The organism is Acinetobacter sp. YH12136 (assembly GCF_013418545.1).
GTDB classification, from domain to species: Bacteria; Pseudomonadota; Gammaproteobacteria; order Pseudomonadales; family Moraxellaceae; genus Acinetobacter; species Acinetobacter towneri.
Window position 1 is genome coordinate 1 of the sequence record NZ_VPBV01000005.1, and the last position, 57671, is coordinate 57671.

The window sequence follows — 57671 nt, forward strand, 5'->3', positions numbered from 1 at the left end:
AAGAAGCATGGACGACTCTCAATGAGTTTATTTCGCTATGGTTTAGACTATGTTCAAATGGCGATTCAGCGTTTAATTGGTTTTGGGAAAAAAGAAGAGTTTAAGGAAATTTTGGCAATTTTAAGAAGGCAGAACCCTGATAGGATAAGGGTTCTGTGAAATTTGTCGTGTACAGAGTTAAATTATTTAACATTTCCTCAGCAATTAAATTGAGATCTTTATAGAGGAATGCTTTGGAAAAAGTGGTCTGGTTATCATCGTTGAAGTTTGGTAGAAACCAAGATGCATTACATAAAATTATTAGCAGATAAATTAACAGCAAGAAGTGTTCTAGTCAGTTGAATGAGATTTATGCATGTGTAGCCATCTTGAGCAAATTCACAGAATTAGGTCACCCTCATACTCAAGTTTTGTCTTAAATTTGGCTCAATTAAGGTTGCCCTATCTTTAAAGCCATTATGCAACAAAGCCCGCTCCAAATTCTAAAAGCCTCAGTCGAATGACTGGGGCTTTTATATTGATTTTGAATAGTTAAAAAAACCTACCTCTCCCCATACACCGTTGCAATCAAATACTCCACCACTTGCGGCTCAGCCAAAGTCGAAGTATCTCCTAAACTATCCAATTCATTCGCTGCAATTTTCCGCAAAATACGGCGCATGATTTTACCTGAGCGGGTTTTAGGTAAAGCAGGTGCCCAATGCAGCGCATCAGGCGTTGCCACAGGCCCCAAAATTTTGCGAACCCAATTGACTAATTCTTCACGCAATTCCTCTGACTCGGGTGTACCAACTTGCAAAGTTACAAAGGTGCAAATCCCCTGTCCTTTAATCTCATGGGGCATACCCACCACTGCCGCTTCAGCCACAGCTTCATGCGCTACTAGGGCACTTTCAATTTCCGCAGTACCTAAACGGTGCCCCGAAATATTCAAGACATCATCCACACGCCCTGTAATCCAGTAATAGCCATCTTCATCACGGCGTGCACCATCTCCTGTAAAATACGCACCCGGATAGGTCGAAAAATACGCTTCAATAAAACGTGCAGGGTCGCCCCAAATACCGCGCATTTGCCCTGGCCATGAATCTTTCATAATTAAATTGCCTTCGGTCGCGCCTTCCAGTTCATTACCTTCGGCATCGACAATAGCAGGTTGCACGCCAAATAATGGGCGGGTTGCCGAACCGGGTTTCAGTGGCGTTGCACCCGGCAATGCTGAAATTAATATGCCCCCAGTTTCGGTTTGCCACCATGTATCTACAATTGGGCAACGTCCTTCACCTACTACGTTGTAATACCAGTTCCATGCTTCAGGATTAATTGGCTCGCCTACCGAACCCAATAAACGCAAACTACTACGGTCACTTTCACGTACGAAATGATCTCCCTCTCGCATCATGGCGCGAATGGCAGTTGGCGCAGTGTATAAAATGGTGATGTTGTGTTTATCAACAATATGCCCTGTGCGCCCCCAACTCGGATAGTTCGGTACTCCTTCAAACATCACAGTGGATGTACCATTCGATAAGGGACCATACAAAACATAGGAATGCCCTGTAATCCAGCCTACATCAGCGGTACACCAAAACACATCATCCTGTTTCAGGTCAAAAACCTCCCTAAACGTACTGTTCACATAGGTCAAATAACCCCCTGTGGTATGCAAAACGCCTTTGGGTTTTCCAGTAGAACCTGAGGTATATAAAATAAATAGTGGATCTTCTGCATTCATTGGCTCGGGTGGGCAGATGTCATTGACCGACATAATTTCCATGTGATACCACAAGTCGCGTTCAGGCAACATCTCAATCGGATTGCCTGTACGATGCACCACAATCACATTTTGCACACAGTCAGTACCTGCTACTTTTAGGGCAGCATCAACATTGGCTTTTAAATAAATTGGCTTGCCACCACGCATGGCCGAGTCTGCAGTGACAATTAACTTGGCCTGACAGTCTTCAATTCGGCTAGCCAAAGCATCGGGAGAAAAACCACCAAAAACCACACAATGCACTGCACCAATCCGCGCGCAGGCTAGCATGGCAATCGCAGCTTCGGAAACCATTGGCATGTACAGCACCACCCGATCCCCTTTTTGCACCCCGTTCTTTTTCAGCACGTTGGCAAAACGACAGGTTTCATCATGCAAAGAAGCAAAAGAAACCACTTTATGCCGAGATGGATGATCTCCTTCCCAAATAATTGCAGGTTTATGCGGATGTTCTTTTAAATGACGGTCTAAGCAATTGGCACTGACATTCAGTTGCCCATCGGCAAACCATTCAATTTTAAAATGCTCGGGGTCAAAGTTGGTATTTTTGACTTGAGTAAAAGGTTTAATCCAATCTAAGCGTTGGGCTTGCTCTGCCCAATAAGTATCAGGGTCATCTATAGATTGTTGATAGCGTTGAAAATATTCTGCCTCAGTGGTGCGGGCAGTCTTTTTAAATTCATCTGGAACAGGATATACGTCTTTCATCTGCTACTTCCTTGATGTTCTTGCATCTCTCACGAGATGTATGCCACGTTATTGATTATTATTTCTGCATATTCACAGTATGAACTTTCTTTTTTATGGCTCACCATTCGGCTTTAGTCGCATAAATTTTATACAAACAATAGCATGCCAAAGCGTTGATCGAATGCCATATTCTTGCATTCATACTTTCAGGTTTACATTCCACTGTACTGCGCATTGCATTATTTTTAAAGAAAATATCGTCTAATAACCGTGAGTATTAACATTTTTTTACGCAGCCAATCATTCATACCTGCGACCCTGTCTTACAGATAAAACCACATACAACTCGCAGTTTAAATGCTACAAAATAGTACGCTCATCACTTCTATCCAAGTTGTCTAAAATACTGGCAAGTAAGCATTGCTCATTAACCAAATTGAGTTTTTCAGGCAAAATAGTCGCTTCATTTTGAATTCGGAATTATCGTGGCAGAATCCAAACCCTCACTCAGTGAAGTTTCTGAAAACACCAGTCAGCTGTTGCAGGAAGCCACTGAAAAAACCACGCAAACCGTGATCAATCATACGGCCAAGTACAATGACGCCTACTCCACCATCGACAAAATTATGGAAGGATTTTGGGAACGTGTGCCGTATTTGATGATTGCAGCCGTGGTGCTGATTCTGTTTTGGCTGCTTGCCCGACTGTTTAAATGGTTTATTCGCAAGACCCTGAACAATCGTTCCTATACCCGACAAAATTTGGTTTTGGTGCTGAATCGGGTCGGTAGCTCTGCAATTATTTTCTTTGGTTTTCTAATTGCGATGGTGATTGCAATTCCAGGTTTTACCCCAAGCCAACTGATGAGTGCTTTAGGTCTAGGCTCCGTGGCAATTGGTTTTGCTTTTAAAGATATTTTCCAGAATTTATTATCGGGTGTGCTCATTTTGATTGGAGAACCATTTAAAATTGGTGATGACATCATCGTGAATAATATGGAAGGTACGGTAGAAGATATTCAGATTCGTGCCACCTTCCTGCGCTCTCCCGATGGGCGTCGAATCGTGATTCCAAATGCTACGGTGTATACCAGTGCCGTAACGGTCAATACGGCTTATACCCGTCGTCGTTGCGAGTTTGTGGTCGGTATTGGTTATGAAGATGACGTACAAAAAGCCAAAGATATTATTTTGGCCATTTTAGACCGTGACATAAAAATCTTGAGCCAACCTGCATTTAGCGTCAATGTCACTGCCTTGGCCGATTTTTCGATTAATTTAAATGTGCGTTGGTGGGTAAATACGACGGAAACCACCACTTCAGCATCCATCAGTGAAGTGCAAGAACGGGTAATTGCCGCTTTTGCCGAACATCACATTTCGATTCCTTATCCTGTGCAGGAAGTGAAAGTTTATCGTGGTGATGCAGCAGTCAATGAAGATGATTCAGCCCGCACTAAACAAACGCCCTAAAACATAAGCAATCACAGTTTCAGTACGAATAATACGGTTGCCCAAGTGCCGCGCTTGGCAGCCGTTTTTTTCGAGCAAATCAATTTCGTAGGGAATAAATCCACCTTCTGGGCCAATCACAATACTGCATGGATGTTGGATGGCATGTGGCATAGCTTGATCGGTATAAGGATGCGCCACATAAGCAGAACAATCGGCAGAAATCAAACCGGGCAAAACATCTTCCACAAAGGGTTTAAAGCGTTTATAAAGTTGGATCTCAGGTGCAATGGTATCGCCTGCTTGCTCCAAACCCAACGTCACATATTGATCCAACTGCTGTAAAAAAGGCGTTTGCCAATAGCTTTTATCGACTCGATAGCTGTGCAGTAAAATAATTTTTTCCACACCTAGCGTCACGCTATCCATAATTAAACGACGTAATACTTTAGGGCGTGGTAAAGCCACAATCAGGGTCACAGGCAGTTTTTTCGGTACAGCTTCTTCATACAGGGCTTTGACTTGAATCCGCTGCTCACTAACGTCCACCACTTCGGTCAAATAACGCTTGCCACCGCGAATCCCGACTTTCAAGGTGTCACCGACTTGTACACCGACATGCGTGTGTAAATGCTGCACTTGGCGCTGGGCGCTAATAGACCACACTTCATTTGTGGTCTGCCGAGGGTCAAGCAAAACGATATTCATATTTAAAGATACTGATTAATCACGTGAATATGCTCAGTCAAAGAGCCACGATTTTTATACATAATCACTTGAGCATTTTGATTCAGCTGAGCACGCAACGCAGGTTCAAACAACAATTGCGTTAACGTATTTACAGCTTGTTCAGCATCTTCGACCACATACACGGCTTCTGCTGCAACAAACTCATCCACAATACTTTGAAAGTTAAAATAATTTTTGCCCAATACCGTGGCGACATTTAAGGCCAAAGGCTCTAAAATATTATGCCCACCGCCAGGTTCATTCAGCGAACCACCAACATAACAGGCCTGACTTAAGGCGTACCACAACCACATTTCACCCATGCTATCGGCTAAATACACTTGTGTTTCGGGTTGAATCGCTTCAGCCAAACTACGGCGCTGCATATTGAGTTGCAGTTTTTTCACCTGCACAGCCACTTCATCAAAACGCTCTGGATGGCGCGGCACAACAATACATAACAGTTCAGGATGCTGTGCGAAATAAGGTTTCAAAGCAGTCAATAATTGCTGTTCTTCAGGCGCATGGGTACTGGCAAGGGTGATAATTTTGCGATGTGCCAATTGCCATGTCTGTTGCAACTGCGCGGCTTGCTCTACAAAATCTTCTGGCGCAGTAATATCAAATTTAATATTACCCACCACGTTTGTACGCTCGGCAGGCATCCCCAATGCGATAAAACGCTGCTGTGTGGCAGAGTCTTGCGCCAAAAGTTGCTGCAAATTTTGCAACATGCCGCGAGTTAATCCTTTAACTTTGGCATAACCTTTGGCCGATTTTTCCGAAAGCCGCGCATTAATCAACAAACACGGGACTTGAAAATGCTGCGCCTGATCAATCAAATTAGGCCACAATTCTGTTTCGACCAGTGCCAATAATTTAGGCTGATATTTCTGATAAAACTCACGAATTAAATGCACCTGATCGGCAGGTAAATACACGGCTTGAAATAAATCTAAATACGGTGCTTTTAAAAATAATGATTTGGCGCGTGCCTGCCCCGTTTTGGTGGTATTGGTGACTAAAACGGGATGTCCCACTTTTAAATAATGTTCAATTAAAGGTTGTGCGGCATTAGTTTCCCCCACCGACACCACATGAAACCAAATGGCATGTAAATTTTTAGCAGGCTGAAATGGGCCAAAACGCTCAAGCAGTTCTTGTTGTAATTGCTCAGGATATTCGGCACGTTTACGAATACGTGACTGATAAATCGGTTTTAACAGCGCCAAGGCTGCGTTATACCAAAATGGAGTAGCCAAAAGATGCGCCCCAAAGAAAGATTATCGGCAAAATATAACAGAGCCACACGCGCATGTTAATTGCATGTGGCGCTATACTGGCTTTTATTCTACAGCGTGTTGTGTTTCCGCCAAAGTTGGATAATCGATATAGCCTTCTGCAACGGCTGTACCAATCATGTTTTCCAGCTTGAGTTCGTTTAAAGGTACATCTGCCAATAAACGCTCATACAAGTCTGGATTGGCAATATACGCCTTACCAAATGACACCGCATCGGCCTTGCCCGAAGCCAATAATTCCACGGCATCAGCACGACTTAAACGCATGTTCGCGATATATGGCACACCGCCTGAACGTACTTTCATTTCTTGGGAAATGCTGTCTTCGGCTAAATATTCGCGGGTAAAGAAAAAGGCGATTTTACGCTGCCCCAATTGCTGCATGACATAGCCAAAGGTTTCACGTGGATCATCATCTCCCATGTCGTGCTCATCGCCACGTGGTGCTAAATGCACACCGACTCGACCTGCGCCCCAGACTTCAATTAAGGCGTCCATCACTTCTAACAAGAAACGCGCACGATTTTCAACCGAACCACCGTATTCATCGTCACGTTGGTTGGTTTTGCTTTGCAGGAATTGATCAATCAAATAACCATTGGCTGCATGCAACTCTACCCCATCAAATCCTGCTTCTTTGGCACGGATGGCGGCTTGTTTATATTGCTCGGTAATGGTGTGGATTTCTGCAATTTCTAAGGCACGTGGCAACACATATTCACGTTTAGGACGCAACAAACTGACATAACCTGCTTGTTGTACCGCACTTGCCGATACTGGTGTTGCACCATTGAGTAAATCTGGATGTGAAACACGACCTACATGCCACAGTTGCGCCACAATCAAACCACCTTTGGCATGCACGGCATCGGTAACGAGTTTCCAACCCTGCACTTGAGCATCGGTAAATAATCCTGGGGTATTTAAATAACCATTGGCTTCTTCAGAAATTACCGTTGCTTCTGAAAGAATCAAACCTGCACTGGCACGCTGTGCATAATATTCTGCCATCATTGGCGTTGGAACACGGTCATCGCTGGCGCGGCTACGGGTTAAAGGTGCCATCACCACACGGTTTTTTAGATGCAGATCACCCAAAACTAAAGGAGAGTCTAATTCAGCCATTTTTGCCTCTAATCTCACAGTTAAAGTGAGTGTTTTAAATATTCGACATATTGCTGAATGAGTGCTTCATTACGAGAAAAATACGACCATTGTCCATATTTTTCTGCACGAATAAGACCTGCCTGTTGCAGTACCGATAAATGATTTGACATGGTCGATTGCGACACGTTGCCCAAACGCTCAATGTGTCCTGCACATACGCCACGCTTAAAGTCGCCACACTCATCTACCGACAAAAATTGTTCTGGTGCTTTTAACCATTCTAAAATTTGCCGACGGGTAGGATTGGCTAAGGCTTTAAAGATTAAATCGACATCCATCATTCAGACACATATTCGTAAATATAAGCCCAATTCAGCAGCTGCTTTTAATATATCGTATTTTTTCGATATTAATATCGATTTTTTACGATTTATATGAATTTTTAAGCAACTCAACTGAATTGGGCAGGCTTATTGCGATCTAACAGACCGTGACTTATAGACCCTGTTTTAAACTGGCTTCAATAAACTTATCTAAATCACCATCTAAAACTGCACCTGTATTTGAGGTTTCCACGCCTGTACGTAAGTCTTTAATACGTGAATCATCCAATACATAAGAACGAATTTGGCTGCCCCAACCAATATCAGACTTCGAGTCTTCTAAAGCTTGAGCGGCTTCGTTACGTTTACTCATTTCTAGTTCATATAACTTGGCACGTAATTGTTTCCACGCATGGTCACGGTTGGCGTGTTGTGAACGCTGGTTCTGACACGCCACCACAATGCCTGTAGGTGCGTGAGTTAAACGTACCGCAGAGTCAGTTTTGTTAATGTGCTGACCACCTGCACCTGACGCACGGTAGGTATCGGTACGGACATCGGCAGGGTTAATATCAATTTCAATGTTGTCATCAACTTCTGGTGAAACAAACACCGCAGAGAATGACGTATGACGACGGTTACCTGAGTCAAATGGTGATTTACGCACTAAACGATGCACACCCGATTCGGTACGCAACCAACCATACGCATATTCACCTTCAACGCGAATGGTCGCAGATTTAATCCCTGCTACATCACCATCCGACTCTTCCATCAATTCTGCTTTAAAGCCGTGACGTTCAATCCAGCGCATATACATACGCAACAGCATCGATGCCCAGTCTTGCGCTTCTGTACCACCCGAACCCGCCTGAATTTCGACATAGCATGGGTTTGGATCCATTGGATTACTGAACATACGGCGGAATTCAAGCTTCGCCAGTTCTTCTTCTGCAGAAGTCAATTCAGACTGCACATCCACCAATAAATCTTCATCATCGGCTTCAACGGCTAAATCCAGCATGGCTTGGGCATCTTCTAACTGGGTCGCCAAACCTTCTAGGACATGAATCACGTTTTCAAGCTCGCCCTTTTCTTTGGCCATGGCTTGCGCACGACTTTGATCATTCCAGATTGCAGGATCTTCTAACTCGCGGAGAACCTCTTCTAAACGCTCTTTTTTCAGATCGTAGTCAAAGATACCCCCGTAGTGTTTGACCACGTTCGCTCAAGTCTTTTAATTGGTTTAGATAAGGATTAATTTCCACGTAAATTCTCTCAATTAACAATGAAGCTCAATAGCCAATAATTGTAGCACAGACCTGTTCTGGCATTTCTACCCTGCTGTAAATTCCAGCATAACTTTTCAGCTTTTATAGGTTGAATGCTAAATGTGGTTAAAAATAAAGATCGCTTTAAACTTTTTAAAACGAAAGCCTGATGATATCCAATCTAAAAAAACAGCATGCTCGATTAACACTGATGTTTATCTAAATGGCTGATCTATCTCCCTGATTTTTTGCCTGACACATTCAACTGAATACAAGCTTAAAAATTGTGTATCGCAATTGCTTCAACCCGCCAAAATAAAGCAAGGATGAAACAAGTTTGATGATTTAGTGATCAATTTTAGTAAAATTCACAAAATACACATAGTTTTAATAAAACAAAACATTTAATTATTTCATTTTTATTTCAATCACTTAATTAAAAAAAATTACACAAACTTACGCTTGAAACAATGCGGTAACTTTCCTGTGATTGACGCTGATTTTTTTTCGCCTAGACTGAAAGTTGTAACAAAAAGTTTAACTGTTAACCAGATTTCAGAGGGGTACTTTCCATGAAAAAATTAGCAATCGCATCAGCCCTACTTTCAGCTTTGGCTATCACTGGTACTGCGAACGCATACCAAGCTGAAATTGGTGCATCAGCAGGACTGATTGATCCAGACAACGCCAGCTCAAGCGGTTCATTCGGTGTAGATGGTACTTATTACTTTAACCCTGTACAAACCCGTAATGCGCCTTTAGCAGAAGCGGCGTTCCTTGATCGTGCTAGCAATGTAAACGCCAAATACCAATATGACGAAGTTGGCGACAATGAAGCGCATACTTATGGAGTTGGTGCAGAATACTTTGTACCGAACTCAGACTTTTACTTAAGTGGTAATGTGAGCGGTCATGACTTGAAAGATAATAATGACCTAAACAATGATTTAACTACTTATGGCGCAGAAGTTGGTTATTTACCAGCGCCAGGTTTGTTAATTGCCGCAGGTCTTAAAGGTTGGGATAATGACCGTGATGATGGTGTAGACCCGACTTTACGTGCTAAATACGTAACTACACTTTCGAATGGTAAAGACATCAACCTTGAAGCAGGTGCTGCTTTTGGTGATCTCGATGAATACAATCTTGCTGCGGATTACTTCATTGATAAAACGCTAAGTGTAGGTGTCGATTATTACAGCAACGATATCAACGATAATGATGAGTTTGGTGTGAGTGCACGTAAATTCTTTACACCACAAGTCAGTTTGGAAGGTCGTGTAGGCTTTGGTGAAGTTGGTAATGCTGACTACAACCGCTTTGGTGTCGCTGCGAAATATCGCTTCTAAGCTTAAGTCTAATTCCTTACTCAAATAGCACCCTTCTTCGGAAGGGTGCTTTTTTACGCCAAATTAAACCGTTCTGAAATTACAATCGAAGATGATGAAGATTCGATCTCGGCAGACAACACAGGTTATGCACTGGAAGTGGGTTATTTACCAATCAATAGTTTGTTATTAGCAGCTGGTGTTGCAAAAGAAAATATTGACCCAATCCAAGCAAGCCAAATCGGTTTTATCAACAGCTTTACAAATATTTGGACTGCTGAAGATGATACTATTGCAACACTTCGCGCAAAATATGTCACTCAAATTGGTAACTATTATACTAATTTTGAAGGTGCAACCTATTTTGCAGATGAAACAGTATATCGTCTAGGTGCAGACCTTTATATCGACCCAACTTTAAGCGTTGGTGTTTCTTTTGCAGATTCAACAGAAGAAGATTTTGATACTATCTTTAATGTACGTGCACAAAAATTCTTTACCCCAGCATTTGCTGTAGGTGTGAATTACACGACAACTGATGGTGCGGACTCTTACGGCATCAATGGTACATTCCGCTTCTAATCCCTTACATTAAAAGCAAAAAAATCCGCTCAAATTTGAGCGGATTTTTTTATTTGGATTACTGCTCCAAATGCACAATCTGCAACTGCAAACTCACATTGCCATTAAACACATTGCGCTCTAACTCATAAACCAAACGCACATCATCCCGCATCGGGTTAAATTCAAATTTATCTTTAGCACCAAACGCAATCGCATCAACCACTTGTCCATTGTCCAATGCCAAACGCAATTTTAAATGAGCGTCCTTCAACCATCTAAAATCAACCACTTTAAACCGTCCCTCAAACACAGGCTGCGGAAACTTTTGTCCCCACGGCGCCAAATGCTGTAATAAATCTACCGTGTGTAAATCAAAAGCTTCTTGCGGCAATTCACCATCTGTCCATAGCACAGCATGAAATAAATCCGCATCCATTTGCGCAATGATCTGTTCAAAGACCTGTTTAAATTCTGCAAAGTGCACCTTTTTTATGGTCAAACCTGCCGCAGCCGCATGTCCACCAAAATGACTGACCAAATGTGGATATTGCTCTGCAACCAATTCAATGGTGTCACGTATGTGAATCCCCTCAATTGAACGGGCAGAGCCTTTAATATGCTCACCATCTTCATCGGCAGCAAATACAATCGCAGGGCGATGAAACTGTTCCTTTAAGCGTCCTGCAACAATTCCAATTACACCTTGGTGCCAATGTTCTTCAAACATGATCAAGGCATGCGGTAAATCGCTTTGATCTAACTGCAGCTTTTCCAACTCTGCCAGCGCATCTTGTTTAATTTGCCCTTCAACCTGACGGCGTTCCTGATTCAAACTATTTAACTGACGCGCCAAAGCATAGGCACTTTGCATATCCGCCGACAGTAAACACTCAATTCCAATGTCCATGGTTTCCATGCGCCCTGCAGCATTGATACGTGGCCCCAAGACAAAACCCAAATCCTGCGCTTTGAGCTGTGCGGGTTCACGTCCTGCCAAATCCAGCAATGCGCTAATCCCAGGACGACATAAATTCTGCTGTATCCGTTTCAAGCCTGCATCCACCAAAATACGGTTGTTATAATCCAGACTAGCGACATCGGCATAGGTGCCCAAAGCCACCAAATCTAAATATTGCGTTAAATTTGCAGCAGATTTACCCTGTTTTTTACGCTGACTGGATAAGTTGGCCAACACATAAAATGCCACGCCCACACCTGCCAAGGCTTTACTTGGGAAATCACAACCCAATTGATTCGGATTGACCACAGCCTCTGCATTTGGAGTGGCTTTTGTAGTGAGGTGGTGATCGGTGATGATGACCTGCATCCCCAAAGCTTGCGCACGCTCCACACCTGCATGACTGGAAATGCCGTTATCTACCGTAATTAATAAATCAGGTGCATAACGCTCAAAAGCCAAATCGGCAATGGCGGGGGTTAAGCCATAACCATATTTAAAACGGTCAGGTACTAAATACTGCACGTGTGCGCCCATTTCGCGCAATGCCAAAATCATGAGTGTGGTACTGGTCGCGCCATCGGCATCGTAATCGCCCACAATTACAATTTTTTTCTGCTGATCAATCGCCTGATCCATCAGCTGAATTGCTTCTGGTAGACCTTTCATGCTTGGAGCAAGCAAGTGCTTCAGTTTAAGTTCCAGCTCCTGCTCAGACGCAACGCCACGGCGCGCTAAAATTTGGGCAACAAATGTAGAGACGCCCTGAAAGTTTTCAGGGCGTGTAAGTAAAGGTCTTTGCTTTATTAGAATTTTTGACATAATTTCCAGTGATTTAAGGCATCAAGCGTTGTAGTTTCCACTCACCTTCAATTTTTTCATAAGCTAAGCGGTCATGCAAACGGTTCGGACGGCCTTGCCAAAATTCGTAATAATCAGGCTGCAAGCGGTAACCGCCCCAAAATATAGGTTTTTGCAATTCAGATTGATCGCTCACTTGGGCATGCAAGTCTTGGAAACGCGCCTGTAGTTCTTCACGGCTGGCAATCACACCACTTTGCGGAGTGCTAATATGCGCAGCGATTTGGTTGTCACGTGGGCGTTTGTGATAATACGCTGTCGATTCTTGCTCATCAATTTTTTCGACATAACCGCTGACACGAATCTGACGTTCCAGTTCAGGCCAGTAAAATAACAATTCAGCATAAGGATTGGCCGCTAAATCCAACCCTTTTTGACTGTCATAATTGGTATAAAAGTCATAGCCTGCTTCGGTGGCTCCACGCAGCAACACAGTACGCACATGCGGACGACCTTGCGCATTGGCAGTCGCCAATGACATCGCATACGGTTCATGCAGCTTGGCTTCTAAGGCATGGTTAAACCAATTCAAAAACTGAATATGCGGATTGGCACTGACCTGTGCTTCTAGCAATTCACCTTTTTGGTAACTTAAACGCAGCTCACTTAAATCTTTAATTAAATCACTCACGATTTACCCCCTTTAGACGGCATGACGACGTACAGCATCTGCTAAATCTTTCGCCATTGCCTTCACTTCAGCCAAATCATCACCTTCCACCATCACGCGAATCACAGGTTCAGTACCCGATTTGCGAATCAATAAACGGCCACGACCTTTGAGCTGCTCAGTTGCACGATCAAATTCTGCAACCAATGCTGGCACCGCATACGGGTCAAACATATTCTCTAAACGTACATTTTCTAGCACATTTGGCAACAGTTTAAAGTCTGCAACCAATTCATCTAGGGCTTTGTTTTGTTCTACCATCACCGTTAACACTTGCAGTGCCGCAATAATGGCATCACCTGTGGTGCTCTTGTCCAAGGTTAGAATGTGACCCGATGGCTCGCCACCAATGACCCAACCATTTTCTTCCAAACCTTGCAGCACATAACGATCGCCTACATTGGCACGCAACAACGGCACTTGGGCTTTTTCTAAAGCCAATTCCAAGGCTATATTGCTCATCAATGTGCCCACAATTCCTGCAGGTTTTTTCGAGCCTTGCGTGGCAAGAATATATAAAATATGGTCACCATCAATCAGCTTGCCATGACGGTCTACCAAAATTACACGGTCTGCATCACCATCAAAAGCAATCCCCAAATCGGCTTGATGATCCAACACTGCCTTTTGTAAATGCTCAGGATGAGTCGAACCACAATGTTCATTAATATTTAAACCATTCGGTTCATTGTGAATGGCAAAGACTTTGGCACCCAGTTCACGAAATACCGCAGGGCCGACGTTATAGGCTGCACCGTTGGCACAATCGACCACAATGGTCAGGTCATTTAAATCTAAATGATACGGGAAAGTCGATTTACAGAACTCGATATAACGCCCATTGGCATCTTTTACACGAACACTTTTACCCAAGTTGGCTGTGTCTTCAATTTTTAACTCTTGCTGTAATTCTTGGTTAATTTCTTCTTGTATCGTATCTGGAAGTTTTTTCCCTTCACCTGAGAAAAATTTAATTCCGTTATCAAAATACGGGTTATGTGATGCTGAAATCACGATGCCTAAACTGGCATGTAAGGCACGGGTCAAGTGTGCAATGGCTGGGGTTGGTAATGGGCCTAATAAATGTACATATACACCTGCGGCGTTCAAACCCGCCTGTAACGCTGCTTCTAAAATATAGCCTGAAAGACGTGTATCTTTACCCAATACCACAATTGGTTTATTTTTTTTGGTGTGCTTTTTTAAAACTTTACCTGCTGCAAAACCCAGTTTTAATGCAAATTCAGGTGTAATAGGTAACTCTCCGAACTTCCCTCGAATGCCGTCTGTACCAAAATAACTCATATTGTTCTCACTTCTTAGAGGTGATCTTTATCATCACTTTTTTACTGCAAGTTACTTTACACCAAAAATGAAAAAGCCGTCATATAGATGACGGCTTTTATTTGAAAACGATACTAAAAATTAACCAACACGATAGTTCGGCGCTTCTTTAGTAATCGTCACATCATGTACGTGAGATTCCTGCATACCTGCTGCAGTAATTTTCACGAATTTTGCATTCTGACGTAGGTCTTCAATGGTTGAAGAACCAGTATAACCCATAGATGAACGTAGACCGCCCATCATTTGATGCACGATGTTGCCCATTGGACCTTTATACGGCACACGACCTTCAATACCTTCTGGCACAAGTTTTTCTGCACCTGCTTTAGAGTCTTGGAAATAACGGTCTGCAGAACCTGTTGCACCCGCCATAGCACCCAATGAACCCATGCCACGGTAAGCTTTATAGTAACGGCCTTGGAAGAATTCAACTTCGCCCGGTGCTTCTTCAGTACCTGCAAGCAATGAACCCACCATAATCGTACTTGCACCTGCGCCAATAGCTTTCGCCATATCGCCAGAGAAGCGAATACCGCCATCGGCAATTAATGGAATCTGTTCTTTTAATGCATTGGCAACAGAATCAATTGCAGAAATTTGCGGCATACCAATACCCGCCACAATACGTGTGGTACAGATTGAACCAGGACCAATCCCGACTTTTACTGCGTCTGCACCTGCATCTAACAATGCCAAAGCAGCATCACCCGTTGCGATATTACCGCCAATGACTTGAACTTGTGGATAGTTAGCTTTTACCCAACGTACACGTTCAATTACACCTGCAGAGTGACCGTGAGCAGTATCCACCACAATTGCATCAACACCTGCTTCAACCAACGCTTCTACACGGCTTGGTGTTTCTGCACCTGTACCGACTGCAGCACCCACACGTAAACGACCTAAATCATCTTTACAGCTGTTTGGATACAATTCTGCTTTACGGAAATCGGTCACCGTAATTAAGCCCTTAAGCTCTTGATTTTCATTAACAACCAACACTTTTTCAATGCGGTGTTGTTGCAATAAAGCTTGAATATTTTCTTTAGATTCGTCTTCGCGTACAGTCACTAAACGATCTTGGCCAGTCATGATGTTTCTGACAGGTTGTTCAAGGTTTGTTTCAAAACGTGTGTCACGTCCTGTCACAATACCCACTACTTTGCCATCTTTCACCACAGGCACACCGCTGATGTTGTTGGCTTGAGTCAGCGCAATCAATTCACGTACTGTGGTTTCTGGGGTTACGGTAATTGGATCTTTCACCATACCCGCTTCGAATTTTTTCACACGGCGCACTTCGGCAGCTTGCGCTACGATGTCCATGTTTTTATGTAGAATACCAATACCACCGTTTTGCGCCATCGCAATTGCCATACGTGATTCAGTCACTGTATCCATTGCCGCTGAAACAAGCGGAATATTCAGGTCAATGCCGCGCGTAAAACGTGTCTTTAAGGAGACATCTTTTGGGAGAACAGTAGAATAGGCAGGGAGTAATAAGACATCATCGAAGGTTAACGCTTCTTGAACGATGGTCAGCATAACAGTCTCACTGGTAATTTCCGTGAGCCATTATAAACAAATCTGGGCACAAATTTCATTTGTTCTCTAAGAAATATTTTTTATTCTACCCAACTGGGGTTGTCTGACTGCAAAAAACAGTATTTTTCATCTAAAAATCAGCTCACCCACGCTCAAGCCTTTATTTTTCTAGCCGCAGTCTGTGTCAATGGAATAGCTTTGATGTTTCATATACCTCACCAAAGCCTCAATAAAAAATGATTGAGCAATCCCAACAAAATTCAGTCATTAAAAAAGCAAAGCCGAAGCTTTGCTTATTCAATCTGTCTACTCTAGGCCTTAAACCACTTGATCAAAGTCATCATCATTGACAGGAATCGCAGGTTCAATTTGCACAAATGGAATCATATTATGTGCAAGACGGGCTTTGTTGCATTGGTCATCGGCAATTTGCACTTCTTTGCAAGAACTGCTGCGCAATTCATAAATCCCGCAACTGACCTGCTGTCCAACTTCACCTTGTAAAGCAATGCAACGTGGCTGACTTTGGTTGGTTCCGCACATACATGAATACACTGCTGTCACTGGTTCCGTGTAGTGCTCAGGCATATTCATGCCTTCTGCCCAATAAAATGAAACACGGAAATAAGCGCAACATGCGCCACAGCTTAAGCAGGCATCCTGTGTAGGTACTTGAGACAACATTCGTTAAGTTCTCGCCATCAAAAAAATCGTTTTTGGGCGAAAATCTTAAAAAAAGTTGTTTTTGCACTCAAGTTTTTTTTACGGTTTTTTTAGCTTTTTTGTCACTTATTCAGGACAGCTAAATACGTGCTCATCCATCAAATCGACACCACATTCCAGTGTTTCAATCCAATCAAGGAATTGATTCACCTGCTCTTTGCCGACAAAAGGCGTACCGTGTTGCGGCACAATCATTTCTACATCCATAGTGCGCACCATGCTTACCCACAGGCGAATAACTTTGTTCGAGCACATATAACGCTGATGGAAGCCTTTCATGGCAGGAATATGCGCAGCAAAATCAGCCAGTGGAATTGAAGCATCTTCCACCATGGATGCACCCATATCGCCCGAGAATAAGATTTTGGCAACAGGGTCATAAAACTGGAAGTTGCCGACCGAGTGCAAAAAGTGCGCAGGCACCGCAATAATTTTCGACTCGCCCAAAGGGATGGATTGACCTTCATCTGGCAGTTCAATTAAACGGTCTAGCCAGTTGCCTTTCATGCGGTCGCTCATAAAAGATGAGCTCAAATGCGGCAAGAAACGCGCCCATAATTTTGACGCTACAATTTTTGCTTCGGTATATACCAACCAACGCGGCATTGAGGTGATGATGTCTGGGTCTTGGTGAGATGCCATTACATAATCAAGATTGGTCAGGCGGGTATATTTATTTAATTCCATGGTCAGTGGTACATAGGTCAGGTCACCACCTGGGTCTAGCACTGCAGCACGGTTATTATCAAGGATCAGAAATTGGTTAGCCTGAACACCTTCACCTTTGACCAAACTGGTAAAACTAATACATTTGTGTGTCCCATTGTCAAACAAGACCTGCGATGTTGTACGGTCAAATGCCATAACCAAACCCCGATTTTTTCATTTTTAAAAATACGTTTTCTATGACTGAATAACATATAGCTATTTATGGAAAGTTACAATAAATAAAATAGCTTGGATTATCTGAAATATCAGTGAATTGCATCACAACTTACAAAAATAAATCCCAAGCATTTTGCTCAGGATTTATACACATCCACTGATTCTCTAGAAGAAATAATGCTGTGCCAAGGTCGATACACCAATAATTAAGAAAATCAGTGCGCCAATTTTATGAATTAATGCAATTGGTAAGCGGGTCGCCAGTTTATTACCAATAAATACCGCAGGCGCATTGGCGAGCATCATGCCTAATGTCGTACCCAGCATGACCCAGAAAATGCTGTCATAACGTGCCGCCAAAGCCACCGTGGCAATTTGGGTTTTGTCGCCAATTTCTGCCAAAAAGAACAGCACAAAGGTTGCACCAAACACACCATATTTTTGCCATTTGTTGATGCTTTCGGTTTCATCGTCCAACTGGTCTGGAATCAGCATCCAAATAGCCATTGCAATAAAGCCTAAAGATAAAATCCACAACAAGACTTCTGGGCTGAGTACGGTGGTAATCCACTGCCCTAACACTGCAGAAAGACCATGGTTAATCAGCGTTGCCAATAAAATGGCAACTAAAATAGGGACAGGTTTACGAAAGCGGGCTGCGAGTAATAACGCCAGTAGCTGGGTTTTATCACCCATTTCAGCTAAAGCGACAATGGCAGTCGAGATGAGGAATTCATACATGATGTTTTTCTCTGGCTAGCACACATACCAATGACCTATCCCTCCTGCTAGCCAAAATCTGCAGAGTGATAAATCAAAGGTCTTGCCAACAAAAGAAAGCTTGAAAAAGCAGACTTGGTTCTTTGCTATGATGACCATGTTCTGTGGAACAAATATGTTGACCATCACCTTTTTACTTGATGCGGTTTAAACCCCGTAAGTAAAAAGCGGCTACTCCCCAATGAAGTAAGCCTATTCTAAACGGAATAGTGTGCTTAAGCAAATGCTGTGCTGACATCAAAGCGAATAAAAATAAGTCACAAAAAACCCTGCCATAGCAGGGTTTTAAGTAAATTTTTTGACTTGATTTAGAGCAGTAAACTCCGAATATCAGCCAACAACTGAGTCAGTTTATGGGTAAAACGTGCTGCATCAGCACCGTTGATGACACGATGGTCATACGACAATGACAATGGCAACATCAAACGTGGATCAAAACCTTCACCATTCCAGACAGGCTGCATGGTCGCTGGTGAAATACCCAAAATCGCAACCTGCGGCCAGTTCACCAACGGCGTAAATGCCGTACCGCCAATCGAACCTAAACTGGTGATGGTAAAGTTTGCACCTTGTAAATCTTTAGGCGACAACTTTTTATCACGCGCTTTTTGACTCAACTCACCCAGTTCAATCGCAATTTGTTTAATCGATTTCTGATCTGGATTACGTAGTACAGGCACGGTTAAACCATCGGGGGTTGCCACCGCAATGCCCATGTGGATTTCTTTACGCAGCAGCACAGACTTTTGATCGTCTGCCAGATGCGCAGCGAAATATGGCTCATCTTTCAGCAAATGCGCTACTGCTTTGGCAATGAACGCCAAAATGGTCAGGCTGACACCTTCTTTTTTGAAGTTGGCTTTCAATTCACCGCGCCACGCTTCTAGCTCGGTAATATCGGCCAAATCAAATTGCGTGACTTGTGGGATGTAATTGTTCAGGGACAATTGCGGAATTGACACTTGTTGTAAGCGCGTCAAATCTTTTTCTTCCACACCACCAAATGCACTAAAGTCAGGTAGCTTTGGCAAACCTGTAACTTGCTGTGTTGTAGCAGCGACAGGAACAGTCTGCGGCGCAGTAAGACGCGCTTTGACATAAGCCTTCAAGTCTTCTTTGAGTACACGCGCATGTGGGCCAGTGGCGTTTACATCTGCTAAAACAACACCCAACTCACGTGCCAGTTTACGCACAGCAGGGCCTGCATACACTTTTGCATTGGCTTCATGTTGCGCCTTACTCAATTTGTCTACATTCGCATGCGCGCTTGCTGCAACTGTCGTGCTTTGTGCTGTAGATGCAGCACTGACTGCTGGCGATGTACTTGGTGCAGAGGCAACTTGAGCTGCTGCAACTGCTGTTGGTGCAGCTGCGCTTGCAGTTACTATCGTCACTAATGCATTGCCCTGCGCAACACTTTGTCCTAATTCTACATGAATCGCTTGAATCACGCCTGCAGTAGTACTTGGCACTTCTACCGTAGCCTTGTCTGATTCCACCACAATCAAACTTTGGTCAGCAGCAACCGTATCGCCCACTTGTACCAAAATTTCTGCCACTGTGGCTTTATCGACCCCTAAATCAGGCACTGCGACTTCAACCTGTGCTGATGCTGTTGTTTGTGGTGCCGATGCAGTTGCTGCGCTCGCTGTTGCAGCAGCCGCTTCTGCTGATGCCACTTGAGGTGTTTCCACCTGTGTGACTGCAGCAGCGGCGGTTTTCACTTTCAGAATCACCACACCTTCTTTTACGGTATCACCCGTATTGATTTGGATAGCGGTAACTGTACCCGACACCGTACTCGGCACTTCTACTGTGGCTTTGTCCGACTCCACCATAATAATGCTTTGATCAACATCAATCGCATCGCCGACTTGTACTAAAATTTCCCCAACAACGGCTTTTTCCACGCCAATGTCAGGTACTTGTACATCTACTTCTTGCGCAGTGTTTGATGTCGCTGAGCTTGGTGCTGCAGCGATCACTGGTTCAGCATCTTGCTTCGGTGCAGCATCTACTTGGGCTTGCGGTGCAGCAACTTCTGTAGCAGCTGCCGTTTGAGCTTCAGTTTCCAACTCAATCAGCACCGCACCTTCAGTCACTTCATCGCCTTGTTGTACCAAAATACTTTTCACCACCCCTGCAACGGTGCTGGGTACTTCAACAGAGGCTTTGTCTGATTCCAATAGGACAATGCTGTCATCAACTGCAATCGTGTCGCCAACTTTGACAAGAATATCTGCAACAGTGGCTTTATCGACACCAATATCAGGCGTTTGAATTTGCATGATCAGTGCTCCTCTTTGTAGTCAGCAACCGCTTGTACTTCAGGAACCGCTTGCGGTGCCCACGCGACAGGACGGTCGGTATCCAACTCAAAGGTCGAAATCGCATCTTTGACTAAACGCGCATCGACTTCGCCCTCATCTGCTAACTTTTTCAAGGTTGCTACCACAATGTGTGCTGCATCCACACCAAAGTAGCTACGCAAGTTGCCACGGGTATCTGAGCGGCCATATCCATCTGTACCTAAAGCAACGAATGGACGGTTGTCTGGCAAGTAACCACGAATCTGTTCGCTATACGCACGTACATGGTCGGTTGCAGAAACTACAATACCATCTGTACCTCGCAGTTGTTGCGACACCCATGGCTCTTTGCTTTCTTCAGCCAATGGATGCAAACGGTTGTATTCTTCACACGCCATACCATCACGCGCCAATTCATTAAAACTGGTCACACTGTAGACATTCGAGTGGATTTGATACTCTTCACGCAAGATTTTCGCCGCTTTGATGACTTCACGCAAAATCACACCTGAACCTAGCAATTGAACCGTGGCTTTTTCATCTTCCTGCAGTAAATACATGCCGCGCTTAATGCCTTCTTCCACACCTTGTGGCATTTCAGGATGCTCGTAGTTTTCATTCATTACGGTGAGGTAATAGAACACGCGCTCCTGATTGACATACATGCGTTGCAAACCATCATGCACAATCACGGCAAGCTCATAACCAAAGCATGGGTCATAGGACACACAGTTTGGAATAGTATTGGCTAAAATATGCGAGTGACCATCTTGGTGTTGCAAGCCTTCACCATTGAGTGTGGTACGTCCTGCAGTGGCACCCAACAAGAAACCTTGCGCCTGTGCATCACCTGCCGCCCATGCAATATCCCCAATACGTTGGAAACCAAACATGGAGTAATACATATACATTGGGATCATTGGTAAGTTATTGGTCGAATAACTGGTACCCAAAGCTGCCCAAGCACTCATTGCACCTGCTTCGTTAATGCCTTCTTGCAGCATGTGACCGTCTTTGGCTTCACGATAATGCATCAATTGTTCTTGGTCTTCAGGGGTGTATTTTTGCCCATGTGCGGCATAAATACCCAGTTGACGGAACATGCCTTCTAAACCGAAAGTACGTGCTTCATCGGGTACAATGGGTACCACACGGTCTTTAATGGCTTTTTCTTTGAGCAGGGCAGAAATCAAACGCACCATCACCATAGTGGTCGATTGTTCTTTGCCACCTGAACCTGCCAAGACTGAATCGAAAACTGATAATTCAGGAATTTGTAAAGCTTCGCTGTCTTTACGACGCGCAGGCAAATAACCACCCAACGCTTCGCGACGCGCTTTCATATATTTCAATTCAGGCGAATTTTCACTTGGACGATAGAACGGCACTTCTTCAAGTTGCTCATCGCTAAATGGCAAGTTGAAGCGGTCACGTACATATTTTAAAGAATCCAACTGCATTTTTTTGATTTGGTGGGTTTTGTTCACCGCTTCAAGTTCATCAGACAAACCATAACCTTTGACAGTTTTGGCTAAAATGACCGTTGGCTGACCTTTGGCCTTACATGCTTCAGCATACGCCGCAAATACTTTGTACGGATCGTGACCACCACGGTTCAGGTTATCAATATCTTCATCGCTTAAATCTTTGACCAATTCTTTGGCTTCAGGATATTTACCAAAGAATTTCTCACGAGCGTATGCACCACCTTTCACTTGCAAGCGCTGATAATCACCATCCACCGCTTCTTCCATAATGGCTCTTAATGCACCTGTGTCGTCTTTGTCTAATAAAGCATCCCAATGACGCCCCCAGACCACTTTAATCACGCGCCAACCTGCGCCACGGAATAACGACTCAAGTTCTTGAATGATTTTACCGTTACCGCGTACAGGGCCATCTAAACGCTGTAAGTTACAGTTCACCACCCAAATCAGGTTATCTAGCTTTTCACGACCTGCCAGTGAAATTGCACCCAAACTTTCTGGCTCATCCATTTCACCATCGCCTAGATATACCCAGACTTTACGGTCTTCTTCTTTAATTAAACCGCGGTTCATTAAGTATTTTTGAATATGTGCCTGATAAATTGACATGATTGGACCCAGACCCATCGACACCGTTGGGAACTGCCAATAGTCAGGCATTAAATAAGGATGTGGATAGCTAGGTAAACCGTTACCGCCCACTTCACGGCGGAAATTATTCAATTGATCTTCGGTTAAACGCCCTTCTAAAAATGAACGGGCATAAATACCGGGTGCACAGTGACCTTGGTAGTAGATCATATCACCGCCAAAATGATCACTATTGGCACGGAAGAAATGGTTAAAACCAACATCATACAATGTTGCTGAAGATGCGAAACTTGCAAGGTGACCACCTAAATCATCACCTGTTTTATTGGCACGCAATACCATTGCCAACGCATTCCAGCGAATCAGGGCGCGAATACGACGCTCCATATCCTGATCGCCCGGCATGGCAGGTTGTTCTTCCACTGAAATGGTATTGAGGTAAGGAGTATTTAATCGCTGAATGGGTACATGCTTTGCAATTGCACGTTGGTACAGTTTTTCGAGTAAAAATGCTGCCCGTTCAGTACCCATATGTTGTAACACAGCATCAAAGGCGTCTTGCCATTCTTGGGTTTCTTGTGAGTCCGTATCACCGTAAAACGCCATAATTCACTATTCCTAAGCCTAATCGTATGCTTTATATGTATCATAATTTAGACTTTAGTAGATATGGCTAATCTTAAATGCATATCCTGCATACTATTTAGAAAATAAATAGTGATTGACACATTCTTACAGCAAATAACAAAAAACCGCCAATTTAGGCGGTTTTTTATACAATAAAGCAGATACTGCGTGTTATTATTTTTTTAGGTGATAAGTTGATGTCTGAAATGTCTCACTAGATTTCGCTAAAAGCTAAAACGTGAGTATAAAGAAAAGCGACCTTTGCCGCTTTAATTTCATGTTTTAATTTGTAGTTCGCGTGTAGTTTACAGTGAGTGTGGCTAGAGCATGAATTTCTAGCCAAAACATTACGGCAACATTGCTAAATAGGTAGAAGGGTTCTTACGTTGACCATCTTTCACTACTTCATAATGTAAGTGAGGACCTGTACAACGACCTGTACAACCCACGTTGGCAATATGTTCGCCTGCATCTACACGGTCACCCACACGCGCAATTAAACGTGAAGCGTGTGCGTAGCGCGTGATATAACCATTACCGTGGTTAATTTCTACATATTGACCATAACCTGTGCCCCAGCCTGACTTGGTCACAATACCTGGGCCAGTCGCATAAATTGGAGTACCGCTTGGTGCAGCAAGGTCTAAGCCTGAATGGTTTTCAGCACGACCACTCATGACACGACCGCCATAGTTCGAGCTAATACGTGCATTTGGTAATGGATGTGACACTAACCAAGCATAAGGATTTGAAGAAGCAAAACGGGTGCTGGTATTGGTACCGTATTTTTTTGCTAAAGACGCATTGTTTAATTCTGTAGTCTTTTCACGAAGCTTAACGGTCATCTGCGTTTGTGCAGGAACATCAATGTCTTGTGTTTCTGTATAAGAACCTTGTGACAAGGTGCGGGTTAATTGCTCAATACGATCAGTCGATGAATTTTGAGAATCTAACTCAACTAAATCAGCAAATGCGACAGATGCTGCCGAAGCTGCCAGTGAAAACGCTAATAAAATACGGCGCGAATGCATAAAAAAACCTCTTAACTGTTCTTACTTGAAGTTCCTTGTGATCTCTTCCTTGATATCTACTGAAAGGAGCGCATAAGATTAGGGCATAAACATGAAGGAATGATGTATGTCCGAACCTGTGAATCTCTTTCAACAAACAAGAAAACACATAAAAACAGGAAACCTAACGTTTCTCTCAACCCAAGTTGCTGCATGGCAGAAACTTGGCAAACTTATTCAACCTTTACTGCCGCAACCAGAGCAATGGCAGGTGGTTTGTTATCAACAAGGTGTCTTAACCATTACTGGAACGAATCAAGCGATGGTCAGTCAACTTGCTTATTTGCAAAAGCAATACATTACTCAACTGTCACAACTGCATGAACTGAAAGACATACAAAAAATTCAAGTTCGTTTAAGAGTTGAATCTCAAACGCCCCCAAAAAGCGAAAAGCCTTTAAGAACACTTAGTCCAGAAACTCAAGATATGTTACGAGGTGCTGCTGACTTTGTGAGCGACCCTAAGCTTAGCCAAGCTTTGTTACGTTTGGCAAGCAATAAAAAATAATTGTTTGCAGAAAACACCAAAAACTCGTGCTCAAATTTGTGATGAAATTCACATATTATTGTTGTTACATTATAACGTAGTAAGAAAAGACAATGACTTATGTCACATGCACAAAAGTGATCGGGCAAGAATTTATGTCATCAAATGTTACAATTTCATAACTGCTTGGATCGCTCTGAACATTGCGTAATAACTGATTATTTAAGGCATGTCCTGATTTATAACCATCAAACTTGGCAATAATTTGATGTCCAAGCAAGTACAAATCCCCCACAGCATCTAAAATTTTATGCCGTACAAACTCGTCCGAGAAGCGCAAACCTTCTTCATTGACCACGCCTGTATCATCTACCCCAATGGCATTATCTAAACTCGCACCCAAAGCCAAATTATTGGCTTTTAAATAGTCCAAATCTTTCATAAAGCCAAAAGTACGTGCGCCACTGACTTCATAGACAAAGGTTTCTGTAGAAAAATCGATGGTGGCAGACTGATATTCTTTTTTAAAGGCAGGATGATCAAAGTCGATGGTGAAATTGAGCTGAAAACCTTCATGCGGACTGAACACCGCACGTTTATCGTCAATTAAAGCTTCTACAGGTTTTAAAATTTTGATGAACTTTTTCGCAGCATCCTGTTCTTTTAAACCACCCTGCATCAACAAATAAATAAAAGGCCCTGCACTGCCGTCCATAATGGGCACTTCAGAGGCAGACACTTCAATAATCAAGTTATCAATGCCCAACCCTGCAATTGCACTCATAACATGCTCAATAGTGCCAACTTTGGCATTATCCTGAACCAAATTCGAGCACATAAATGCTTCTTGAATCAGCATGGCATCGGCTGGAATATCGACAGGCGGATTTAAATCGATACGACGAAACACAATTCCCCCATCGGCATGATGCGGCACAAAGTTGATCAATACTTTTTGACCACTGTGCAGACCAATACCGCTCGCCTTGACGACACGTTGTAGGGTACGTTGTTTCAGCATGTTCTCAATTCATCTAAATTTTAAAACCGCTATACGTTAGCATATTTAGCCATTGATAAAAAACAAAAAAGGCAGTTTAAAACTGCCTTTTCCCGATCACACAATGAAATTGAGGATCTTGGCTTATTTACGCTGCTGATTTTTCAAATAGTCTTGAATACTCATTGGCGTTGGACGCGCAGAGCCTGATGTTGTTGTCGCACTAATTGCAGGCGCAGTTTCTGCCTGCTGACGCTGAATTGCAGGCACATCATCTTCTTCTACTGCCGCTGTTGGTGCTGCAGAAGTGGTTTGTGTCACGGTGCGTTTTGCAGGCTCTGGTGTATCGCCTGTGTTACGCGCTAAACCAGTAGCAATAACAGTCACGCTAATTTCGTCACGCGCTTCAGGATCAAATACCGTACCGTAGAATACTTGGGTTTGTTCGGTATCTGAAAGTTGATGAATCACGTCCATGATCTCTTCGATTTCACCGAAGGTCACATCATCACCACCCGTTACGTTAATCAACAAGCCTTTGGCATTGGCAATGGTTACGCTATCGAGCAATGGGCTACGAATCGCTTGTTCAGCCGCTTGACGCGCACGGTTTTCACCACGACCTGAACCAACACCCATCATCGCATAACCGCGCGTACTCATCGCAGTTTTCAAGTCAGCAAAGTCTAGGTTGATGTGACCTGGACGTACCACCAAATCAAAAATACTGCGTACACCGTTCAACAAAACGTCATCGGCTTTTTTATACGCATCTTTCATTGAAATGTCGCGGTAAACTTTCATTAAACGCTGGTTTGGAATAATGATTAAAGAGTCTACATGCTGTTCTAATGCCGCAATCCCTTTTTCCGCAGAAAGTAAGCGACGCTTACCCTCAAAGTTAAATGGCGTAGTCACCACACCAACAGTCAAAATGCCCATTTCTTTGGCAATTTCAGCCACAACTGGCGCAGCACCTGTACCTGTACCACCGCCCATCCCTGCAGTCACAAACACCATGTCTGTGCCTTCAAGTTGCTGACAGATCAGCTCGCGGCTTTCTTCCGCTGCAGTTTGACCCACTTGAGGATCACCGCCCGCGCCTAAACCACGTGTGCTTTGCTCACCTAGCTGGATTTTGAATTGCGAATTCATGCGATCCAATGCTTGTTTGTCCGTATTGGCACAAACAAATTTTACACCCTGAATATCCGACTCAAGCATGTGCTGCACAGCGTTACCACCTGCACCACCCACACCAAACACAGTGAAACGGGCTTGACCGTTGCTATCGGTTTGATCATCTATAAATTCAAATGAGGCCATGACCTTTAGATTTCCTAATACGTTATTGGCAGTCACTTAAGCCCGTATACTGCCTTGATCTTCATAAAAATTATTTTTAAGAATGCTGTTCAACTTCTGGCTTGTCAAGTACCAGTGATGATCCGTACAACTTCCTAACAATATTCCCAAAAAACTCAACTAAAAAATAGATTTTAACTTTTCGTTCAAGCCAGACCATGCCCGTCCGACACGCCCCCAAACCGATAAGGTTTCAGGGTCTTCATGTTCTACAATCGTGTCTTGAGTATAGTTTTGACTATAAAGCAATAAGCCTGAAGCTGTTGCATATTGTGAACGGCGTAAGGCGGCCTGATGCGGTTCATCGGCATAAACTTGTGAAGGATGATTCCCCAAGTGTGCCGAAACACCCAACATACGACGTACCAAGCTGATCATGCCTTCAATTTGTGAGGCATCACCCGCCAAAACCACACCATGATATAAACCATGAATGGCACCGCTCTTTTCGAGTTCCTGACGAATTTGTGCAAAAATTTCTTCATAACGCGCAATAATAATTTCCGCCAGTTCAATACGGCTAATGGTTTGCGGCCCATCAATGCCCTGAATCTGAATCATGTGATCAGGTTTGACCACTTTCATATCTACACAGCCATACAATAGCTTAATCCGTTCAGCTTCTTCAGTTGTGGTTTGTAACACCGCTGCAATATCGCGGGTGACATGCTCACCACCACGCTGCAAAGTGTGTGCCAAGGCCAAACGTCCATCTAAATAAACTGCAATACTGGTCGTACCTGCGCCAATATCTACCAGACACACACCGTATTCTTTTTCATCTTTAAGCAGACTGGCTTCTGCAGTGGCTAAATTTGACACCACCATTTTTTCGACACCAATATTGGCACCTTTTAAAGCACGGTCTAAATTCTGCATGGTGCTAATAGGCAACATCATCAATTGATAATGCCCCGTCATGCTATGTGCTGACATACGAATTGGGTTTTGTACCCATTCACCCGAATCATCTAAATCGAAACCGAGTGGTACTGCACTCACCAAATAATGGTCTGAGGTGAGGTGACTGGCTTTGGCCAAGTCCAAGGCGCGTACCACTTCACTGGTGGTAATGGTGTGATCACTACTTTCAATAGGTGTGCGACCTGAAGCATAAAAGCTTTTTAGCTCTGCACTAGGAATAGAAATCCATGCCGAATGCACACGGCATTCCGCCATATCTTCCGCTTCTTGCACGGCATTTTTAATTGCAGTAATCACTTTATCGAGACTGACAATTTTTCCCTTACTCATGCCTCGATTACGTGCGGTGGCCATACCAATGACTTGGATATTGTCTGGCGCATGGACCTTAGCAATCAAAACTGAAACTTTGTGCGTCCCAATGTCAATCGCAACAACCGAGGGAACAGCTTCACTCATTTATTCACTACCATTACCAGTATGTTTAATTTATGGCTTAATGCCTCTATTTTTTTAAAGCCCAATATTATGGCTTTGCTCTTATTCCCTCTGCAATGCTTGTGTCATCAATCGTTACAACAAAGTGACCATTTGCAATTTTTGGCGGAATTGAGTTTTTCCATTGAATGGCTAAACCATTGCGATAACGCAAATCGATGGCGGATATTTTAGACCATACAGGTTTCAAATCACTTTGTGCAAGATGCCCCAAGCGCTGCAGCTTACTCATGGTTTGATCTTTATCTACAATAACACGTAGACCTGAATCAAACTGCATAAACCACGTCATACGTTCTGTTAAATATAGTTCTTTTAAACGATCGTTGACGGGTAAGAATAATTGGTTAATTTCATTATAACGACGCATCATCATTTTAGATTGATGCGTTGGCCCGTGTAATAACGGTAAATGTTGATTATTTTGTGGCGTGACCTCGGTAAAGACTTCACCGCTGTCACTGAGCAAACGACCTGTCCCCCAACGTGCAATTGGATGACGCGGCATAACCCGCACACGAATAGCATTCGGCCACGCACGTGAAACCACCACTCGATCTACCCAAGACAACTCCAAAGCGGTATCGCGGATTTGCTCTAGGTCAGAGGTGAAATAGTTCTTGGTCATTACAGGGTTCACATGCGTCATCACTTGGCGGTGTTCCGCATCTGAACGTGTACCCACTACATCTAGCTTGGCAATTTGTGCATCGGTCATGACTTTGTATAGCCCGTACGCACCCACTGCCAACACGAGCACCGCAACGCACAGCATTACCCAACCACCAAAATGAATCAGCTTTTCTTTGGCTGTTGGCGGTTTGTCATGAATCGAGGTAATCGCTGCCCGTTTACGGCGCAAGGATGCAGGAAGTTGAGCCATATTTAGTGTGCTTCACCTGTAAGGGTTTGTGCCAAAATTGCCACACACAGCTCATCAAAACTATAGCCGACTGCATTTGCCGCTTTCGGAACTAAAGAGTGGCTGGTCATTCCCGGCACGGTATTCACTTCCAATAGCCAGAAATTGCCGTTCTCATCTTGCATGGCATCAATACGACCCCAGCCACTTGCACCCACGGCTTGGAAGGCACGTAATGCCAAAGCTTGTAACTGTTGCTCTTCGGCAGTGCTTAAACCACACGGAATACCGTATTGCACATCATTACGTTGATATTTGGCTTCATAATCATAGAACGCCACATCTTTCGGTGGTTCTAAACGAATAATCGGTAAAGCCTGACCATTTAACAGCACGATGGTAAATTCACGTCCTGTAATCCATTTTTCAGCCATAACAATAGCGTCATGTGCAGTTGCTTTCGCTACAGCATCGGCAAAGTCTTCTACTTTTTCGACTTTGCTCATGCCAATACTTGAACCTTCATGTACAGGCTTGATGATGAGTGGTAAACCCAATTCGGCAACCACGTCTTCAATATTGGAATCTTTGCTAACAATACGATATGGCGCAGTTGGCAAGTCAGAACCTTGCCAAATTTGCTTGGTCTTCACTTTGTCCATGCCAATGGCTGAACCTTGCACGCCCGTACCCGTGTATGGAATATTCAACCATTCCAAAACACCTTGAATTTGACCATCTTCACCACCGCGCCCGTGTAACACAATAAAGGCACGATCATAATTGACCAATTCGGTCACGCTACGTGTTTGTGGATCAAATGCTTCTGCATTGACCCCAGAACGTAGCAGTGCTTCGAGTACTGCTTGACCGCTGTCTAGAGAAACCTCACGCTCAGCAGATTTTCCACCCAATAACACGGCAACTTTGCCGAACTTTGAAGCATTTGACACGTTTATATCCTTAAACTTTAAACTGGTCGATCAAATTCAAACATCACAGGTTGTGATTATTTTAAATATAAATGGTTTTGTGCAAGCTCGATTGAAATCGCCCCCACATTACCTGCACCTTGGGTCAATAACAAGTCATTGGCCTGTAACACTTGTTTCACAATATTCGGTAGGTTGCCGTCATTTGGATCGACCAAAATTGGCTCAACCTGACCACGCAAACGAATACTGCGTGCCAAAGTACGGCTATCTGCGCCAACAATTGGTTTTTCACCCGCAGGATAAACATCGAGCAATAACAATTGATCGACTTGTGACAACACTTCCACAAAGTCATCAAAACAGTCACGGGTGCGACTAAAACGGTGTGGCTGGAACAACATCACCAAACGGCGATCAGGATGACTTTGACGCGCAGCTTTAATGGTGGCTTCCACTTCTTTCGGGTGATGTCCGTAGTCATCTACCAATTTCACATTGCCGTCTGCTACCTCAAACTCACCTTGTACTTGGAAACGACGACCGACACCGCTAAAGCCTTCTAAAGCACGGCAAATTGCACCATCAGAAACGCCTTCATCGGTGGCAATTCCAATTGCAGCCAAGGCATTCAATACGTTATGCAGCCCCGGTTGATTCACCGTCACGCGTAACGGTTCGCGGTCTTTACGCAGTACAGTAAAGTGTGTGCGCATACCGTCTTGATCAACATCAACGGCACGAATATCGTTGTCTTCATTAAAACCATAGGTCAATACAGGGCGCCCGATACGCGGCATGATTTCACGAATATTGGCATCATCACCACACACCACAGCCAAACCGTAGAATGGCAGTTTGTGCAAAAATTGAATAAAGGTATCTTTTAAGGTATCGAAACTACCACCATAGGTGTCCATGTGGTCGGCATCAATATTGGTCACCACAGCCGCCATTGGCTCTAGGAATAAGAACGATGCATCAGATTCATCGGCTTCTGCCACGATATAACGGCTAGCACCCAATGCTGCATTGACCCCAGTACGGTTTAGCAAACCACCAATCACGTAAGTTGGATCCATGTTTTCTTCGGCCAACATACAGGTGATTAAACTGGTAGTGGTGGTTTTACCATGTGTACCCGCGACTGCAATACCATGACGGTAACGCATCAACTCGCCCAGCATTTCAGCACGACGCACCACAGGAATACGGGTGTCAATTGCTGTTTTAATTTCTGGGTTTTCTGGGTCAATTGCAGTAGACACCACCAACACATTGGCGCCTTTAATATTCTCTGCCGCATGCCCAATATAAACCTTGATGCCATTTTCTTCTAATTGCGCTGTGGTTTTTGAAGCTTTGATGTCTGAACCCGACACTTTATAGCCTTGGTTTTTCAAGACTTCGGCAATACCACACATCCCCGCGCCACCAATACCCACAAAATGAATGTGTTTGATACGGCGCATTTCAGGCACTTTGATTAATTTTTTCGCTTGATCAGCGGGTGTAGATGGAGACATATTTTACTCGAACAATGCTTGAATAAGACGAACCACGTGTTGAGTTGCATCAGGCTGCGCCTGCTGACGGGCTTTGACCGCCATTTCAGACAACAATTGACGATTCATTAACGGGGTTAATAATGTTGTTAAACTTTCAGGTGTCATGCTAGCTTGCGGACAGATTTTTGCTGCACCAAGATCGGCTAAAAACTTGGCATTGGCAGTTTGGTGATCATCCACCGCACTAGGCAATGGTACAAATACTGCTGCAACACCTGCAGTCGCGACCTCGGTTACCGTGAGTGCGCCCGCACGACAAATAATTAAATCGGCATCACTATAGGCTTTGGCCATATCTTCAATAAAAGGCTGTACCTCAACCTGTAAATGGTCAGGCTTGTGTGCATAACGTGCCTGCGTCGCTTCGGCATGGTTTTGCCCACATTGATGATAAACATCTAAAGCGACATTTAGTTGCTTTAACGCTTCAGGTACACATTCATTTAAGGCTTGTGCACCTAGTGAACCACCCACAATTAAAATACGAATTGGCAAGCCTGCTTTTTCACGTTCCTGATAGCGCCATGCAGGGCTTAAGGTCGCAGTGATTTCTTCACGAACAGGGTTGCCTGTGGTGACAATTTTGTTACTGTTTGGAAAGGTATTTGGGAAAGCCTGACACACGGTTTTTGCCACACGTGACAATTGAGTGTTGGTAAAACCCGCAACTGCATTTTGTTCGTGAATCAGCACAGGAATACCCAAAGCACGTGCTGCCAAGCCACCCGGCCCTGCCACATAACCACCAAAACCTGCAACAGCATCAACTTTTAATTGCTTCATGTAACGCACAGCACTGAGCGTTGCGCCTAAAATTTTAAATGGTGCAGCCAGTTTACGGATCAAACCGTTGCCACGTACACCTTGAATATTAATTTGGTAAATTGGGATATTATGATTTTTAAGCAGACGATTTTCCATGCCCGTTGGGGTCGCCAACCATGACACTTGAATCCCTTGTTGCTGTAATTGTTTTGCGACGGCCAAAGCGGGAAAAACATGTCCACCTGTACCTGCGGCCATCATCATGACATGTTTAGGCTGTTGTTGCTGTGCGTCAGTCACGGTTTAATTCTTCAACTCAAAATAAGGCAAATAAAAATCTTGTATAAGCTATCAATTGTAATCACAAACGCATGGGCTTGAAAGGTTATTTACTTTTTTTCACCAAGTGCTTGATTGTTTTTTTCTACAGATTTTCAAGTTTAAACTAGTTTTATTATTAATCTACGGAAAATGTTAAGTTTTATTCAATTTTACCTGCTTTGATTGATCTATTTTGCAAAGTGTTTAAGTTGTTTTTTGTATCCACGTCTCTAAAAACAAGGCCGCTTTCAAATAGAAAACGGCTTTTGTATTGATACAGTGAGCATAAAGCCCAAACTTAGTTGGGACGACCTGCTTCAAGTACGGTAAATAAATCATCGGCAATGGATGTACCAAACTGTGCATCAATTTCACGAATACACGTTGGACTGGTCACGTTGATTTCAGTGACATAGTTGCCAATCACATCTAATCCGACAAAAACCAAGCCTTTTTCACGTAAAAATGGCCCGACTTTGGCGGCAATGGCTTTGTCATTTTCAGTCAATGGACGTGCTTCGCCTAAACCACCTACAGCTAAGTTGCCACGCACTTCGCCATTTTGTGGAATTCGTGCCAAACAATAAGGCACAGGCTCACCATTAACCATGAGGATGCGTTTATCACCATCTACAATTTCTGGAATATAGCGCTGCGCCATGATTGGCTGAGTGCCGTTGTTGGTCAGAATTTCAATGGTTGAGCCAATATTGACCCCATCTTGGTACAAACGGAAAATTCCCATGCCGCCCATGCCATCGAGCGGTTTAACGATCACATCACCATGTTGCTGAATAAATTCACGAATCAGGCTTTGTTGTGAAGTGACCAATGTCGGAACTTGTAGTTCTGGGAATTGAGTCGCAAACAGCTTTTCATTACAGTCACGCAGGCTTTGCGGCTTGTTGATGATCCATGCGCCTTCGCGTTCAGCTTGCTCTAAAATATATGTGGTATAAACGAAATTCATGTCAAAAGGCGGGTCTTTACGCATGAGAATGACATCATAATCAGCTAAGGATTCTTTGCGTTTTTCGCCCAATTCGTAATAATGGTTATAATCTTCAAAGACTTTGAGCGATGCAATCAGACCAAATGCCTTGCCCTGATCAATATATAAGTCTTGCTGTAATGCATAGCCCAAGGTATGCCCACGACGGCTTGCCGCCCATAACATCGCCATGGTGGAATCTTTTTTCAAATTGACACTTTCGATGGGATCCATCACCACAAGTACGCGCATATTTCGGTGCTCTTTTGAAGAATTGAATAAGCAAAAGTATAGCGGAGTTTGGCTTTGGTTTTGCTGCAATTTTCGTAACGCTTTATCTAGCCTCATCACATACTTAGGAGTTTGCGATGCAACAAGCGATTATTGATTTTCATTTAGATGAAGAAAATGATTGGGTCGCAGATTTGGCCTGCGGTCATGGGCAGCATGTGCGGCATAATCCACCGTGGCAAAACCGCCCGTGGGTAATCACAGAGCAAGGGCGCAAGGAAAAGTTGGGGGTGATGCTGGAGTGTAAGAAGTGTGAGGAGGAGACTGAGTGAATACGCTTAGATACTCAGTGTTATTCATACCCTCTTCATACCCCAAATGTCTCCTTTTAAGTCGTGCGTGTATAGCATTCTTCGCTGCCATTAAAGGGCGATCTGGTCTCATCCATGGAACTCGAGAACTTGTGGTGCATCGCACTATGTTGTCGTGTATGACGTTAAAGATTCTGTTCGTATTTTAAGAATTTTGCATACATCACAACAGTAGGGTTAGGTTGATGTATTTACGCACTCCTGAAAACCAATACAACAAAGATCAGTGGTAACTAGCGATCTGTTCAATCGCCAACTCATAAGAACTTTCAAACTGATATTTCAGCGTTTTATCTTGAGTAGAATGAATAAAATCTTCCATTTTTTGTCTATATTCTTCATGTCCTGCCTTATACATCGCGAGTAAGTACCCCCACTCACCATATAAATATTCAGAGTCATTTTTAGGAGTGACTTTCAATGTCTTTTCCAGCAATGACGCTACTTGGGCATAACATTTTTCATATTCATTTTTAGGCTTTTTAGCGTAATAGCTCAACTCACATTGAGTCAGTAAACGTGCTTCGCTAAACCTAGTTTTTAACATTTTACTATTTAAATCATAAGCTTCTTTATACATGGCTGTGGCTAAGTAAATCTGCATTTGCAACTTTTCTCGCTCGGAATCATTCTTAATTTTGTTTATTTCAGACAAACTATCTTTCATTACCTTATTCGCATGTTCTCTTTCCCTAAAATTCAAATTATGAATCGTATCTTTATATTTTTTTATAATAGATTGATCTTCTGCAGAAAGACTCTGGGCAGCTTCACTATCTTGAGTGAGTTCAACTTCACCATGATGTGTATTATGTCCATTAGATGAGCAGGCAGTGCTTCCGAATATCAAGAAGGCTGTTAAAAAAATAAGAAAATTCTTCATCTAACTTCCCTTGCTGCGGAATTTAAAGTAAAGCTGTGGGTTGTAAAACTGGGTATCGGGGTAACAACTCCACCGCTAAACGTCAATACATATCCAAGATCTAATTCAACCCTCAATAGGAGTAAATCACGCTCAGGCAAGGTAATGTTACAGAAACCTACTGGTTCTTTTCCTCGCTCAATACTCCAAACCCCACCATCAGACTTCAATTCTTGTATTTTTAATAATTCAGATTTTCTATTTTTTTCTTTATAGAGTCTTAGAGTTGCATAAGGAGTGATTTTATTTGCATCATGTTTTACAACTGGCGGGTGATATGAAACTGTTATAAACAGATTCTTTTTCTTTAAAATAGATGTAACGATAAAATCACATGCTCCTGAAACTATTTGTAAAACACTCCCCAATAGCCCTTTTTTATCTTCATCGTATGGAGGAATTCCTGTTTTAAATTTTACATAATCGGTTTTATTAAACTCAATATAATAGTTCTCATACTTCCTCTTATTTGTAAAACTATTTATTAAATTCTGTTGAGCACTTATAGGCAGAGTTTGCTCAGTTTGAGGATTAGAAACTATATGATAATTAGCATTACTCCCACCAACAACATGCGACTGTTGCGGCTGAATAATAGCACCGCATGTTAATTTATCCCCGACATAAGCAACTGGCTTACCATCAAAGATAATATGGTCATGGCTTTTAATCACTGAAGACCAACATTTACATCTTGGACAGAAATGCCCATCGCCCGCTCTAACAAAAGAATTGCCCATTTGAGAATTTCTTATCTGAGTAGCTAGAATACGACCACCATGATTAGTTGGTGCATTATGAATAGCAAAACCTCTCATAATCTTAATCCTTATAGTTTAGTCATGACTAAGAGAGTTCTGAAATGTTAATTGATCTTTAAAAATGCATATTGCCACCGAATTGTTAAAAGTATCAATAATTTCATCGCCATTCTTTAATTGACTACTGACCAATAGAGCAGTGATACCTTCAACAACTTTTAAGATTTGCTCAATCTCTTTTGAGAACATCTGTTGTTCTAGTGTTTTGATAAATAATTTGTATAACGAAGTTGATCTTGTCATTTTTGAGTTCGTATATGTTTTTATTATATAATGCGAAGTATAACAAACTTTTAAATTAGTAAAAAATCATAGTACTTTTCTCATATTAAATTTTAATGTGATTTAAAAATACAAAATTTGTCTCACCCCTCAGTCGGGCTTTTTTATTATTTATTACATTTCATTATATTATTAAAAATCAAACTGAATAAAAGCGAAAAGGAAGCTCTCGCTTCCTTCTCCAAAACAACTTAAATCCCATACTTCACACGGTACGCTTCCATTTTCGCCAAGGCATCTTTTTCACCTTTAGCATCCAAATAATTCATTAAATCTTTCATGGTAATTAAAGCATGCACAGGAATTTCCAACTCTTTTTGCACTTCCTGAATAGCAGACAAATCGCCCTGACCTTTTTCTTGACGGTCTAAAGCCACCAATACGCCCGCAATTTGTGCGCCTGCATTTTTCAAAATAGTCACCACTTCACGAATAGCCGTACCCGCAGTAATCACATCATCAATAATCCAAACTTTTTTGCCCTCAACCGCAGCACCCACCAACACACCGCCTTCGCCATGATCTTTGGCTTCTTTACGGTTAAACCCCCACGGCACACTTACGCCATGATTTTGCGATAAAGCCACTGCTGTAGCTGCCACAAATGGAATACCTTTATAAGCAGGCCCGAAAATAACATCTACATTTTTGCATTGCATGAGTTGATCTGCATAGCCCGAAGCCAATAGCGATAAAGCTTCGCCATCATTCAACAAACCTGCGTTAAAAAAATAAGGACTCACACGACCCGATTTTAAAGTAAACTCACCAAATTTAAGCACACCACGTGATAAGGCGAGTTCGATAAAAGCTTGCGGGTTAAATTGAGCTGGCGATGTCATGAGGTGCTCCAAATTAATACATTGAGGTAAGACCTGAGCATGATACCAAAGAGTAGCTATCCGAGTGATCAAAAAATTCTTCGAGTGGTTTCAATTAACGTCAATGGGTTGCGTTCATCGGTAAGCAAAGGCTTACTCGAATGGTTGGAAAAGTCTGAAGCAGACGTGATTTGCATGCAGGAAAGCCGCATCACACACGCCCAATGGACCGATAAATTTAAGCCAGAAGGCTGGCACACGCATCTTTTCCCTGCAGAACGCGCAGGCTACGCAGGGACAGCTATTTATAGCCGTTTGCCGTTTGTTTCTGTGCAAAATGGTTTAGGCTTTGAATTGGCCGATTCTCAGGGTCGCTTTATCAGTGCTGAATTTGATGTAGGACTGGATCACCCAATTTACATCTGTTCACTGTATTTGCCTTCTGGCTCTTCAGGTGAAGAAGCCCAAATGCGGAAAGATCACTTTTTAGAAGAGTATCAAAAAATTCTAAAACAGTGGCGTGAAGACAATAAATCGATCATTGTCTGTGGCGATTACAACATTGTGCATAAGCGCATTGATATTAAAAACTGGTCAGGTAACCAAAAGTCTTCAGGTTGCTTACCGCATGAACGTGCATGGTTAGATCATATTTATAATGACTTGGGCTATGTCGATACCTTCCGTGAAGTACGCCATGAAGCAGAGTTGTATTCTTGGTGGTCAAATCGCGGGCAAGCCCGTGCCAAGAACGTTGGTTGGCGGATTGATTATCATGCCTGTTCACCCGACTGGAAAGCACGCACTGTCAATGCTTGGGTGTATAAAGAAGAATGGTTTAGTGACCATGCTCCCGTGATTATTGATTATAAGATTTAGGGTCTATTGACATTTCATAAATGGTTTGCGCTGTAGGCTAAAACTGAGCAGATCAGGCATGAAACGCAGGGAATAGTGGGTCTATTGCCAAGTTTCATAACGCAATCTGAGAAAGTTTTAGCCACAGCCTGAGCAAAAACAAGCACTGCTTTGTTTGCAGCGCAAGGCGCAGCGAAGGACGAGCATATTTTTTTGCTGCTATTGCGTTATGTGCCAGTCATTTAGAATGGCTAAATTTCCTGTCCCATGCCTTATATCAGCTAAAAATATGCGTCGTCGCAAACATAGACGAATTGTCAATAGTCCCTTATTCACACAAATTTCACAGCCTACACGAGTGAACAGTTGTTCACTCAACTGAGGTTCAATTCGCACATAATCTGTCGACTTTGTGTATTTATCTTCAAGTCGATTCAGCGCATTATTGCATCACGGCAAAGGGACAGTCAGGATGACACAAAAGGATTGGAAGCCGAAGGATGGAAAATAAACTAACTGGTTTTGGTTAGTTTCAAGGATGTAACAATGGACGTTAAAATGAGACCCGCATAATCAGGATGATTAAATGCGGGTTTTCTCTTTTTATCATCTTATTTTCTGTTTTGCGCTATTACTGTTGTTCTTCACTGTATTTTTTATTTTCACTTGAGTCTATTTTTATCAAGTTTTTCATTTTATTCTGTTTATGCGTCCCATTTTAGAGCGATCAAGTGTCAATTTGGTGACATCGGTATGACGTATTGATGACAAATACCATTTAAACAGCCAGTCATTGTTCACTGCAAGTTTCTAGCACTTAGCGCTGTTTTGGGCTAGGCTATAGCCAGTTTGATGATATTAACGTGAAAAAAATATGTTAAAAATTTATGGGATTAAGAACTGCAATTCAATGAAAAAAGCCTTCGATTTACTCAATGAATTGGGGCTAAGTTATGAGTTTCACGATTATAAAAAACAAGGGATCGATGCCGACACTGTCAAAAGTTGGTTAGATGCGCTTGGGCAAGATGTAGTACTGAATAAAAAAGGCACCACTTGGCGCAAACTCAGCGAAGCAGAACAGCAAGCTGCTTTGGCCAGTGAAGCCAACTTAATTGAAGCACTTTGCACTCACACCAGTTTAATTAAACGTCCTGTCTTAAAAACTGAATCAGGCTTTATTGCGGGTTTTGATGAAGCGGCTTATCGTGCTTTAGGTTAAGTTTAAAAAAATACCAATAAAAAAACCTGCTCACATGGAGCAGGTTTTTTTATATCCTGTGCAATATGATTTCAACTGCACAGGTGGAATACATGCTTAGTTCGCACGAATCCATGTTTGGTTACGACCCAATGCCGCTACACCAATGAAACCACGCAATTCCAGTTTCTTACCACCATCGGCAAGTTTACCTTTTAGCTTGTAGGTTTTACCTGTTTGCGGGTCAAGAATTGAACCACCATCGTAGCTCGTGCCGCCTGTATTTTTCAGACCGCGAACAATGGTCAAACCTTTGAGTGATTTGTTGTGATACGGACCTTCACATTTTGTACAGGCATTTTCTTCACCAGGCGTTAAAATTGACTGAATGCTTGCGGTTAAAGTTCCATTTTTTTGCTCAGTAAATCTTACCGTGGCTTTGGGTTGTTTGGTTTTGTCGTCAATTGTTTTCCAAACTGTGCCGTTAAGCGGATCTGCAGCATTGGCCAAAGCGCTTAAACCTAACAGCCCGAATGCAAGTGCAATTTTTTTCATTGTTTTGTTTCCCTGGTCTACTATCAGACAACTTTATTATTAAAAAGTCACAACAAATTTGCAATTTTTGAATGTGACCGTTTAGTGTACCCTTGTAAATTATGTTGGTAAATACACAAATATCCGATCAAATAAAGAACAAGATGGAAAAATCATGAAGATTAACCCCATGTGGAAACAAATTATTACAGAGCAGTTTTTAAAAACCACCATTCGCAAACCAAGCCAATTTAATTTACCCCCCAATTCTGTACGTTTTGCACTAGAACAAATGTGCCGTTTATTTCCCATGCAAAAGTCGGTGCAGGTACGCGCGCTGCGTTTAGCAGGTCTGCATGCCGAAGAATTAAAACCACAGAATGCTGCAACACAGCTCATTTTTCATATTCATGGCGGGGCTTTTTTTCTGGGTTCGTTAAATACCCATCGAGCATTTTTGAGTCAAGTTGCGGCACGCACCCAAATGCAAGTGATTCATGTCGATTATCCGCTTGCACCTGAGCATCCTTTTCCACATGCTTTGGAAGCCGTGTTTGATGTCTATCAAAGTCTGTTGGCGCAAGGTATACACGCCAAAGATATTATTTTGTCAGGAGATTCTTGCGGTGCAAATTTAGCGTTGGCGCTAGCTTTAAAAATACGTGATGAGCAATTGCCGCAAGTGAGTGGCTTAATGCTGCTGTCACCATTTTTAGATTTAACCCTCACCAGTGAATCCTTGCGTTATAACAGCAAGCATGATGCCCTGCTGTCAATTGAAACGCTGGAAACAGGCATTGATTACTATGTACCGCCTGAACTTGATCGGGCAGACCCGCAAATTTCGCCATTGTTTGATGATTTACACGAATTACCACCAGTTTTAGTACAAATTGGCTCTAAAGAAATTTTGCTGGATGATGCAACACGTTTTAAAGAAAAAGCCGAACAGGCAGGCGTAGAAGTGCATTACAAACTCTACACGGGTATGTGGCACAATTTTCAAATGTTTTCACCGTGGTTTGAAGAAGCCAAACGTGCATTGGCAGATTTAGCAGAGTTTGCACATCGGCAAGATCAGAGCTAAGTTCAACCATAACAAGGCTTTGCTAACCAACCCTTTTAGCCGATCCATCTATATAAAAAAAGCTCAGCACCCTCAAGGCACTGAGCTTTTTTTATTGAAATAGTGGGTTAAATCGCCTGAATTTTTTGCATCGCATTGGCAACAGCTTGGTCTTTAAATTCCGACATACTCACCCCTTCAGCGCGAATAATTTCTACATCATTCACCCCTGTAAAGTTGAAGATGGTTTTCAAGAAATCTTCCTGAAAATCAGCAGGGCTATTATCACCATACACACCGCCACGGCTGCTGGCGATATAGGCTTTTTTCTCACCCGCCAAACCTACAGGCCCTTGCTCGGTATATTTAAAGGTTCTTCCCGCCACGCTAATGCGGTCAATCCATGCTTTTAAGGTTGAAGTCAAACCAAAGTTATACATGGCTGCACCCACCACCACGACATCGGCATCAATATATTGCTGGATGATTTTTTCACCTAAAGCCGCTTGTTCTGCATCTTGTCCCATTAAAATTTCGGCAGTTAAGTGCGGAATCGGCTGTTGTGCCAAATCTAAATAATCGACCTGTGCATTACTATTTTTTGCAGTCAATTGTTTCACAATCGCTTGGCTCAACTGACGTGAAACTGAGTTTTCACCTAAAATACTCGAGTCGATGTGTAAAATTTTCATGGGGATGTTCCAATCTTGTATTCATTTAATAACGCTATTTTAATCGTGCAGCGTAAATAAAATAATTAGAAAAACTAAGATACTATGTTTTATTTTTGGAACAAAAAAGACCACTTTACCGCACAAAAACTTCCGCAGTATTTTTCCTAATCCTGCTTTTTCCAAGTCATTTTGCTGGTTTTTGATAAGGCTCTAAATAATTGACCCACATTGCTTCTTGTGATGCGGCGTGTACCCAAGCGCGCATAGCAGGATGCTGCATCACCCGCTGCATATAGTGTTGGCTGTTGGCACTTACAGGCAAGGCATAAGTCATAAAACGCGTCACCACAGGAGCATAAAACGCATCGGCAATGCTAAATTCACCACACAAGAAACCATCTGCTGCAGGACGTGCCGACCATATGTGTTCAATGCGTGCCACATCCTGCCTTAAACCCGAATGTTCTTGCCATAATTTTGTACCCACTTCTGCTAAATTGGCGCGAATATTCATGCCACATAAACTGCGTAAATCGGTAAAACCACTGTGCATTTCTGCGCTGATGCTACGCGCCCAAGCGCGTTGCTGTACATCACGCGGCCAAAGTGCCTGTTCAGGATATTGCTCTGCCAAGTATTCACAAATGGCGAGAGAATCCCAAATCAACATGCCCTGATCTAACAAGGCAGGCACTTTACCATTGGGGTTAATTTCTAGGACACGTTGTTTAAAATCGCCCTCGCCACGCTCGCAGGGAAAGTTCAGTTGTATTTCTTCAAAAGCCAAGTCAAACGCCTTCAGTACCAACCACGGGCGCATCGACCAGCTCGAATAATTTTTATTGGCAATATACAGCTGCATCATGGCGATGACTCCTGTGTGGTTTGAAGTTGCTGCAGTTGATTTAACAAAGTGCTCTCGTTAAATGCACCTGTTAAACGCAGACTGCGAATTTCTTGTTGTTGTGCATCCAAAAATAAAAAGGTAGGTGGCCCTAAAATTTCCCATTGATTCAACAAGGCTTGATGACTGGCATCGTAATGGCTTAAATCGAGTTTAATTAAATAAAATTCTGCAAGTGCCTGTTTCACGGTGGAGGATGTCAATACCTGCTGTTCAATCGGACGGCACGCCACACACCAATCGGCATAGACATCTATAATCATGCGCTGATTTTTCGGAGCTTGGGCAAGTAACTGTTGTAATTCCGTTGCAGTCGTTGCACGGTGCCATTCTAAAACCGCATCGTTTTCCTGCTGCCAAAAACGCTGGCTGTGTTGATATTGGTTATAAATCAGATACGGCACCACCACCAATAACGCACTCAGATAAATCGCCCGCAGCACACCATGATAGCCGCTCAAACGATGCAGCACATAGCCGACAAAACCCAGTCCAAGTGCCAAACTAAGCCATTGCATCCATGCTTCACCCAATAAAGGGCGAATAAAATACAACGCCAATGCCAACATAATAAAGGCAAACAGCACTTTGACTTGATGCATCCACAAACCTGCGCGTGGTAAAGCTTTTGCCCCAAGCACACTGGCCAATAATAACGGCGTACCCATACCAAAACCGAGCGTAAATAACAGCAACGCCCCCTGCATCTGACTTTGGGTTTGTGAAATAAACAATAACGCCCCTGCCAGTGGTGCAGTCATACATGGGCCAACTAAAAGTGCCGACAACATGCCCATGAGTGCAGCACCTGCCAAATTACCGCCTTTTTGCATGGATTGTGCCTGATCTAGTCGATTGACCCAAGCACGCGGCAACTTGATTTCAAACAGTCCAAACAGATTTAAGGCAAACAGCACAAACAGCAAACTAAAAGCAATTAAAGTCGCAGGTTGCTGCAACCAGCGCTGAAAATTCAAACCTGCGGATGACGCAATTAAACCCAATATGGCATAGACCATTGCCATGCTACAGACAAAGACCAGTGCAATCGTCCACGCTTTGACACCTTTATGTTCACGCACCAACAAGGAGGTCAAAATCGGTAGCATCGGCAAGGAGCATGGGGTAAAGGCCAATAAAACCCCTAAACCCAAAAACAGCAGCAAGCCATAGGCAAACGAACTTTGTGCCAGTTTTTCTGACCATATTTGATCTTGTGCTGTGATGGGTTGTGCTGCTGCAGGACTTGTTGAAGATGCTAGCGTGGAGTTGGTCTGAGTTGTCGAAAACACATTCTGGGTTGGGTTACTGTGTCCACCCCACAGATTTTTTTGTGCTGCGCTTTGATTGTCTAAAATCACCAAACCAGTGCTGTCTGTCTGAAATTCAATGCGCTGTGGTGGATAACAAAGTCGATCTTGCGCACAACCTTGCCAGCTCACTTGATAGCGCTGTGCAGCCTGCGTGGGAATTTTAAAACTGACTTGTTGATAATAAACCTGAGTATGTCCATAGTTTTCATCATAAACATCTTCTGCGGGAGGCAACTCTAAAGCCAGTATTTGCTGTCCATGCTCAACCTTAAATTGATGCTGATACAAATAATACTGTTCAGGCATGTTCCAGCGCAGTTCGGCTTGTTGGGGATTGACCGATTCAACGCTAAACTGAAAGGCTTGTTCGGGTGGGAGTAAAGGTGCTTCTGCGTGTAGGCTTAGCGAACACAATAAAAGTAGACTTGCGAGCAGACAAGATAAGCCCTGCGCCACATAACGTAAAATATCAGCCATTAGATCAACAGCAACTTGCCAAAAGGTCTGAAATAAGGACTGCTTCATGTTCTGCTCGCCTCGGCATGAACTTTATTAGGATGAAAACAGATCTGCAGCAAGCTTAATACTTAATAACTTTGGCCTGCTGCAGCATACAACGTATTTTAAAGCTTTAAATGGTTTCGATTGCTTAGAACAAAAACGCCATACCTAAACCTGCACGGTAACTTTTATCTGCACCGTCTAAATCTACACCGACACTGGCATCCAGTTGAGTGCGTTCATTCAGTGCGTAAATCACTCCCGAAATTAAGCCATATTCATTGTCCTGACTTTCAGCTTTGCGATAGACCAATTCTGAAAAACCTGACCATTGATCGCTTAAACGGTACTGAATATTGGGAATTGCTGTAACCGCCCAATCGCTATTTTGCACATCGTAACGCATGTTGATGCCTGTTTTTAACAGCTCGCTGTATTGATAGCTGACTGCCGTACCCAAGCTATAAATATCATCTTCTTCGCTAAAGCCATCATTGCCTGTGGCAATTAACGCTTGCAACAACACGGCCATAGAAAGTTTGTCATCATTTAAGTCAATGGCTTGTTTTAAACCAATGCTGACATCACCCAAACCATCATCTTCAACCGATTGACCTGCAGTTTTGCTTTTGCTCCATGCAGGCCCTTGCCAGCCCAGCTGTAACTCTAAATCTTGCGCCAAACCTGTACGTAACAGCATGTCAGCATTAAGGCGAGTAGTTTTAACTTTTTCGCCCGAAGCATCGTTACTTTCTTGATAACTTGCACTTGGCAAAGCTTGTTCCCAAGCCAACTTCCCTACAGGTGTAATACCCGTACTCACTCCTGCACCAGGACGATCAAACTCAAAATCTGCCGCGCTCACCTGCATGCTGATGCCTGCCGCCACGATTAACCCAACTGTTTTTAATACTGACATATTTTTATCTCTGCTCTTAGGCCAATTCTTTGCTCATTTTTGCGCCATAACGACGCAACAATTCTAAAGTCTGTTGTTCTTCTGGCAAAGCATCCGACCACTGAATTTCATCAAAATCACAATCAAACAATAAATCACTAATCGAAGATAAAATGGTTAAACCATCTTCATCTTTGCTGTTTGGATCGACTTTTTCATCCAATAAACGCTGCACTGCAGGAACACATGCTGCAGAAGCTGCATCCCACAATGGGCCGTAAATTTCTTCGGCATCCCATAAGTGCAAATTCACTTTGGCTTGAATCAATGCCTCTAAAATATCTAAATGCACTTGCAAATCTTGCTGTTTTTGCTGTTCTGTGAGTGGCTGACCTGCTTCGTATGCTTCGCAGACTTTTTCCCACCATTGAAATAAACCATCTGACCAGACTGAAATCACAGGGCCTTTTTCGGCATCCATAAAGTTAGGGTCTAAACCGTCTGCCAATAGGCGTTGCACTTGGGCAAGGTCTAATTCTTCTATTGCTTGCACCAAGACTTGTTGTTGCGCAGTTAACATGCAGAGAGCTCTCTTATTCAATGTTTAATTTAGAACTATTATGCCCAATAAAGCGACATTTGTATGAGATAAATGTCAGCAAATCGTGAATTTAGTGCATTGGCTACATGCAAACACAAAAAAGCCTCGCAAAATTTGCGAGGCTCTTGGAATCTGTCTGATCCTTATTCGTCGTCGCCACCAACATCTGTATCTACAAATTCTGGGCGAGCACCACGAGGATTTTCATTTTTCTCAAACGCATGTTCTAGGCTGCGTTTTAAACGGTCAATCGCACCGTGAATGGCTGTATCAATATTATGACCACGATGATTCACAACCACTGGTTTTAGACCTGCTGGACGTGCTTCAATCATACAACGAATATCGTCATCACCGCCTTTTTCACCATTTTCATCACTAAAATGCACTGAAAAATGGGTAATACGCTCACTGTGGCGTTGGAATTCATTATTCAGTTCTTCACGAACGTAACTAATTAATCGATCACTGTTTTGAATGTTTTTATCGGTACGGATTTCAATGTTCATGATTTCATCCTCTTGCGTTCGTTATTTCTGAATCTTGTTGTGCCAAAATCTTACACATAATTTTATATATATGTTTTGGCGTGTTTATAATGTGCTGTTTTTACAGCATAAAGTACATCTTCAACTTAGTTTGGAATCACTTCCTCCTACGTGAATGATGAACACTTTTAATTCTGCAGAACCGTGTCCCTATACCTTGAATATCGGGCCTATCTGAAAAATATGCAAGCAATATTTATAGAAAAGCAGCAAAAGAATAACCCTTTTATCACCAATTTCAGCTTAGATGCTCAATAAGCGATCAATTTGGATAGCACCATGTTGTTCAATCTATTGCCAATAAGAAACTTGATGCTTTTAAAGGGTTTAGTTACATCTGCAATATTCGCCTTTGCATTTTGACCATTGGTTTTAAATCGTTTAAAAAACACCCAACCCAAAAACTGATAAAAAACACCCAAAAATGACCCGTCAATAATCGAATTTTGCTTTATTTTTGCTAAAGAATCTGTATCCTTGAAACGCTTTTATTGGGGTCTATTTTTATGAAACTTACACATATTGCTGCGCTGTGCGCAATCTCCACTGCTGCAACTTTTACGCAAGCTGCACCGATTTGGCAAGATTTTAGCGTGACAGGTTTATACGGTGAAAATTACAAATCACCTTTTTTAACTGGCGATCAAGAGATTGAACAAAGCACTGTAACTTTTGAATACGCTGCTGGTTTTAAATATGGTGATTTTTTTGCCTTTGCTGACCGTTCAAACAATGATGTAGATGGCAATGACACTTACTTTGAAGTATCACCACGCTTAAGCTTAGGCGCTGTTTCTGGTCAAAAACTTGCCTTTGGTCCAATTAAAGATGTTTTAATTGCAACCACTTGGGAAGGTGGCGAAGGCTTTAACAATTACCTATACGGTATTGGTTTTGATCTTGAGCTTCCATATTTCAAATATGCGCAATTGAACTTCTACAAAGCAGATAATGATAAAGATATCTCTCAAGATGATTATCAAATGACGTTTGCTTACGGTCTTCCATTTAAAGTCGGTGCTGAAGACTTTTTAGTAGATGGTTTCCTTGATTGGTCTACTGCAGAAGATGACCACGCTAGCGAACTCAACTGGACTACACAATATAAATGGAATGCAGGCAAACACATTTCGCCAAATACACGTTTATATGTCGGTATCGAACACTCTGTTTGGAACAACAAATACGGTAATAAATCAGGCATCAATCAAAACGATGTCAGCGCATTGGTCAAATACCACTTCTAAGCTGTATTTTTCGCTGTTCAAAAAGCAAGACCTCGGTCTTGCTTTTTTATTGGTCGTTAAAATAGTTTCCAATAAATATGCTTTGCTCATAACCATGCAACCCATTTGTACTTAGCGCAAAACTCCGCTACATTGAGTTAAATTTCAAATAAAAAGCACTGTGAAGCCCACATGCAAAAAACCGATTTCATTATTCTGCTGTTTTGTGCGATTGCTGCAATTTTGCATGGCATGAGCGGTTTTGGTTTTCCTATGCTCAGTACGGCTGCGGTGGCGATGTTATATCCACTCAGTACTGCGGTTGCTTTGGTTCTGATTCCCTGTTTGCTTCTTAACGTGTACATGCTGCGGGGCGATGCCACACAATCTATATTCAGCAGTTTATATGGCTACTGCAAAAAATATTGGGGTTTAATCTTCAGTGCGCTGATTGGCAGCTATTTGGGCGTCAGTTTGCTGCTCATTCTGAACGAAGGTTATTTAAAATTGGCAATGGGCGTACTGATTTTATTGTACGTGGCCGATCAATTTCGACAACGTCCTTTGCAAATTTCTGCCTCACTCAAAAATATGCTGATTTTTGGTTTGCTGGCAGGTGTGATTGGTGGTGCGACCAATGCCATGGCACCATTTCTAATGATGTATTTACTCAGCACTCAACACAGCAAAACCGATATTGTGGTGATTAGCAACTTAAACTTTATTATTTCCAAACTCATTCAATTGGCAGTTTTATATCCAGTAATTCAACAGTTTAACCACACTCAATTACAAGTTTTAGCCCTGATTTGCATCATCTCTGTGCTGATGGTGTATATCGGCAGTCTGATTCGTAAACAAATTTCCCAGACATTATTTAAGCAGATTGTATTTACATTATTGGGTTTTATGGCACTTTATGCGATTGCTCAGGGAGCATTCATCATCCAAAAATCACCTGCTTTATTGATATAAATCAGACCAATAAACATAACAAATGGAAAATTATTTAGATTTTTTTTGGCTTAAATAATTATTTACACCTATAATTAAGACCAGCTTAAAAAACAGTCTATTCAGACTGCTTCGGTCGTTTGCATCGACCAATCTTCCCTCTTTTCTTTTAATTCCTTTTGACGGAGTGAACTTCTATGGAAAATAACCATATAGAAGTGCCAGCCAATATTAAGCGAAAAGAACTGATCAAGACCTGGGTGATTGTTGCAATTGCAGCCCTGCTCTCTTTCGGTTTATACAATGTCTTGCCCTATGATGAAAATGCAAATAAGGGTCTAAGTCTGTTGCTTTTTATTGGTATTTTATGGCTCACCGAAGCTGTACACATTACCATTACCGCGCTTTTGGTGCCGGTGCTTGCCGTAATTTTGGGCATGCCTGTTGAAAATGCCAGCAAAGTGCTTGAGCCAATTAGCACCAGCAAGGCATTGGCGACTTTTGCCGATCCTGTTATTTTCCTGTTCTTTGGTGGTTTTGCTTTAGCGACTGCACTGCACATTCAGAAACTGGATCGTAAAATTGCGATGTGGATTATTTCCATGTCGGGCGGTCACTTGGGGATTTCGGTTTTATCTATTTTTATTGTCACTGCTGCGTTGTCGATGTGGATTTCCAACACAGCCACGGCGGCGATGATGTTACCGTTGGCGCTGGGTTTGTTATCACACCTCGATGCCACTAAAGAGCGTAAAACCTTCGTTTTCATTTTATTGGGGATTGCCTACTCTGCCAGTTTAGGTGGTTTGGGTACGTTGGTAGGTTCGCCACCAAACGCTATTGCAGCCAAAGCGTTAGACTATGACTTTGCTGACTGGATGAAAATTGGTTTACCAATGATGCTGATTTTGCTACCAGCAATGTTGGTCAGCTTATATTTGGTATTGCGTCCAAATTTAAATCAAAAAATTCATTTTGAAACTGAAGTAATTCCTTGGACCAAAACCCGTGTTGCAACGATGATTTTATTCGTATGTACTGCAGTGGCGTGGATTTTCGGCAAGAAACTTAGCGAAACCTTTGGTATTAGCCAACCCGATACATGGACTGCATTAACTGCTGCATGTTTAGTGGTTATGCTAGGTACTGCGTCTTGGAAGCAAGTGGCTGAAAATACCGATTGGGGCGTGTTATTACTGTTCGGTGGTGGTTTAACCCTCAGTGCGATCTTAAAAGATTCAGGCGCATCTTTGGTATTGGGTCAAACCCTTGCCAATACCTTTGGTGATACTTCGCCATTGGTAGTGATTTTTGCGGTGACCATCTTCATTATTTTCTTAACTGAATTTACCAGTAATACAGCGTCTGCTGCGTTATTGGTTCCTGTATTTGCTGCAATTGCAGACCAAATGGGTATTCCAAAAGAAATTTTAGTGGTGATTATTGGTATTGGTGCATCGTGTGCCTTTATGTTACCTGTGGCAACGCCACCAAATGCGATTGTATTTGGTACAGGTCAAATTAAACAAAGTGAAATGATGAGTGTGGGCATGGTGTTGAACGTCATGTGCGTATTTATTATTTCATTATTTGTATATTGGTTCTTTAGTTAAGGATCAATAAAAAATGGAGCACAAGATGCTCCATTTTTTTCGCCTCAATTTTAGAATATTTTTAATCATCAAATCATTACCTAAATAAATTCGCTATACTCAGGACATAATAATTTAGACACAATGAGGAGGGTTAAATGGCTAAGTTTTTAAATACGAGCGCGACCAATTTTTTCTTAGAAGAACTGATAAAAAATGCCAAAGAAAGGTTAATTTTAATTAGCCCATATTTACGTTTAAATGACCGTATTAAAGAGTTACTTGAAGATAAAGATCGACTCAAAATTGATATTCGAATCGTTTATGGAAAAAGTGATTTACATCCTGATGAAATAAAATGGATGCAAAAACTTGATTTTGTTCGGCTCAGTTTTTGTAAAAACTTACATGCTAAATGCTATCTCAATGAATCTGAATGTATTATTTCTAGTCTAAATCTTTATGAATTTAGCCAAATTAATAATAACGAAATGGGCATTTTGATTCGCAAATATGAAGATCAAGATGTCTTTAAAGATGCTTATGAAGAAGCGCAACGTATTATTCGTATTAGTGATGAAGTTAGAATTAGTTTAGATGAAGTGAAAGCCGAACCAACAAATGAATCTGTTGAAGAAACCAATGACAATAATGTTGGTAAATTAACATCATCTAAACTTGCAGCAAAACATAAAATGAAAACCAATGAATTGTTGGCTCATTTTACCGAAAAAGGCTTATTAAATATCAATGATGCTGGAAAGCACATACTCACTCAACAAGGCAAAGACGTAGGTGCAGAATTTAAAACCAGTCAATATGGTGGATATTTTTTATGGCCTGAAAATATTGAATTATAAACACCAATCAAAATTACAATAAAAAGCATCCATTACTTTTTTGAAATAATGGATGCTTTTTCTAAATTAAATCAGCTTAAACCGCCAAATCGGCTAAATTACCTTTTTGCTCTAACCACACTTTACGGTCTGCAGAGCGTTTTTTAGCCAGCAATTTATCCAATAAACCTGCGGTAAAATGACTATCATCCAAATCCAATTGCACCAAACGGCGTGTATTTGGATCCATCGTGGTTTCACGTAACTGACTGGCATTCATTTCACCCAAACCTTTAAATCGGGTAATTTGCGGATTTTTGGTTTTGGCTTTTTTCAGCGTGTTTTCTAACTCATCTTCATCTAGCGCATAATGCACATCTTTACCGTCATCAATACGGAATAACGGCGGCATGGCGACGTATAAATGCCCATCTTCCACCAAACTTGGGAAATGTTTCACGAATAAAGCACACAGCAAAGTGGCAATGTGTAAACCATCTGAGTCGGCATCGGCCAAAATACAAACCTTACCGTAACGCAATTCAGATAAATCATCACTACCTGGGTCAACCCCAATCGCAATTGCAATATCGTGTACCTCCTGCGAACCCAAAACCTCGTCCGAAGACACTTCCCACGTATTTAAAATTTTTCCACGAATTGGCATGATCGCCTGAAAGTTTTTATCACGCGCTTGCTTAGCAGAACCACCTGCAGAGTCACCTTCTACAATAAACAGTTCCGATTCTTCACGGGTTTGTCCCACGCAGTCGGCTAATTTACCCGGCAAAGCTGGGCCTGAAACGATTTTTTTACGTTCTACTTTTTTCGCTGCTTTTAAACGACGACCTGCTTTGGAAATTGCCATTTCTGCCAATTGCATGGCAATGTCAGAATTTTGGTTTAACCACAAGGCAAAGGCATCTTTGGCGATATTCTGCATAATGCTTGCCGCTTCACGGCTCGATAAACGCTCCTTGGTCTGCCCAGAAAACTGCGGCTCTTGGAACTTTAACGATAAAATGTAGTTAACCCCATCCCAAACATCTTCGGCAGATAGCTTTAAATTGCGCGGCAATAAATTGCGTAATTCACAGAACTCACGTAAAGCATCGGTCACACCAGAACGTAGTCCATTGACATGCGTACCGCCTTGCGCAGTCGGAATCAAGTTGACATAACTTTCTTGAATTTGCTCGCCGCCTTCTACATTCCAGCAAATTGCAAACTCTGCACTGGCACGCTCTGCCTCACCTGTCGCCACAAAAGCAGGGGCAGGTACAATCTCTCGATCTTCCAGCTCATCCATCAAATAGTCGACTAGACCATTTTCAAACTGCCAGACAATTTTTTCATCGTTAATTTCATCAATGTAATGAATTTCTAAACCTGCAGCTAGTACCGCTTTGGCTTTTAAATTGTGTTTTAAGGCTTTTAGCGCAAATTTAGGTGAATCGAAATATTTAGCTTCAGGCCAGAAATGTACCAACGTACCCGAAGCACGTTTTGGGGCTTTGCCTTCCAAGACTTCTAAAGGTGCAGCAGCTTCGCCCTGATCAAAAGCCATTTTATACAGGTTGCCCTGACGCTGTACGGTCACTTCAACCCGACTGGACAAGGCATTCACTACAGAAATACCGACCCCGTGCAAACCACCCGAAAATTGGTAGTTGTCGGTGCTGAACTTACCGCCTGCATGCAGCTTGGTCAGAATAATTTCAATCCCGCTTTGCCCGTATTCTGGGTGAATATCGACAGGCATACCACGGCCATTGTCTTCTACCGACAAAGAGCCATCTTTATAGACTTTTACGGTAATTTTATTGGCATGCCCTGCAAGTGCTTCATCCACCGCATTATCAATAACTTCTTGCGCCAAATGGTTCGGACGTGTGGTGTCGGTATACATGCCCGGGCGACGACGTACTGGATCTAAACCAGATAAAACTTCAAGAGATTGAGCGGTATATTGAGACACGTTGTACTGTTTCCTTAAGCTAGGGAATCCGATAAAAATTGCAGTAACATCGGAATTTTGTCTGCAAAATCATCCATGGCATGATTGCCGTGCGCTTCAGTCATGATCATGGCCGAAGGTGAGGCAGCACTATAATAACGCTGCGCTTCACGATAATCCAAAACTTCATCGCCTTGTTGCAATAACACCAATATTTTGTCTGCATCTTGCGCAACTGGCAACGCAATGTCTGCTAAGTCATCCAATTGCGCTGCAGTTAAGCTCCAGTTCGGATGTACCACATAGGGCAGCACATCGCCAAACAAGTCCTGAAACAATTGCCATGGTCGCATAGCAGGGTTAATCACAACAGCAGGCACATGATACTGTGCGACCAGTTGTGTCGCATAAAAGCCGCCTAGACTGCTGCCCACCAATGCCACATTGGGCAAACGTCGAATCAATGCCGATACGTTTGCCAAAACCGCTAAAGGTGGAGCATTTAAATCGGGCAAATGCATCTGAATATCAGGGCGATGCTGCTGCACATAGGCATACAATAGCTGCCCTTTCATGGACAAAGGACTGCTCTGAAAACCATGTAAATAAATTAAATTCATGCGTGACATTTCTAAGTAACACCATTCAATTTTTGGCTGATACAGCACTTATTTTGCGTTTTTAATTTAATTTTCATGGAAAAATGCAATTGTTAGACAAAAAGATGCGAACATCTTGGCATTCATCGGTATTTTACAAGTAGTTCAAGATGAACACGATAAAATAAAAGTATCGGGTTTGGTGACAATTCATCTAAAAATTTACAGTCCTGTAAATTCATGAAATGCCAACAGACCCTTGAGTTTATACCGCGAACCCAAGTAAAAATAAAGCGTTCGGTATATGGGAACACAAGGGGCAACACAGTATGCCAAGTTTAACACCGCTGCATGAAACCTATTGTAGATGGGACCGTACACCTCCAAGTCAGGCCGATATCTTAGAAGGCTTGGCACAGTTGGTCAGCACGCGCCTGAATGCCGTGATGAGCGAAGTGATTCAAACCATTCAGCGTGAAGTTTTGCTCAGCGTATTTGGCATGAGCGAACAACGCTCGCAAAAGTTTCAAAAAACCGCGACTTTTCAAAAGCTGTATAAGTTTGCCTTTCACAGCTTACAACAATACGGCTATCATTTTGTTGCGCCAGGTTTACGTCAAATTATTGCGCAATTTCCCAACTTACATGACAAAGCACTCACACCAAGCCTGCATTTTTTAGTCGGTGTACTGAATGGCGTATTGGGAGATTATCTACTCGAACAGCAAAATCCGCTCGCCTTACCTATGGTGCTCTATGACCATTATGGCGAAGTCCAACAAGGCGATTTGTCTGGGCGTGTGGTGATTTTTGTGCACGGTTTATGCCGCAATCACCTCGATTGGACTACACACCAATTTGGTGGTTTTGGTGAAAAATTACTGGCACAACGTGACCATAACACCATGTTATATCTGAATTACAATACAGGGCGTCGCATTTCTGCCAATGGCCGCAGTCTTGCCAATACCTTAGATGATTTAATTCAGCGTCATCCTAAAATTACCAGTATTGATTTAATTGGGCACAGCATGGGTGGCTTGGTGTCGCGCAGTGCGCTGTTTTACGGTAAGCAAAATTTGCAGCACTGGATTCACTTGGTCGAAAATCTGGTCTGCTTGGGTTCACCACATCATGGGGCTGTTTTGGAGCGTTTTGGTTTCCATTTACAGGAAAAATTAGGTCGCTTTCCTATTGTGAAAATTGTCGGGCATTTGGTCAACATTCGCAGCAACGGCATTTTAGATTTGCGCTATGGCAGTGTGCGAGATGATGACTGGGAACATAATCAGGCACGAATTGGACAGGTCGATGACAACCGCAAACCTGCACCTTTGCCAACCCATATTAATGCTTATTTCGTGGCAGGCAGTATTGAGTTCGAGAAAAAGCAGAACCTGACCCGCAAAGTCATTGGCGACTATTTGGTCAGTGTAAAAAGTGCTTTGGGGGAGCACCCTAACCCACGGTTTCAATTAAGACTGCCTGAATCACACAAAGCTGTGTTCTATGGTCTGAACCATTTTCAGTTGCAATATCATCCGAGTGTGGCTGAGCAATTGGTGAAATGGTTTTATCCTGCGCATGAAGAAGCGCCAGAGCAGCAAATTCGTGAGTTTATTGGTGATTGGTCAAGCTTAGAAGGCATCGCGCTCACCTAACATAGTCTAAACAGTTCAAAATATGCTACAACACGATGATTTTTAGATGGATTTTAACAGCCCCTAAATACACAAATAAAAAAGCGCCATCTACATTGAGATGGCGCATTTTTATCAATTCAGTGAGCAAGTAGCCCGAATTTATTTTTTCTTCACTTTGCCAAATGTAGTCGATGCCACAAACGGATAGTTACGCAGCAATTGCCATAAACTGATGAGTGCCAACACGCTAAAGAACAGCAATGACCACACGGGTAAAGACTGCCCCAAGAACGTCCAATCAATCACAGCACATTCACCTGAACCCGACAGCACTTGTTGCAACACAGCTTTCATGGGTAAAGCATCTACCAAATAATCCAGTCCTGGGCCGCAGCTTGGCACTTGATCAGGCGGTAAGTTTTGCAGCCAAACATGACGTGCTGCCACACCCACCGACCATAAAATTCCAATACTGCCGAACAGCGCATAAATACGCTTAACCACGTTAGATTTAGGGTTATGCACAAAGGCAATCAGTGAAACCAAGCCCAATGCAATTAGGCCCACCCGCTGAAAAACGCACAGTGGACACGGCGCTAAACCTTGCACATGCTCCAAATACAATGCAAATGTCATCCCAATGACACTGGCTAAAAATAAAACACCACTTAGCAGACGATAACTCAATTGCATGTTTAAATCCCTGAACTGTTATCTATATTGTGCGACATAGTCTGCAAAACTCAGACCTTGTGCTTGTTCAAGTTGTTGTTGTTGCTGAATAGATTGCACTGCAATTTCATCAAAATATGTTTGTGTTTCAGGACGAAGCGTATGTTGTTCATACGCATGTGCATGTTGCTGTGCCATATAACTGCCAAAGCCCCACGTACCACCATGACGAATAGTATCGGCAATCATGTGTGCCGACAGGGTTTCATCGACTTCATGTAAACGCGCCATCATGCGTTCTAAAGCTTGAGAATACAGCTGCGTCGCATAACTTTGATCGAGTAAAACAGCCAAAGGTTGCATAGCGGTGACATACTGCTGTCCCCACGCTTCAATTGGGGTTTTAACATCGCCCTCTTGAATGTGCGCATTTGGCGCACGCCCACGATTGACCACTTCGGCCTGATTTTTTTCGATGATGCTTCGTTCCGCATCTAACAAGGCTGGGCTGTCTTGCAACAAACAATACAATGCTAAGACTTCCAAAAAGCCTGCGGTATGTTCATCTATCCCAATTGGGCTATACGGATTAACATCTACCGCACGTAATTCGACATAACCAATACCACGATTGGCAAGTGCTTGAGATGGGGTTTCACCTTCTTGTGGTACTTGTTTTGGGCGCACCAAACTGTAGTACTCATTTTCGATTTGCAGCACATGGTCATTAATTTGAATTGGCTCACCCGTAGCATCATCTAAACCTAAGCGGCTAAATGGCAAGTACGGGGTTTTCACGGCTTTTTGCAAACCATCTAAATAACCTGTTAAGTCATTGTAATGAATACCAAGTTTTTTCTGCGCCGAGTTTTGATAGCCAAAGTTACCCATACGCAACGCAGTCGCATACGGTAAATACAACGTGCCTCTTAACAACGGCAACAAATGATGTTCACGCCCTGTCATAAAACACTGACAAACCGATGGACTCGCACCGACTAAAAACATCACCAATGGCGTTAAACGAATAAAGTTACGAATTAAACCTAAATAACGATGACTACGATAATCTTGCAAACTCAGTGCTTTGAGCTGCTCATCACTTTCATGTTGTTGCAAGGCGGCAAATAAATGTTCAGGGAAGGATAAATTATAATGCACCCCTGAAATGGTCTGCATACGGCGACCATAGCGCACACCTAAACCACGGCGATACAAGGTTTTAAAGCGCCCAATATTGGAGCTGCCATATTGCGCCAGTGGAATACCGTCATCGGTTTCATCGAGCATACACGGCATCGACAGCGGCCAAAGTTTTTCACCTTCGCCTAAGTGTTGATGCACCACGCTATGAATATCTCGCAAATAATCAAGCGCGTGTTGAATGCTGCTTTGCGGTGGAGTAATGAACTCCATCAACGCTTCGGAATAGTCCGTAGTAATATGCGGATGTGTGAGTGCCGAACCCAAGGCTTGAGGATGTGCTTGCTGCGACAAGAAGCCATCGCTTTGCATACGCAGACTTTCGCGTTCAAT

The 57671-nt window shown here is 42.7% G+C and carries 51 protein-coding genes, 3 pseudogenes and 1 riboswitch (1 of these 55 running past the window's edge); of the genes and pseudogenes, 16 read left to right on the forward strand and 38 right to left on the reverse strand.

Features of this window, described 5'->3' with window-relative positions; genetic code table 11:
- Both FTU71_RS03470 and FTU71_RS03475 read left to right on the forward strand, forming a co-directional pair.
- Positions 1–159: pseudogene (locus FTU71_RS03470) on the forward strand (IS4 family transposase); the annotation flags it as partial.
- Positions 160–231: 72 nt separating this feature from the next.
- Positions 232–419: pseudogene (locus FTU71_RS03475) on the forward strand (IS5/IS1182 family transposase); the annotation flags it as partial.
- A gap of 122 nt (positions 420–541) precedes the next feature.
- Here the strand turns inward: FTU71_RS03475 and acs are convergent.
- A complete protein-coding gene (gene acs, locus FTU71_RS03480) occupies positions 542–2485 on the reverse strand; it encodes an acetate--CoA ligase (RefSeq protein ID WP_180111448.1) in 1944 nt (647 codons plus the stop codon).
- A gap of 467 nt (positions 2486–2952) precedes the next feature.
- Here acs and FTU71_RS03485 point away from each other — a divergent pair, with 467 nt between their 5' ends.
- A complete protein-coding gene (locus tag FTU71_RS03485) occupies positions 2953–3939 on the forward strand; it encodes a mechanosensitive ion channel family protein (RefSeq protein WP_131261199.1) in 987 nt (328 codons plus the stop codon).
- On the opposite strand, the gene FTU71_RS03490 is transcribed toward FTU71_RS03485, so the two are convergent.
- The 5 genes from FTU71_RS03490 to prfB form a co-directional block, all read right to left on the reverse strand.
- Positions 3913–4626 carry a 16S rRNA (uracil(1498)-N(3))-methyltransferase gene (locus FTU71_RS03490; RefSeq protein WP_154320190.1) on the reverse strand — a complete coding sequence of 238 codons (714 nt, stop codon included), beginning with the start codon at positions 4624–4626 and terminating at the stop codon, positions 3913–3915. The genes FTU71_RS03485 and FTU71_RS03490 overlap by 27 nt on opposite strands.
- A 2-nt stretch (positions 4627–4628) precedes the next feature.
- The gene (locus FTU71_RS03495) at positions 4629–5909 is read right to left on the reverse strand and encodes a 3-deoxy-D-manno-octulosonic acid transferase (RefSeq protein ID WP_179990252.1); all 1281 of its coding nucleotides are present in this window, start codon (positions 5907–5909) and stop codon (positions 4629–4631) included.
- Positions 5910–5993: 84 nt separating this feature from the next.
- Complete coding sequence (locus FTU71_RS03500) at positions 5994–7073, reverse strand: alkene reductase (RefSeq protein WP_096901672.1); 1080 nt, start codon at positions 7071–7073, stop codon at positions 5994–5996.
- A 20-nt stretch (positions 7074–7093) separates the two neighbouring features.
- Complete coding sequence (locus FTU71_RS03505) at positions 7094–7393, reverse strand: helix-turn-helix transcriptional regulator (protein WP_019837093.1); 300 nt, start codon at positions 7391–7393, stop codon at positions 7094–7096.
- A gap of 157 nt (positions 7394–7550) precedes the next feature.
- Positions 7551–8646 (reverse strand): peptide chain release factor 2 gene (prfB, locus tag FTU71_RS03510; protein ID WP_179994026.1). Its coding sequence is split into 2 segments (ribosomal slippage): positions 7551–8573 and positions 8575–8646, totalling 1095 coding nucleotides; the frame shifts between segments, so codons are not numbered across the junction.
- 575 nt (positions 8647–9221) lie between these two features.
- On the opposite strand from prfB, the gene FTU71_RS03515 reads away from it, so the two are divergent.
- Positions 9222–9998: a putative porin gene (locus FTU71_RS03515; protein ID WP_179994027.1), complete on the forward strand. Its 777-nt coding sequence runs from the start codon at positions 9222–9224 to the stop codon at positions 9996–9998.
- 66 nt (positions 9999–10064) lie between these two features.
- Positions 10065–10559, forward strand: a pseudogene (locus FTU71_RS03520) (putative porin); the annotation flags it as partial.
- 58 nt (positions 10560–10617) lie between these two features.
- Here FTU71_RS03520 and recJ read toward each other — a convergent pair.
- The 10 genes from recJ to FTU71_RS03570 all read right to left on the reverse strand — a co-directional run bounded on the left by recJ (position 10618) and on the right by FTU71_RS03570 (position 24355).
- The gene (recJ, locus tag FTU71_RS03525; RefSeq protein WP_154320187.1) at positions 10618–12321 is read right to left on the reverse strand and encodes a single-stranded-DNA-specific exonuclease RecJ; all 1704 of its coding nucleotides are present in this window, start codon (positions 12319–12321) and stop codon (positions 10618–10620) included.
- 13 nt (positions 12322–12334) lie between these two features.
- Positions 12335–12991, reverse strand: a complete 657-nt coding sequence (gene pdxH, locus FTU71_RS03530) for a pyridoxamine 5'-phosphate oxidase (protein WP_179994164.1) — start codon at positions 12989–12991, stop codon at positions 12335–12337.
- Positions 12992–13003: 12 nt separating this feature from the next.
- The gene (glmM, locus tag FTU71_RS03535) at positions 13004–14335 is read right to left on the reverse strand and encodes a phosphoglucosamine mutase (protein WP_179994163.1); all 1332 of its coding nucleotides are present in this window, start codon (positions 14333–14335) and stop codon (positions 13004–13006) included.
- A gap of 120 nt (positions 14336–14455) precedes the next feature.
- Positions 14456–15922, reverse strand: coding sequence for an IMP dehydrogenase (gene guaB / locus FTU71_RS03540; RefSeq protein WP_179994162.1), 1467 nt, complete (start codon positions 15920–15922; stop codon positions 14456–14458).
- Positions 15923–16240: 318 nt separating this feature from the next.
- Positions 16241–16606, reverse strand: a complete 366-nt coding sequence (locus tag FTU71_RS03545; protein WP_168417707.1) for a YkgJ family cysteine cluster protein — start codon at positions 16604–16606, stop codon at positions 16241–16243.
- Between the two features lie 105 nt (positions 16607–16711).
- Positions 16712–17509 (reverse strand): MBL fold metallo-hydrolase, encoded by a 798-nt coding sequence (locus FTU71_RS03550; RefSeq protein WP_179994161.1) that lies wholly within the window; start codon positions 17507–17509, stop codon positions 16712–16714.
- Between the two features lie 186 nt (positions 17510–17695).
- On the reverse strand, positions 17696–18271 hold the full coding sequence (locus FTU71_RS03555) for a TMEM165/GDT1 family protein (RefSeq protein ID WP_179994160.1): 576 nt from the start codon (positions 18269–18271) through the stop codon (positions 17696–17698).
- Positions 18272–18343: 72 nt separating this feature from the next.
- Positions 18344–18502, reverse strand: a riboswitch (yybP-ykoY riboswitch).
- 116 nt (positions 18503–18618) lie between these two features.
- The gene (locus FTU71_RS03560) at positions 18619–20598 is read right to left on the reverse strand and encodes a 2-oxo acid dehydrogenase subunit E2 (protein ID WP_180111450.1); all 1980 of its coding nucleotides are present in this window, start codon (positions 20596–20598) and stop codon (positions 18619–18621) included.
- Between the two features lie 2 nt (positions 20599–20600).
- The gene (gene aceE / locus FTU71_RS03565; protein ID WP_180111452.1) at positions 20601–23303 is read right to left on the reverse strand and encodes a pyruvate dehydrogenase (acetyl-transferring), homodimeric type; all 2703 of its coding nucleotides are present in this window, start codon (positions 23301–23303) and stop codon (positions 20601–20603) included.
- A 368-nt stretch (positions 23304–23671) separates the two neighbouring features.
- Complete coding sequence (locus tag FTU71_RS03570) at positions 23672–24355, reverse strand: M23 family metallopeptidase (RefSeq protein WP_004974246.1); 684 nt, start codon at positions 24353–24355, stop codon at positions 23672–23674.
- Positions 24356–24461: 106 nt separating this feature from the next.
- On the opposite strand from FTU71_RS03570, the gene FTU71_RS03575 reads away from it, so the two are divergent.
- Complete coding sequence (locus tag FTU71_RS03575; RefSeq protein WP_004974242.1) at positions 24462–24902, forward strand: DciA family protein; 441 nt, start codon at positions 24462–24464, stop codon at positions 24900–24902.
- Between the two features lie 97 nt (positions 24903–24999).
- On the opposite strand, the gene lpxC is transcribed toward FTU71_RS03575, so the two are convergent.
- The 8 genes from lpxC to gshB form a co-directional block, all read right to left on the reverse strand.
- The gene (lpxC, locus tag FTU71_RS03580) at positions 25000–25902 is read right to left on the reverse strand and encodes a UDP-3-O-acyl-N-acetylglucosamine deacetylase (RefSeq protein WP_004974240.1); all 903 of its coding nucleotides are present in this window, start codon (positions 25900–25902) and stop codon (positions 25000–25002) included.
- A 123-nt stretch (positions 25903–26025) separates the two neighbouring features.
- The gene (gene ftsZ, locus FTU71_RS03585) at positions 26026–27207 is read right to left on the reverse strand and encodes a cell division protein FtsZ (protein ID WP_004974238.1); all 1182 of its coding nucleotides are present in this window, start codon (positions 27205–27207) and stop codon (positions 26026–26028) included.
- A gap of 159 nt (positions 27208–27366) precedes the next feature.
- Positions 27367–28629, reverse strand: coding sequence for a cell division protein FtsA (ftsA, locus tag FTU71_RS03590; protein ID WP_004974236.1), 1263 nt, complete (start codon positions 28627–28629; stop codon positions 27367–27369).
- A gap of 67 nt (positions 28630–28696) precedes the next feature.
- Positions 28697–29551, reverse strand: a complete 855-nt coding sequence (locus FTU71_RS03595; RefSeq protein WP_004974235.1) for a cell division protein FtsQ/DivIB — start codon at positions 29549–29551, stop codon at positions 28697–28699.
- Positions 29552–29553: 2 nt separating this feature from the next.
- Positions 29554–30483: a D-alanine--D-alanine ligase gene (locus tag FTU71_RS03600; protein WP_004974232.1), complete on the reverse strand. Its 930-nt coding sequence runs from the start codon at positions 30481–30483 to the stop codon at positions 29554–29556.
- Between the two features lie 56 nt (positions 30484–30539).
- Positions 30540–31988 (reverse strand): UDP-N-acetylmuramate--L-alanine ligase, encoded by a 1449-nt coding sequence (gene murC / locus FTU71_RS03605; protein ID WP_167846405.1) that lies wholly within the window; start codon positions 31986–31988, stop codon positions 30540–30542.
- A 3-nt stretch (positions 31989–31991) separates the two neighbouring features.
- The gene (gene murG / locus FTU71_RS03610; protein ID WP_004974229.1) at positions 31992–33095 is read right to left on the reverse strand and encodes an undecaprenyldiphospho-muramoylpentapeptide beta-N-acetylglucosaminyltransferase; all 1104 of its coding nucleotides are present in this window, start codon (positions 33093–33095) and stop codon (positions 31992–31994) included.
- Positions 33096–33414: 319 nt separating this feature from the next.
- On the reverse strand, positions 33415–34359 hold the full coding sequence (gene gshB, locus FTU71_RS03615) for a glutathione synthase (protein WP_179994156.1): 945 nt from the start codon (positions 34357–34359) through the stop codon (positions 33415–33417).
- A gap of 116 nt (positions 34360–34475) precedes the next feature.
- Between gshB and FTU71_RS03620 the strand changes: the two genes are divergently transcribed.
- Positions 34476–34670 (forward strand): DUF3565 domain-containing protein, encoded by a 195-nt coding sequence (locus tag FTU71_RS03620; RefSeq protein WP_167846407.1) that lies wholly within the window; start codon positions 34476–34478, stop codon positions 34668–34670.
- Between the two features lie 154 nt (positions 34671–34824).
- Entirely contained in the window at positions 34825–34884 is a 60-nt protein-coding gene (locus FTU71_RS14695; RefSeq protein WP_225531235.1) for a hypothetical protein, read from the forward strand.
- 48 nt (positions 34885–34932) lie between these two features.
- On the opposite strand, the gene FTU71_RS03630 is transcribed toward FTU71_RS14695, so the two are convergent.
- The 3 genes from FTU71_RS03630 to pyrE form a co-directional block, all read right to left on the reverse strand.
- Positions 34933–35592: a hypothetical protein gene (locus tag FTU71_RS03630; protein ID WP_179994155.1), complete on the reverse strand. Its 660-nt coding sequence runs from the start codon at positions 35590–35592 to the stop codon at positions 34933–34935.
- Positions 35589–36449: a PAAR domain-containing protein gene (locus tag FTU71_RS03635; RefSeq protein ID WP_180111454.1), complete on the reverse strand. Its 861-nt coding sequence runs from the start codon at positions 36447–36449 to the stop codon at positions 35589–35591. The genes FTU71_RS03630 and FTU71_RS03635 overlap by 4 nt, the downstream gene beginning before the upstream one ends.
- A 476-nt stretch (positions 36450–36925) precedes the next feature.
- Entirely contained in the window at positions 36926–37576 is a 651-nt protein-coding gene (pyrE, locus tag FTU71_RS03640) for an orotate phosphoribosyltransferase (RefSeq protein ID WP_096901637.1), read from the reverse strand.
- A 39-nt stretch (positions 37577–37615) separates the two neighbouring features.
- Between pyrE and FTU71_RS03645 the strand changes: the two genes are divergently transcribed.
- Together FTU71_RS03645 and FTU71_RS03650 are read left to right on the forward strand one after the other, a co-directional pair.
- The gene (locus tag FTU71_RS03645; protein WP_096901635.1) at positions 37616–38434 is read left to right on the forward strand and encodes an exodeoxyribonuclease III; all 819 of its coding nucleotides are present in this window, start codon (positions 37616–37618) and stop codon (positions 38432–38434) included.
- An 853-nt stretch (positions 38435–39287) separates the two neighbouring features.
- Complete coding sequence (locus FTU71_RS03650) at positions 39288–39635, forward strand: Spx/MgsR family RNA polymerase-binding regulatory protein (RefSeq protein ID WP_026438350.1); 348 nt, start codon at positions 39288–39290, stop codon at positions 39633–39635.
- A gap of 96 nt (positions 39636–39731) precedes the next feature.
- Here FTU71_RS03650 and FTU71_RS03655 read toward each other — a convergent pair whose 3' ends face one another.
- Positions 39732–40169 carry a DUF2147 domain-containing protein gene (locus FTU71_RS03655; RefSeq protein WP_004974208.1) on the reverse strand — a complete coding sequence of 146 codons (438 nt, stop codon included), beginning with the start codon at positions 40167–40169 and terminating at the stop codon, positions 39732–39734.
- A gap of 154 nt (positions 40170–40323) precedes the next feature.
- Between FTU71_RS03655 and FTU71_RS03660 the strand changes: the two genes are divergently transcribed.
- The gene (locus tag FTU71_RS03660; protein ID WP_004974206.1) at positions 40324–41235 is read left to right on the forward strand and encodes an alpha/beta hydrolase; all 912 of its coding nucleotides are present in this window, start codon (positions 40324–40326) and stop codon (positions 41233–41235) included.
- Positions 41236–41342: 107 nt separating this feature from the next.
- Here FTU71_RS03660 and FTU71_RS03665 read toward each other — a convergent pair whose 3' ends face one another.
- The 6 genes from FTU71_RS03665 to FTU71_RS03690 form a co-directional block, all read right to left on the reverse strand.
- Positions 41343–41906 carry an FMN-dependent NADH-azoreductase gene (locus FTU71_RS03665; RefSeq protein WP_179997061.1) on the reverse strand — a complete coding sequence of 188 codons (564 nt, stop codon included), beginning with the start codon at positions 41904–41906 and terminating at the stop codon, positions 41343–41345.
- 166 nt (positions 41907–42072) lie between these two features.
- Positions 42073–42753, reverse strand: coding sequence for a glutathione S-transferase family protein (locus FTU71_RS03670; RefSeq protein ID WP_131261214.1), 681 nt, complete (start codon positions 42751–42753; stop codon positions 42073–42075).
- Complete coding sequence (gene dsbD, locus FTU71_RS03675) at positions 42750–44582, reverse strand: protein-disulfide reductase DsbD (protein WP_180111503.1); 1833 nt, start codon at positions 44580–44582, stop codon at positions 42750–42752. The genes FTU71_RS03670 and dsbD overlap by 4 nt, the downstream gene beginning before the upstream one ends.
- A 172-nt stretch (positions 44583–44754) precedes the next feature.
- Positions 44755–45525, reverse strand: coding sequence for a transporter (locus FTU71_RS03680; protein WP_180111456.1), 771 nt, complete (start codon positions 45523–45525; stop codon positions 44755–44757).
- Between the two features lie 16 nt (positions 45526–45541).
- On the reverse strand, positions 45542–46084 hold the full coding sequence (locus FTU71_RS03685; RefSeq protein ID WP_136144366.1) for an ankyrin repeat domain-containing protein: 543 nt from the start codon (positions 46082–46084) through the stop codon (positions 45542–45544).
- Positions 46085–46248: 164 nt separating this feature from the next.
- Positions 46249–46614 carry an HPF/RaiA family ribosome-associated protein gene (locus FTU71_RS03690; RefSeq protein WP_004974190.1) on the reverse strand — a complete coding sequence of 122 codons (366 nt, stop codon included), beginning with the start codon at positions 46612–46614 and terminating at the stop codon, positions 46249–46251.
- Positions 46615–47159: 545 nt separating this feature from the next.
- Between FTU71_RS03690 and FTU71_RS03695 the strand changes: the two genes are divergently transcribed.
- The 4 genes from FTU71_RS03695 (at position 47160) to FTU71_RS03710 (ending at position 51285) form a co-directional block, all read left to right on the forward strand.
- Complete coding sequence (locus FTU71_RS03695; protein ID WP_070155832.1) at positions 47160–47900, forward strand: outer membrane protein OmpK; 741 nt, start codon at positions 47160–47162, stop codon at positions 47898–47900.
- Positions 47901–48071: 171 nt separating this feature from the next.
- Positions 48072–48854: a sulfite exporter TauE/SafE family protein gene (locus FTU71_RS03700; RefSeq protein WP_167846412.1), complete on the forward strand. Its 783-nt coding sequence runs from the start codon at positions 48072–48074 to the stop codon at positions 48852–48854.
- A gap of 176 nt (positions 48855–49030) precedes the next feature.
- Positions 49031–50446, forward strand: a complete 1416-nt coding sequence (locus tag FTU71_RS03705; protein WP_004974185.1) for a DASS family sodium-coupled anion symporter — start codon at positions 49031–49033, stop codon at positions 50444–50446.
- A 137-nt stretch (positions 50447–50583) separates the two neighbouring features.
- Complete coding sequence (locus tag FTU71_RS03710) at positions 50584–51285, forward strand: phospholipase D family protein (protein ID WP_004974184.1); 702 nt, start codon at positions 50584–50586, stop codon at positions 51283–51285.
- 76 nt (positions 51286–51361) lie between these two features.
- On the opposite strand, the gene parE is transcribed toward FTU71_RS03710, so the two are convergent.
- Complete coding sequence (parE, locus tag FTU71_RS03715; protein WP_004974183.1) at positions 51362–53242, reverse strand: DNA topoisomerase IV subunit B; 1881 nt, start codon at positions 53240–53242, stop codon at positions 51362–51364.
- A 14-nt stretch (positions 53243–53256) separates the two neighbouring features.
- Positions 53257–53841 (reverse strand): YqiA/YcfP family alpha/beta fold hydrolase, encoded by a 585-nt coding sequence (locus FTU71_RS03720; RefSeq protein ID WP_180111458.1) that lies wholly within the window; start codon positions 53839–53841, stop codon positions 53257–53259.
- 308 nt (positions 53842–54149) lie between these two features.
- Between FTU71_RS03720 and FTU71_RS03725 the strand changes: the two genes are divergently transcribed.
- Positions 54150–55481, forward strand: coding sequence for an alpha/beta fold hydrolase (locus FTU71_RS03725; protein WP_180111459.1), 1332 nt, complete (start codon positions 54150–54152; stop codon positions 55479–55481).
- Between the two features lie 141 nt (positions 55482–55622).
- Here the strand turns inward: FTU71_RS03725 and FTU71_RS03730 are convergent, their stop codons facing one another.
- Both FTU71_RS03730 and gshA read right to left on the reverse strand, forming a co-directional pair.
- The gene (locus FTU71_RS03730) at positions 55623–56156 is read right to left on the reverse strand and encodes a disulfide bond formation protein B (protein WP_004974176.1); all 534 of its coding nucleotides are present in this window, start codon (positions 56154–56156) and stop codon (positions 55623–55625) included.
- An 18-nt stretch (positions 56157–56174) separates the two neighbouring features.
- Positions 56175–57671 carry the 3' portion of a glutamate--cysteine ligase gene (gene gshA, locus FTU71_RS03735; RefSeq protein WP_180111461.1) on the reverse strand. The gene runs 81 nt beyond the window's last position, so the window shows 1497 of its 1578 coding nt (coding positions 82–1578); the start codon falls outside the window, past its right edge; its stop codon occupies positions 56175–56177.

What these genes read in the sequence shown, in the direction of transcription:
- acs (WP_180111448.1), bottom strand. Translation starts at nt 2,485, where the DNA reads ATGAAAGACGTATATCCTGTTCCAGATGAATTTAAAAAGACTGCCCGC.
- FTU71_RS03490 (WP_154320190.1), bottom strand. Translation starts at nt 4,626, where the DNA reads ATGAATATCGTTTTGCTTGACCCTCGGCAGACCACAAATGAAGTGTGG.
- FTU71_RS03500 (WP_096901672.1), bottom strand. Translation starts at nt 7,073, where the DNA reads ATGGCTGAATTAGACTCTCCTTTAGTTTTGGGTGATCTGCATCTAAAA.
- FTU71_RS03505 (WP_019837093.1), bottom strand. Translation starts at nt 7,393, where the DNA reads ATGGATGTCGATTTAATCTTTAAAGCCTTAGCCAATCCTACCCGTCGG.
- FTU71_RS03515 (WP_179994027.1), top strand. Translation starts at nt 9,222, where the DNA reads ATGAAAAAATTAGCAATCGCATCAGCCCTACTTTCAGCTTTGGCTATC.
- recJ (WP_154320187.1), bottom strand. Translation starts at nt 12,321, where the DNA reads ATGTCAAAAATTCTAATAAAGCAAAGACCTTTACTTACACGCCCTGAA.
- glmM (WP_179994163.1), bottom strand. Translation starts at nt 14,335, where the DNA reads ATGAGTTATTTTGGTACAGACGGCATTCGAGGGAAGTTCGGAGAGTTA.
- guaB (WP_179994162.1), bottom strand. Translation starts at nt 15,922, where the DNA reads ATGCTGACCATCGTTCAAGAAGCGTTAACCTTCGATGATGTCTTATTA.
- FTU71_RS03545 (WP_168417707.1), bottom strand. Translation starts at nt 16,606, where the DNA reads ATGTTGTCTCAAGTACCTACACAGGATGCCTGCTTAAGCTGTGGCGCA.
- FTU71_RS03550 (WP_179994161.1), bottom strand. Translation starts at nt 17,509, where the DNA reads ATGGCATTTGACCGTACAACATCGCAGGTCTTGTTTGACAATGGGACA.
- FTU71_RS03555 (WP_179994160.1), bottom strand. Translation starts at nt 18,271, where the DNA reads ATGTATGAATTCCTCATCTCGACTGCCATTGTCGCTTTAGCTGAAATG.
- FTU71_RS03560 (WP_180111450.1), bottom strand. Translation starts at nt 20,598, where the DNA reads ATGCAAATTCAAACGCCTGATATTGGTGTCGATAAAGCCACTGTTGCA.
- aceE (WP_180111452.1), bottom strand. Translation starts at nt 23,303, where the DNA reads ATGGCGTTTTACGGTGATACGGACTCACAAGAAACCCAAGAATGGCAA.
- FTU71_RS03570 (WP_004974246.1), bottom strand. Translation starts at nt 24,355, where the DNA reads ATGCATTCGCGCCGTATTTTATTAGCGTTTTCACTGGCAGCTTCGGCA.
- FTU71_RS03575 (WP_004974242.1), top strand. Translation starts at nt 24,462, where the DNA reads ATGTCCGAACCTGTGAATCTCTTTCAACAAACAAGAAAACACATAAAA.
- lpxC (WP_004974240.1), bottom strand. Translation starts at nt 25,902, where the DNA reads ATGCTGAAACAACGTACCCTACAACGTGTCGTCAAGGCGAGCGGTATT.
- ftsZ (WP_004974238.1), bottom strand. Translation starts at nt 27,207, where the DNA reads ATGGCCTCATTTGAATTTATAGATGATCAAACCGATAGCAACGGTCAA.
- ftsA (WP_004974236.1), bottom strand. Translation starts at nt 28,629, where the DNA reads ATGAGTGAAGCTGTTCCCTCGGTTGTTGCGATTGACATTGGGACGCAC.
- FTU71_RS03595 (WP_004974235.1), bottom strand. Translation starts at nt 29,551, where the DNA reads ATGGCTCAACTTCCTGCATCCTTGCGCCGTAAACGGGCAGCGATTACC.
- murC (WP_167846405.1), bottom strand. Translation starts at nt 31,988, where the DNA reads ATGTCTCCATCTACACCCGCTGATCAAGCGAAAAAATTAATCAAAGTG.
- gshB (WP_179994156.1), bottom strand. Translation starts at nt 34,359, where the DNA reads ATGCGCGTACTTGTGGTGATGGATCCCATCGAAAGTGTCAATTTGAAA.
- FTU71_RS03620 (WP_167846407.1), top strand. Translation starts at nt 34,476, where the DNA reads ATGCAACAAGCGATTATTGATTTTCATTTAGATGAAGAAAATGATTGG.
- FTU71_RS03630 (WP_179994155.1), bottom strand. Translation starts at nt 35,592, where the DNA reads ATGAAGAATTTTCTTATTTTTTTAACAGCCTTCTTGATATTCGGAAGC.
- FTU71_RS03635 (WP_180111454.1), bottom strand. Translation starts at nt 36,449, where the DNA reads ATGAGAGGTTTTGCTATTCATAATGCACCAACTAATCATGGTGGTCGT.
- pyrE (WP_096901637.1), bottom strand. Translation starts at nt 37,576, where the DNA reads ATGACATCGCCAGCTCAATTTAACCCGCAAGCTTTTATCGAACTCGCC.
- FTU71_RS03645 (WP_096901635.1), top strand. Translation starts at nt 37,616, where the DNA reads ATGATACCAAAGAGTAGCTATCCGAGTGATCAAAAAATTCTTCGAGTG.
- FTU71_RS03650 (WP_026438350.1), top strand. Translation starts at nt 39,288, where the DNA reads ATGTTAAAAATTTATGGGATTAAGAACTGCAATTCAATGAAAAAAGCC.
- FTU71_RS03655 (WP_004974208.1), bottom strand. Translation starts at nt 40,169, where the DNA reads ATGAAAAAAATTGCACTTGCATTCGGGCTGTTAGGTTTAAGCGCTTTG.
- FTU71_RS03660 (WP_004974206.1), top strand. Translation starts at nt 40,324, where the DNA reads ATGAAGATTAACCCCATGTGGAAACAAATTATTACAGAGCAGTTTTTA.
- FTU71_RS03665 (WP_179997061.1), bottom strand. Translation starts at nt 41,906, where the DNA reads ATGAAAATTTTACACATCGACTCGAGTATTTTAGGTGAAAACTCAGTT.
- FTU71_RS03670 (WP_131261214.1), bottom strand. Translation starts at nt 42,753, where the DNA reads ATGATGCAGCTGTATATTGCCAATAAAAATTATTCGAGCTGGTCGATG.
- dsbD (WP_180111503.1), bottom strand. Translation starts at nt 44,582, where the DNA reads ATGGCTGATATTTTACGTTATGTGGCGCAGGGCTTATCTTGTCTGCTC.
- FTU71_RS03680 (WP_180111456.1), bottom strand. Translation starts at nt 45,525, where the DNA reads ATGTCAGTATTAAAAACAGTTGGGTTAATCGTGGCGGCAGGCATCAGC.
- FTU71_RS03685 (WP_136144366.1), bottom strand. Translation starts at nt 46,084, where the DNA reads ATGTTAACTGCGCAACAACAAGTCTTGGTGCAAGCAATAGAAGAATTA.
- FTU71_RS03690 (WP_004974190.1), bottom strand. Translation starts at nt 46,614, where the DNA reads ATGAACATTGAAATCCGTACCGATAAAAACATTCAAAACAGTGATCGA.
- FTU71_RS03695 (WP_070155832.1), top strand. Translation starts at nt 47,160, where the DNA reads ATGAAACTTACACATATTGCTGCGCTGTGCGCAATCTCCACTGCTGCA.
- FTU71_RS03700 (WP_167846412.1), top strand. Translation starts at nt 48,072, where the DNA reads ATGCAAAAAACCGATTTCATTATTCTGCTGTTTTGTGCGATTGCTGCA.
- FTU71_RS03705 (WP_004974185.1), top strand. Translation starts at nt 49,031, where the DNA reads ATGGAAAATAACCATATAGAAGTGCCAGCCAATATTAAGCGAAAAGAA.
- FTU71_RS03710 (WP_004974184.1), top strand. Translation starts at nt 50,584, where the DNA reads ATGGCTAAGTTTTTAAATACGAGCGCGACCAATTTTTTCTTAGAAGAA.
- FTU71_RS03720 (WP_180111458.1), bottom strand. Translation starts at nt 53,841, where the DNA reads ATGAATTTAATTTATTTACATGGTTTTCAGAGCAGTCCTTTGTCCATG.
- FTU71_RS03725 (WP_180111459.1), top strand. Translation starts at nt 54,150, where the DNA reads ATGCCAAGTTTAACACCGCTGCATGAAACCTATTGTAGATGGGACCGT.
- FTU71_RS03730 (WP_004974176.1), bottom strand. Translation starts at nt 56,156, where the DNA reads ATGCAATTGAGTTATCGTCTGCTAAGTGGTGTTTTATTTTTAGCCAGT.